This window comes from Arthrobacter crusticola, from assembly GCF_004357995.1.
GTDB classification, from domain to species: domain Bacteria; phylum Actinomycetota; class Actinomycetes; order Actinomycetales; family Micrococcaceae; genus Arthrobacter_D; species Arthrobacter_D crusticola.
Window position 1 is genome coordinate 563547 of the sequence record NZ_SMTK01000002.1, and the last position, 57671, is coordinate 621217.

42 protein-coding genes and 1 tRNA gene (2 of these 43 cut by a window edge) are annotated in these 57671 nt (G+C 70.2%); 28 read left to right on the forward strand and 15 right to left on the reverse strand.

Annotation, left to right across the window (positions count from 1 at the left end; genetic code table 11):
- The 4 genes from E2F48_RS06570 to E2F48_RS06585 form a co-directional block, all read left to right on the forward strand.
- Positions 1–1731, forward strand: the 3' portion of a protein-coding gene (locus E2F48_RS06570) for a LuxR C-terminal-related transcriptional regulator (RefSeq protein WP_246018548.1). Its footprint begins 879 nt before the window's first position; the window shows 1731 of its 2610 coding nt (coding positions 880–2610); the start codon falls outside the window, past its left edge; its stop codon occupies positions 1729–1731.
- A gap of 363 nt (positions 1732–2094) precedes the next feature.
- Positions 2095–3405, forward strand: coding sequence for an IniB N-terminal domain-containing protein (locus tag E2F48_RS06575; protein WP_133403180.1), 1311 nt, complete (start codon positions 2095–2097; stop codon positions 3403–3405).
- Between the two features lie 111 nt (positions 3406–3516).
- Positions 3517–5343 (forward strand): dynamin family protein, encoded by a 1827-nt coding sequence (locus E2F48_RS06580; protein ID WP_133403181.1) that lies wholly within the window; start codon positions 3517–3519, stop codon positions 5341–5343.
- The gene (locus E2F48_RS06585) at positions 5340–6827 is read left to right on the forward strand and encodes a dynamin family protein (protein ID WP_133403182.1); all 1488 of its coding nucleotides are present in this window, start codon (positions 5340–5342) and stop codon (positions 6825–6827) included. Before E2F48_RS06580 ends, E2F48_RS06585 begins: the two co-directional genes overlap by 4 nt.
- Positions 6828–6876: 49 nt before the next feature.
- Here E2F48_RS06585 and E2F48_RS06590 read toward each other — a convergent pair whose 3' ends face one another.
- A complete protein-coding gene (locus E2F48_RS06590; protein WP_133403183.1) occupies positions 6877–7473 on the reverse strand; it encodes a hypothetical protein in 597 nt (198 codons plus the stop codon).
- A 121-nt stretch (positions 7474–7594) separates the two neighbouring features.
- On the opposite strand from E2F48_RS06590, the gene E2F48_RS17290 reads away from it, so the two are divergent.
- The gene (locus tag E2F48_RS17290; RefSeq protein WP_165968706.1) at positions 7595–7732 is read left to right on the forward strand and encodes a hypothetical protein; all 138 of its coding nucleotides are present in this window, start codon (positions 7595–7597) and stop codon (positions 7730–7732) included.
- Between the two features lie 100 nt (positions 7733–7832).
- Here the strand turns inward: E2F48_RS17290 and E2F48_RS06595 are convergent, their stop codons facing one another.
- The gene (locus tag E2F48_RS06595) at positions 7833–8429 is read right to left on the reverse strand and encodes a TetR/AcrR family transcriptional regulator (RefSeq protein ID WP_120167315.1); all 597 of its coding nucleotides are present in this window, start codon (positions 8427–8429) and stop codon (positions 7833–7835) included.
- Between the two features lie 144 nt (positions 8430–8573).
- On the opposite strand from E2F48_RS06595, the gene E2F48_RS06600 reads away from it, so the two are divergent.
- From E2F48_RS06600 to sufU, 11 genes are all read left to right on the forward strand, one after another.
- A tRNA-Gln gene (locus E2F48_RS06600) sits at positions 8574–8645 on the forward strand.
- Positions 8646–8721: 76 nt separating this feature from the next.
- Positions 8722–10290 (forward strand): bifunctional UDP-N-acetylglucosamine diphosphorylase/glucosamine-1-phosphate N-acetyltransferase GlmU, encoded by a 1569-nt coding sequence (gene glmU, locus E2F48_RS06605; RefSeq protein WP_281274788.1) that lies wholly within the window; start codon positions 8722–8724, stop codon positions 10288–10290.
- On the forward strand, positions 10287–11267 hold the full coding sequence (locus E2F48_RS06610; protein ID WP_120166887.1) for a ribose-phosphate diphosphokinase: 981 nt from the start codon (positions 10287–10289) through the stop codon (positions 11265–11267). The genes glmU and E2F48_RS06610 overlap by 4 nt, the downstream gene beginning before the upstream one ends.
- A gap of 326 nt (positions 11268–11593) precedes the next feature.
- A complete protein-coding gene (locus tag E2F48_RS06615; RefSeq protein ID WP_133403184.1) occupies positions 11594–14239 on the forward strand; it encodes a LuxR C-terminal-related transcriptional regulator in 2646 nt (881 codons plus the stop codon).
- Positions 14236–16896 (forward strand): helix-turn-helix transcriptional regulator, encoded by a 2661-nt coding sequence (locus E2F48_RS06620; RefSeq protein WP_133403185.1) that lies wholly within the window; start codon positions 14236–14238, stop codon positions 16894–16896. The genes E2F48_RS06615 and E2F48_RS06620 overlap by 4 nt, the downstream gene beginning before the upstream one ends.
- A gap of 794 nt (positions 16897–17690) precedes the next feature.
- A complete protein-coding gene (locus E2F48_RS06625; protein ID WP_133403186.1) occupies positions 17691–18299 on the forward strand; it encodes a 50S ribosomal protein L25/general stress protein Ctc in 609 nt (202 codons plus the stop codon).
- 14 nt (positions 18300–18313) lie between these two features.
- The gene (gene pth / locus E2F48_RS06630; RefSeq protein ID WP_133403187.1) at positions 18314–18901 is read left to right on the forward strand and encodes an aminoacyl-tRNA hydrolase; all 588 of its coding nucleotides are present in this window, start codon (positions 18314–18316) and stop codon (positions 18899–18901) included.
- 238 nt (positions 18902–19139) lie between these two features.
- The gene (locus tag E2F48_RS06635) at positions 19140–21761 is read left to right on the forward strand and encodes a LuxR C-terminal-related transcriptional regulator (protein WP_133403188.1); all 2622 of its coding nucleotides are present in this window, start codon (positions 19140–19142) and stop codon (positions 21759–21761) included.
- A gap of 17 nt (positions 21762–21778) precedes the next feature.
- Positions 21779–24448, forward strand: coding sequence for a LuxR C-terminal-related transcriptional regulator (locus E2F48_RS06640; RefSeq protein WP_133403189.1), 2670 nt, complete (start codon positions 21779–21781; stop codon positions 24446–24448).
- A 745-nt stretch (positions 24449–25193) separates the two neighbouring features.
- Positions 25194–26510 carry a cysteine desulfurase gene (locus tag E2F48_RS06645; protein WP_133403190.1) on the forward strand — a complete coding sequence of 439 codons (1317 nt, stop codon included), beginning with the start codon at positions 25194–25196 and terminating at the stop codon, positions 26508–26510.
- Position 26511: 1 nt separating this feature from the next.
- Complete coding sequence (gene sufU / locus E2F48_RS06650; protein WP_133403191.1) at positions 26512–26964, forward strand: Fe-S cluster assembly sulfur transfer protein SufU; 453 nt, start codon at positions 26512–26514, stop codon at positions 26962–26964.
- Positions 26965–26994: 30 nt separating this feature from the next.
- On the opposite strand, the gene E2F48_RS06655 is transcribed toward sufU, so the two are convergent.
- From E2F48_RS06655 to E2F48_RS06670, 4 genes are all read right to left on the reverse strand, one after another.
- Positions 26995–28713, reverse strand: coding sequence for a sensor histidine kinase (locus E2F48_RS06655; protein WP_165968707.1), 1719 nt, complete (start codon positions 28711–28713; stop codon positions 26995–26997).
- A gap of 29 nt (positions 28714–28742) precedes the next feature.
- Positions 28743–30098 (reverse strand): Na+/H+ antiporter NhaA, encoded by a 1356-nt coding sequence (gene nhaA, locus E2F48_RS06660; RefSeq protein ID WP_133403193.1) that lies wholly within the window; start codon positions 30096–30098, stop codon positions 28743–28745.
- A 119-nt stretch (positions 30099–30217) separates the two neighbouring features.
- Positions 30218–30439 (reverse strand): SCO4848 family membrane protein, encoded by a 222-nt coding sequence (locus tag E2F48_RS06665; protein ID WP_120166842.1) that lies wholly within the window; start codon positions 30437–30439, stop codon positions 30218–30220.
- 32 nt (positions 30440–30471) lie between these two features.
- The gene (locus E2F48_RS06670; RefSeq protein ID WP_133403194.1) at positions 30472–30969 is read right to left on the reverse strand and encodes a DUF2505 domain-containing protein; all 498 of its coding nucleotides are present in this window, start codon (positions 30967–30969) and stop codon (positions 30472–30474) included.
- 286 nt (positions 30970–31255) lie between these two features.
- Between E2F48_RS06670 and mfd the strand changes: the two genes are divergently transcribed.
- Entirely contained in the window at positions 31256–34855 is a 3600-nt protein-coding gene (gene mfd, locus E2F48_RS06675; RefSeq protein WP_133403195.1) for a transcription-repair coupling factor, read from the forward strand.
- Positions 34856–35240: 385 nt separating this feature from the next.
- On the opposite strand, the gene E2F48_RS06680 is transcribed toward mfd, so the two are convergent.
- The 4 genes from E2F48_RS06680 to E2F48_RS06695 are packed head-to-tail and all read right to left on the reverse strand — an operon-like array spanning position 35241 to position 38955.
- Positions 35241–35600 (reverse strand): hypothetical protein, encoded by a 360-nt coding sequence (locus E2F48_RS06680; RefSeq protein WP_133403196.1) that lies wholly within the window; start codon positions 35598–35600, stop codon positions 35241–35243.
- A gap of 43 nt (positions 35601–35643) precedes the next feature.
- Entirely contained in the window at positions 35644–36324 is a 681-nt protein-coding gene (gene deoC / locus E2F48_RS06685; protein ID WP_133403197.1) for a deoxyribose-phosphate aldolase, read from the reverse strand.
- A gap of 59 nt (positions 36325–36383) precedes the next feature.
- Positions 36384–38117, reverse strand: coding sequence for a phospho-sugar mutase (locus E2F48_RS06690; RefSeq protein ID WP_133403198.1), 1734 nt, complete (start codon positions 38115–38117; stop codon positions 36384–36386).
- A 37-nt stretch (positions 38118–38154) separates the two neighbouring features.
- Entirely contained in the window at positions 38155–38955 is an 801-nt protein-coding gene (locus tag E2F48_RS06695) for a purine-nucleoside phosphorylase (RefSeq protein WP_133403199.1), read from the reverse strand.
- Between the two features lie 330 nt (positions 38956–39285).
- On the opposite strand from E2F48_RS06695, the gene E2F48_RS06700 reads away from it, so the two are divergent.
- The 4 genes from E2F48_RS06700 to E2F48_RS06715 all read left to right on the forward strand — a co-directional run bounded on the left by E2F48_RS06700 (position 39286) and on the right by E2F48_RS06715 (position 44541).
- Positions 39286–40683 carry an NAD(P)H-quinone dehydrogenase gene (locus E2F48_RS06700; RefSeq protein WP_133403200.1) on the forward strand — a complete coding sequence of 466 codons (1398 nt, stop codon included), beginning with the start codon at positions 39286–39288 and terminating at the stop codon, positions 40681–40683.
- A 170-nt stretch (positions 40684–40853) separates the two neighbouring features.
- Positions 40854–42266 carry an MFS transporter gene (locus E2F48_RS06705; RefSeq protein WP_133403201.1) on the forward strand — a complete coding sequence of 471 codons (1413 nt, stop codon included), beginning with the start codon at positions 40854–40856 and terminating at the stop codon, positions 42264–42266.
- Between the two features lie 179 nt (positions 42267–42445).
- Positions 42446–43888 (forward strand): serine/threonine-protein kinase, encoded by a 1443-nt coding sequence (locus E2F48_RS06710; RefSeq protein ID WP_133403202.1) that lies wholly within the window; start codon positions 42446–42448, stop codon positions 43886–43888.
- The gene (locus E2F48_RS06715) at positions 43885–44541 is read left to right on the forward strand and encodes a hypothetical protein (protein WP_133403203.1); all 657 of its coding nucleotides are present in this window, start codon (positions 43885–43887) and stop codon (positions 44539–44541) included. Before E2F48_RS06710 ends, E2F48_RS06715 begins: the two co-directional genes overlap by 4 nt.
- Before the next feature lie 11 nt (positions 44542–44552).
- On the opposite strand, the gene E2F48_RS06720 is transcribed toward E2F48_RS06715, so the two are convergent.
- The 3 genes from E2F48_RS06720 to E2F48_RS06730 all read right to left on the reverse strand — a co-directional run bounded on the left by E2F48_RS06720 (position 44553) and on the right by E2F48_RS06730 (position 48940).
- On the reverse strand, positions 44553–46388 hold the full coding sequence (locus tag E2F48_RS06720) for an acetyl/propionyl/methylcrotonyl-CoA carboxylase subunit alpha (protein WP_133403204.1): 1836 nt from the start codon (positions 46386–46388) through the stop codon (positions 44553–44555).
- Between the two features lie 119 nt (positions 46389–46507).
- A complete protein-coding gene (locus E2F48_RS06725; protein ID WP_133403205.1) occupies positions 46508–47140 on the reverse strand; it encodes a Maf family protein in 633 nt (210 codons plus the stop codon).
- A 66-nt stretch (positions 47141–47206) separates the two neighbouring features.
- A complete protein-coding gene (locus E2F48_RS06730) occupies positions 47207–48940 on the reverse strand; it encodes a DUF885 domain-containing protein (RefSeq protein WP_133403206.1) in 1734 nt (577 codons plus the stop codon).
- A 130-nt stretch (positions 48941–49070) separates the two neighbouring features.
- Between E2F48_RS06730 and E2F48_RS06735 the strand changes: the two genes are divergently transcribed.
- A complete protein-coding gene (locus E2F48_RS06735) occupies positions 49071–50333 on the forward strand; it encodes a serpin family protein (RefSeq protein WP_133403207.1) in 1263 nt (420 codons plus the stop codon).
- 141 nt (positions 50334–50474) lie between these two features.
- Here E2F48_RS06735 and E2F48_RS06740 read toward each other — a convergent pair whose 3' ends face one another.
- Both E2F48_RS06740 and E2F48_RS06745 read right to left on the reverse strand, forming a co-directional pair.
- Positions 50475–50693: an acyl-CoA carboxylase subunit epsilon gene (locus E2F48_RS06740; protein ID WP_133403208.1), complete on the reverse strand. Its 219-nt coding sequence runs from the start codon at positions 50691–50693 to the stop codon at positions 50475–50477.
- On the reverse strand, positions 50690–52273 hold the full coding sequence (locus tag E2F48_RS06745; RefSeq protein ID WP_133403421.1) for an acyl-CoA carboxylase subunit beta: 1584 nt from the start codon (positions 52271–52273) through the stop codon (positions 50690–50692). The genes E2F48_RS06740 and E2F48_RS06745 overlap by 4 nt, the downstream gene beginning before the upstream one ends.
- A gap of 254 nt (positions 52274–52527) precedes the next feature.
- On the opposite strand from E2F48_RS06745, the gene E2F48_RS06750 reads away from it, so the two are divergent.
- The 6 genes from E2F48_RS06750 to ligA all read left to right on the forward strand — a co-directional run.
- The gene (locus E2F48_RS06750; RefSeq protein WP_133403209.1) at positions 52528–53421 is read left to right on the forward strand and encodes an SDR family oxidoreductase; all 894 of its coding nucleotides are present in this window, start codon (positions 52528–52530) and stop codon (positions 53419–53421) included.
- A gap of 37 nt (positions 53422–53458) precedes the next feature.
- Positions 53459–54352, forward strand: coding sequence for a biotin--[acetyl-CoA-carboxylase] ligase (locus E2F48_RS06755; RefSeq protein WP_133403210.1), 894 nt, complete (start codon positions 53459–53461; stop codon positions 54350–54352).
- Between the two features lie 100 nt (positions 54353–54452).
- A complete protein-coding gene (locus tag E2F48_RS06760; protein ID WP_165968708.1) occupies positions 54453–55079 on the forward strand; it encodes a PH domain-containing protein in 627 nt (208 codons plus the stop codon).
- Positions 55076–56290 (forward strand): adenylate/guanylate cyclase domain-containing protein, encoded by a 1215-nt coding sequence (locus E2F48_RS06765; RefSeq protein WP_133403212.1) that lies wholly within the window; start codon positions 55076–55078, stop codon positions 56288–56290. The genes E2F48_RS06760 and E2F48_RS06765 overlap by 4 nt, the downstream gene beginning before the upstream one ends.
- 157 nt (positions 56291–56447) lie before the next feature.
- Complete coding sequence (locus tag E2F48_RS06770; RefSeq protein WP_133403213.1) at positions 56448–57221, forward strand: PP2C family protein-serine/threonine phosphatase; 774 nt, start codon at positions 56448–56450, stop codon at positions 57219–57221.
- Positions 57222–57263: 42 nt separating this feature from the next.
- Positions 57264–57671, forward strand: partial view of an NAD-dependent DNA ligase LigA gene (gene ligA / locus E2F48_RS06775; RefSeq protein WP_133403214.1) — the 5' portion only. Its footprint extends 1917 nt past the window's final position; 408 of the gene's 2325 nt are visible here — the first part of the coding sequence; its start codon is at positions 57264–57266; its stop codon lies off the right edge, out of view.

Genomic DNA, 57671 nt, shown 5'->3' on the forward strand with positions numbered 1-57671 from the left:
TCACTCGTGGACCTGTTGACCGACGGGGAACTGCGGTTCGGGGAGGTTGCCCGCGGACTGGCCCGCGACGGATTCCAGCACCCTCGGGTGGCGGCTGCGCTCGTGGCCGCGGCGGACGCGCAGCTGTCCGACGCGCCGGAGGCCGCGGCGGCGCTCTACGAGGAGGCCGGCGCCGCCGGCGTCGACGGGCTCTCCACAGCGGCGCGCCGGGCCCAGGCCGCCGCAGCGACGGGCGACCTTGACGGCGCGTGCCGGGTCCTTGACCCTCTGCTCGCCCAGGAGGAGGCACCGGACATCGCCCGCGCCGCCGACGTGGCCGCGTCGGTGTGGGCCCAGCGTGGCATGCTCGCCCGCGGCGCCGACGTGTACCGGTGGCTGGGGGAGGAGCGGGCCGGGAGTTCCTCCGCCCTGGCCGCCGTCACGATGATCGGCAGCGGCGACAGGGACGGAGCCGAAAAGATGCTCGAGGGAACCGCGCAGGACGGCTCCCCAACGGTGCGAGCCGTCTCGGTCGCCCTGATGGGGCGGGGCGTGCACACCTCGCTGGGGCCCTCTCCGGCGCAGGCCCTGCCCGGGTTGATCCGCGCCTCGGACATGATGACTGCCTCAGGCCAGACGCTTCCCCTGCCCGACCTGCCGGCTGCGCTCGCCGCCCTGGCGGCACTCAGCAGCGGTGAACTCGAGCTCGCCGAATCGGTCCTTGACGCGGCACTCGCCGGCGGGCAGGGCGGACCGGTGGCCCGCCCACGGCTGCTGCTGCTGCGGGCATGGACCGCACTGCAGCGGGACCTGCCCGGCGAGGCCCGGTCCCTCGCCGCCGAGGCGGTCTCCGGCCCCGGCGCCCTCGCGCCCCGGGACGAATTCTTCCTTACGGCACTCGAGGTGGCGCTGGCGCGGCGGGCCGGCGATGTCCCGGCCCTGGTGGGCGCCTGGCAGCGGGCCCGTGAGGGCATCCTGCGCGTCTCCATCGACCTTTACCTCCTCCTGCCCCTCGGCGAACTCCTGGTCGCCGGTGCCCGACTGCGCGACGCGGCCCGGCTCGAGTTCCAGCTCGCCGAGGCCTGGGCGCTGCTGGAGCGGCTGGGCCACCCGCCGCTGTGGTCGGTCCCGCTGCACTGGGCATCGGTCCAGGCGGCGCTCCTTTCGGACCGGCCCCAGGACCTGGCCCCGCATGCGGCGGCCCTGGTGCGCAGCGCCGGACGTTATCCGCTGGCCGCGGTGCTCGCCACCGGGGGCCGGGTATGGATTTCGGTCCTGGCCGGCCGCTTCGAGGTCTCCGCCGTTGAGGACGCAGCGCGCGGGCTGGCGGCAGCGGGCTACACCTGGGACGGGTCGCGGCTGGCGGGCCAGGCCGCGTCCCGGGCCGACGACCGGAAAGACATGGCCCGCCTCATGGCATGCGCCCGGGATCTGCACCCGGTCACCGACGCCGCCGCTCCGCCATCCCGGCCCCCGGCCGGCACCACCGGTGCGGGGGCGGCGCCGCGGCCGGACGCGGCGCAGGGATCCGACGGGTCGGGGCTGAGCGCCCGCGAGCGCGAGGTCGCCCGGCTCGTCCTTGAGGGCAGGACCTACCGGGAGATCGGTCAGGCGATCTTCATCTCCCCGCGGACCGCCGAGCACCACATCGCACGCATCCGGCGCCGCCTCGGGGTCACCACCCGTGCCGATCTGCTTGACCAGCTGCGCGTCGCCCTGGCCCGGGCCGAGAAGGGACCGGGCGGGGCCTAGGGGCTGCGGCAGGCGCAGGGGCGAAAACGCACCCGATTGCGACGCCGGCGCCGGATATAACGGGTACGCCGGTCGTTTACTGGTGCGCCGGTCGTTTTCCCGTCCGCCGGTCGCGCCGGGGTGCGGACCGCGGGCCGGTGGCTTCTCCGGTGGTGCCCGGCCCCCTCTTCCGGTCCGCGGAGGGCCCGAATACCCCGTACCCCTACCGTCCTGCGACGCCCAAACCCCTATCGGAGGAGCCCCGGGCAGGGGAGGAACCCCCGATGGCGGCGGCCGGCGCCGGTCCTAGATTGAATTCAGACGATCCAAAGCATCGGCGCTCGCAGGACAACCGCTCACCTTCACCGAAGTAGAGGAACCAAAATGCCAACTCTCGCAACGACTCTTCTCGAATTCCTGATGAACCTGTTCAAGGACCCCGAAGCCGCGGCAGCCTTCAAGGCGGACCCCGAGGGGGCCCTCGCCGACGCCGGGCTCGGAGGTGTCTGCATGGAAGACGTCGACGCGGTCCTGCCGGTCATCCTGGACTACGCTCCCGTCGCCGTGAGCTCGTCCTTCGACCGCGAGTACAACACCGGCGGCAGCGACTCCACCATCGAGGCGCCGATGAGCGGCAACGCGGGCTCGGTCAACGTCGGCCCGATCGCCGGCCACAGCCACGACGACGACGACGATGACCACGGCCACGGCGGCCACGGCGGCGGCGGCCACGGCGGCGGCCACGGGCACGATGACGATGACGATGACGACCATGGCCACGACGACTACAACGATCACGGGCATGCGGTCCAGACCCTGACCCACGTGATGAACAACTACTCCTACACCTCGACGGTCGATGACCGGGATACCATCACCGACCAGTCGGTGAACCAGAACATCTGGGCCGACGGCGACGTCACCCAGTACTTCGACAACGACGCCATCGTCGCGTCGGGCGATGACGCCATCGCGGCCGAAGGCGACGTCGAGGTCGACAATTCCGTCGATGAGTCCGTCGATGAGTCCACCGACAACTCCACCACGGTCAACGCCGGGGATGACGCGCACATCGGCATCGGCAACACGGACGTCGACGTCGAGATCGATGACTCCTTCAATGAGGACAACGACGTCACCGAGGATTCCTACAACAAGGACAATTCGGTCAACGACTCCTACAACGAGGACGAGTCCATCAACGACTCGTACAACACGGACGTTGATGTCGAGCTCGAGGATTCCTTCAACGACAACTCGGACCACTCGACGACGAAGAATGAGGATTCGTACAACGACGAGTCGACACACGTCGACATCGACGACTCCTTCAATGAGGTCGACAAGTCCGTCACCGACAACACGGTCAACACGGACGTGGATGTCGAAATCGAGGACTCGTTCAACGAGGTCGACGTCACGGATTCCTACAACGAGACCACCACCGAGACCGAGGTCGTCATCGACGAATCCTTCAACACCGACAAGTCCGTCACCGTTGACGAATCCTTCAACACCGACAAGTCGGTCACCGTCGACGCGGAGTTCGAGGAGTCATTCAACGACACCTCCACCGAGGTCGTCGTGGACGACATCACCACCGAGTTCACCTCGATCGACGAGTCGGTCGTCCTGACCGACACCGAGGTCACCGCCGAGGAGGGCGGCGAGGTGGACCTGGAGGCCGATTCCTAGCAGCCTCCCGAAAGTTTGTCTCAAGAAGAACAGCCCGGCCCGGCAGGAAGCGTGCTTCCCGCCGGGCCGCTCTGTAGTCTCGTGTCATCGTCTTTCCCTGGAGGTGCACCTGTGGCCGAGCTGGTTCAACTTGTGGAGCGCGGCATCGAACTGGTGCAGACGGGGGACAGGGCGGATCTGCGCCGCCGCCTCGAATCGACCCGCGGCCGCCTCCTCGACGCGAACATCCGGGTGATCGTCGTCGGTGAGTTTAAACAGGGCAAGAGCCAGCTCATCAACGCCCTGGTCAATGCGCCGGTGTGCCCGGTGGACGACGACATCGCGACCTCGGTGCCCACCGTGGTGCGCTACGGCGAGCAGGCCTCGGCGGTCCTGGTGGTGCCCCGGGACGCCGACCCGGCGGCGGACGGCGGGCCGGCGGTGGAACGGCAGCCGGTCGACCTGGCCGACATCGCCTCCTACGTGTCGGAGAAGGGCAACCCCGGCAACGAGCGCCGACTGGTGGCGGCCGAGGTGGCACTTCCGCGCAAGGTCCTGACCGGTGGGCTTTCCCTCGTCGACTCGCCGGGGGTCGGCGGCCTCGACTCGGCCCACTCGCTGACGACGCTCACCGCGCTGCCTACGGCCGATGCGATGCTGCTGGTCTCCGACGCCTCCCAGGAATACACCGAACCGGAGATCCGCTTCCTGCGCCAGGCCCTGCGGGTTTCTCCAAATATCGGCTGCGTCCTGACCAAGACCGACCTCTACCCGCAGTGGCGGCGGGTGGCCGAACTCGACCGGGCCCACCTAGACCGGGTCGGCCCCGGGATCCCGCTGATCCCGGTGTCCTCCGACCTCCGCCTGCACGCGGCCCGCCTCAAAGACAACGAACTGAATGCGGAGTCGGGCTTCCCGGCGCTGGTGACCTACCTGCGCCACGACATCCTGGGCTCCGCCGAACGGCTCCAACGCCGCTCCGTCGCCCAGGACCTGCTCTCGATCACCGAGCACCTGCGGCTGTCGCTGACGTCGGAACTCGGCGCGCTCGAGGATCCCGAACGGACCCCGCTGATGATCGCCGGGCTTGAGGCCGCCAAGGCGCGCGCCGACGAGCAGCGCCGGCGGTCGGCCCGCTGGCAGGTCACCCTCAACGACGGCATCAGCGACCTCATCGCCGATATGGAGTACGACCTGCGTGACCGGCTGCGCAGGATCCAGCGCGAAGCGGAGCAGGCGATCGACGAAGGGGACCCGGGGGCGACCTGGGACCAGTTCGCGCAGTGGCTCGAGCAGCGGGTCGCCTCGGCGGTCTCCGATACCTTCGTCTGGACCAATGAACGCTCCGCCTGGCTGGCCGAGCAGGTCGCCGAGCATTTCCAGCAGGACGAGGTGCGGCTGCCGGTGCTTTCGGTCTCCGACACCCAGGATGTCCTGAGCCCCGTCGAGAAGGTGCCGACCCTCGACCCGGGCAGAGTGGGCCCCCTGCAGAAGGTCCTGATCGGCATGCGCGGATCCTACGGCGGCGTCCTGATGTTCGGGCTGCTCACCGGCATTGTCGGCATGTCCCTGATCAACCCCTTCTCGGTGGGCGCCGGGCTCCTGCTGGGACGCAAGGCCTACCGGGAGGACAAAGAGGCGCGGCTCAAGCGCCGGCAGGGCGAGGCGAAGGCGCTCGTGCGGCGGCAGATCGACGACGTCGTCTTCCAGGTGGGCAAGGAGCTCAAGGACCGGCTGCGCCTGATCCAGCGCGCCACCCGCGACCACTTCACCGAGATCGCCGAAGAACACCACCGATCGCTGGGCGATTCGGTGGCCGCGGCCCAGAAGGCCGCGGCCACCTACGCCCTCGAACGTGAGCAGCGGATGCAGCAGATCCGGGCCGAACTGAAGCGCGTCGATGCCCTGCACACCGAGGCCCGCGCACTGGAAGGTGACCCCGCGGCGGCCCGGCCGTGACCGACGGCCCAGGCGCCGCGGTGGCAGCGCTCGTCCGGGACGCCCAGGAGGTGTACGCGGCGGACCCTGCGGCGCTGGCCGTGCTTCAGGACTATGACCGGCGGCTGCGCGAACCGCTGCGCGTCGCCGTCGCCGGGATGGTCAAGGCGGGCAAATCAACGCTGCTCAATGCGGTGATCGGCGAAGAGATCGCCCCCACCGACACCGGGGAATGCACCCGGGTCATCACCTGGTACCGCCATGGGGATACCCCCCGGGTGACCCTGCACCCGCGTTCCGGCACACCGCGGGCGCTGCCGGTGCGCCGGGTGGAGGGCCGGCTGCAGCTCGACCTCGGCGGTACCCCCGCCGAGGAGGTGGACCGGCTCGTGGTGGAATGGCCGGCCCGGGCCCTGCGGGACCTCACGCTCATCGACACCCCCGGGATCGCGTCGCTGTCGCAGGAGGTTTCGGCGCGGTCGCTGGGGTTCCTCACCCCGGGCGATGCGCCGTCGGAGGCCGACGCCCTCGTTTACCTGATGCGCCACCTCCATGCGAGTGACCTCGGCTTCCTCGAGTCCTTCCAGGACACCGCGGCGGGACAGTCAGCGACAGTCAACGCGCTGGCGGTCCTCTCGCGGGCCGACGAGGTCGGAGCCGGCCGGATCGATGCGCTGCTGGCCGCCGGCGAGGTGGCCGCCCGCTACCGGAACGACGCCGGCCTGCGCCGCCTGGCCCTGGGCGTCGTCCCCGTCGCCGGGCTCCTCGCCCAAAGCGCGCGGACCCTGCGCCAGAGCGAATTCGCCGCCCTCGCGGCGCTTGCACGGCTGGAGCGCACGGACCGGGAGCGCCTCCTCCTCTCGGCCGACAGGTTCATCCGGGCGGACGCGCCGGGAGGTGTTCCCGCGGGGGAGCGCGCCGCGCTGCTTGAACGGTTTGGCCTGTTCGGGGTCCGGCTCGCGTGCGTGCTGCTCGGCGGGGGCGTCGGCGAGCCGACGGCCCTGGCCCGCGAACTGGCCCGGCGCAGCGGCTTGGACGACGTTCTCCGTGCACTCTCGGGCCAGTTCCAGGCCCGGGCGGGCCAGCTCAAGGCTCGAAACGTCCTGATCGGCGTCGACGCGCTCGTACGCTCCCGGCCCCGGCCCGGCACCGCCGCCCTGGCCACGTCGATTGAGCGGATCCTTGCCGGGGCCCACGAGTACAAGGAACTGCGGCTCCTCGGGGTGCTCCGCACCGGCGGGGTGGCCCTCGCACCGGACCTGGCGGCCGACGCGGAGCGGCTCATCGGCGGCAGCGGGGTGGCACCTGCGCGCCGGCTGGGACTGGAGCGGGACGCACCGGCGGATCAGGTGCGGATCGAGGCGGTGCTCCAGCTGCGCCGCTGGCGCGCCGTGGCCGAAAACCCGCTGACCGACAGGAGCGCCCTGGATCTTTGCCAGACGGTGATCCGCAGCTGCGAGGCGTTGCTTGCCGATACCGCCCAGGAGCCGGCAGCCCGCCTCTGAGCCCCAGGACCCCGCCCGGAAGGAGGTTTCACGGGCCAGGGAGATCGGTTCAGCCGTGACGGAACCACGCGTTGGCGCGGGGCAACAGGCTCGCGGCCAGCGCTGCGGCACCCAGCAGGGCCTGCGCCACCAGGAGCAGTACGAAGTAGGTGTCCGCGCCCGGAGGGGCAAGGATCGAACCGCCGGCGGCCATCACCGCGAGGTGCACGGGCAGGATCGCCAGCAGCACCCACCGCGGCCAGCCGCGCCGGCGCAGCAGGACAGCGAGCAGGAGCGCTTCGATGCCGATGAGGACAAGGAAGGCGCCCAGCCCGCCCCACCACGCAACCGAGGCAACAGTGTCAAGGGTCATCGGATCCCGTTCGGTCCCGATGCCGGCAGCCACCTCGCGCAGCCGGTCCAGCTGGGACCGGCGGTTGAGGAACGCAAGAAGGGCCGCCACGATCCCGGCCGCGAAGCTCACAAGCCAGAGGGACCGGGTGGCCGCTACCGGGCCCGGCGGCGGAACCGCGGCAACGATCGGCGCGGGGGCGCTCCCGGCGAGTTCCGGCCGCGGCGGGGCGGGATGGAGCGCCGGCTCCCGCCGCGGTTCGTCCGGGGTCCCCGCCCTGCGCACGGGACCTTCCTTGGCAGGTTCGTTCGACATGGGGGTAACTTAGCACCGCTCCCCGACGGCCGCAGGAGAAGGCTGCTCCGCGTACCGCCCGGGGCGGAACGAGTAGTTACTACTGTGGTTGGTGGGAGGAGGCAGCCCTACCCTGAATGCCATGAGCAGCAATAGTGGAAACGCAGTCCATGGCCGGCGCAGGAAGCAGGACACGCGGCCGGCGGCCGGCCGCCGGGTGGGCATCGGCACGGGGATCGCCGTCGTCGTGGTCATCGTCCTGCTGATCATCCTCTTCTGACGCCCGGCTCCGCATGCCGGCGGGCAGGGCCGGCACCGGCCTGCGCCGGTGAGGTCCCGGAGCCGCGGTTCCGTCCCGCGGAGGCGCCGGGGCGGAGACCTCAGGCGCTGCGCAGCTGCGGGTCGATCGACAGCCCGCTGAGCCCGTTCCAGGCGAGGTTCACAAGGTGCGCCGCCACGGTCCTCTTGTCCGGCTGGCGCGCGTCCAGCCACCACTGGCCGGTCATCGCCACCATCCCGACAAGCATCTGGGCATAGATGGCACCGTCCTGGGGCAGATATCCCCGCTTCTCAAACTCGGCGGCCATAATGTGTTCGACCCGTGCGGCGATCCGGGACAGCAGGGTCGAAAACGCGCCCTCGGGCTGGGACGGGGCTGCGTCGCGCATGAGAATGCGGAAACCGTCGGTGCTGTTCTCGATGTAATCGAGGAGCGCAAGTGCCGCGCGCTCGAGCAGTTCCCGCGACCCGGCATCGCCGGCAAGGGCGGTCGTGACGCTGCGCAGCAGGATGTGGAACTCGACGTCGACCACCTGGGTGTAAAGGCCTTCCTTGCTGCCGAAGTGCTCGTAGATCACCGGTTTGGATACCCCTGCAGCCGCGGCGATCTCCTCGATCGTGGTCCCGTCCAGGCCCCGCAGGGCAAACAGCGCCCGGCCGACGTCGATGAGCTGGGCGCGCCGCTGGGCGCCTGTCATGCGGGGTCGGACGGCCCCGTCGCCGGGTGCTGAAGGCTGGCTCACTCCTCCATCCTACGGACCGGGCCGGGTCGCCGATGGATTCGGTTCGTGGCAGACTTGATAACCGTGTGCATGTGCTGCCGTACGGCAGTGCGCGCATGGTCCGCCCTGGTGTAATGGCAGCACCCCAGCCTTTGGAGCTGCGGAGTATAGGTTCGAATCCTATGGGCGGAACGGTGGAAACGGCCCGGTACTATGACCGGGTGGCCACCGCAGGTCACACACTCCCAACAGGTAGGAGCGCTTCTTCGTGAGCCATCAGGACGCAGCTGCTGCGACGGCACCATTGGAATCCTCCCCACCGGCCGCAGTGATCGTCCTCGCTGCCGGAGCAGGCACCCGGATGAAGTCGAGCACCCCGAAGGTCCTCCACCCGCTGGGGGGCCTTTCCCTCGTGGGCCATGCCCTCGCCGCGGCCCGCGCACTCGAGCCGGTTGCGCTGGCCGTGGTGGTCCGCCACGAACGGGACCTCGTCGCCGGCCACATCGCCGCCCTTGACCCCGATGCGCTGCTCGTGGACCAGGATGAGATCCCGGGCACGGGCAGGGCCGTCCAGGTCGCCCTTGAGGCGCTCGACGCCCGCCACGGCGCCCCCCTCGAAGGCACTGTCGTCGTCACCTACGGTGACGTGCCGCTGCTCACCCCCGCGACGCTGGGACACCTCCTGGCCGAGCACCGGGCAGGAGCCAACGCGGTGACCGTCCTGACCGCGGTCCTTGACAACGCCGACGGCTACGGCAGGATCCTGCGCGGAGCCGACGGCACGGTCACGGCCATTGTGGAGCACAGGGACGCCACCGACGTCGAGCGGGAGATCCGCGAGATCAACTCCGGGATCTACGCCTTCGACGCCGGACTCCTGCGCACCGCCCTGGGGCAGGTCGGCGCCGACAACGCCCAGGGTGAGATGTACCTGACCGATGTCCTCGGTCTCTGCCGTGCCGCGGGCGGCCGGGTCGCCGCCGTCGTCTCGGAGGACCGCTGGCAGGTCGAGGGGGTCAATGACCGCGTGCAGCTGGCCAGCCTGGGCGCCGAGCTGAACCGGCGGATCGTCACCGCGTGGATGCGGGCCGGGGTGAGCATCATCGACCCGGCAACGACCTGGATCGACGCCACCGCCGTGCTCAGCGAGGACACCACCGTCCTGCCGGGCACCCAGCTCCACGGGGCAACCCGGCTCGAACGCGGTGCGGTGGTCGGCCCCGACACCACCCTCACCGACGTTCTCGTCGGTGAGGACGCCTCGGTGGTGCGCACCCATGGAAGCGGCGCGCGGATCGGCGCCGGCGCCTCCGTCGGACCCTTCACCTACCTGCGTCCCGGCACCGTGCTCGGAGAGGAAGGCAAGATCGGGGCCTTCTACGAGACCAAGAACGTGACCATCGGACGCGGCTCGAAGCTGTCCCACCTGGGCTACGCCGGCGACGCCGAGATCGGCGACTACACGAACATCGGCTGCGGAAACATCACGGCGAACTACGACGGCGTGAACAAGCACCGCACCGTGATCGGCTCCCATGTGCGCACCAGCTCGAACACCGTCTTCGTCGCGCCCGTCACGGTCGGCGACGGCGCCTACACGGGAGCCGGTGCGGTGATCCGCAAGGACGTTCCCCCGGGCGCCCTGGGCCTGAGCATCGCCCCGCAGCGCAACGCCGAAGGGTGGGTCGGCGCGAAACGCCCGGGCACCGCCTCCGCCCGGGCCGCCGCGGCGACGGCCGGTGTTCCCGCTGCCGACGCCCCGGCCACCGGTCCTTCCTCCACCAGCACCACCTCCGGCACAGCGGCGACATCAACAGAAGAGAGCAGCCAGGCATGAGCGAAATCACGGCACACGGCGAAAAGAAGCTGGTCCTGGCCTCCGGGCGCGCCCACCCCGAACTCGCGGAGGAGATCGCCGCGGAGCTTGGCACCGAACTTCTCCCGGTCTCCGCCTACGACTTCGCCAACGGGGAGATCTACGTCCGGTCGGGTGAGAGCGTGCGCGGCACGGACGTGTTCGTGATCCAGGCGCATCCGGCCCCGCTGAACAACTGGCTGATGGAACAGCTGATCATGGTCGATTCGCTGAAGCGGGCCTCCGCCAAGCGGATCACCGTCGTGTCCCCGTTCTATCCCTATGCCCGCCAGGACAAGAAGGGCCGCGGCCGCGAGCCCATTTCGGCGCGCCTGGTCGCGGACCTCTACAAGACGGCCGGAGCGAACCGGCTGATGTCGGTCGACCTCCACACCTCACAGATCCAGGGGTTCTTCGACGGTCCTGTGGACCATCTGATGGCGATTCCGCTGCTTGCCGAGTACATCCGCTCCCGCGTCGATGCAGACAACGTCACGGTGGTCTCGCCGGACACCGGGCGGGTTCGGGTGGCCGAGCAGTGGGCCGAACGGCTCGGCGGAGCACCGCTGGCGTTCGTCCACAAGAGCCGGGACCTCACGGTGCCCAACCAGGCCGTCTCCAAACAGGTCGTCGGCCAGATCGAGGGACGCACCTGCGTGCTCATCGACGACATGATCGACACCGGAGGAACAATTTCCGGGGCCGTGCAGGTGCTGAAGAATGCCGGCGCGAAGGACGTTATAATCGCCGCTACGCACGCTGTCTTCTCCGAACCGGCATCACGCCGGCTTGCCGAGTCGGGTGCCCGGGAAGTGGTCGTTACCAACACCCTGCCGATCCCCGCCGAGAAGCGCTTCCCGCAGTTGACGGTGCTCTCCATTGCGCCCCTGATCGCCCGTGCGATCCGGGAGGTGTTCGACGACGGATCCGTCACGAGCCTCTTCGACGGGATCGCCTGAGCCTGTTGAGGGACGGTAGGATACCCTCAACCTAGGTGGGCCGGACCGGCTTGACCCCAGTAGGGTAGCGGGGCCAAAGGCCTCGATCCTAGGTAGTGAGCGTTGGCTGACTGAGTAGACATCCACGCATCTGCCCCACGAAAACAGGTAGCCCTACGGATAATTCCGTAGTCACCACTCGTGTCCGCGGGCCCACTCGTTTCTAGGCTGTGTACCAGGAGAACTCACAGCCCGGGGAAGAAGTTGGTCTCAATGCGGTCTCACAGAGTGATTTATTCGCGTCATGACACACCGGTCCGCGCTTCGATCGTCCAAGGCGGCCCGAAATGACCCCGCTGCTGCCCGGCAGCTTCTTCATAGGGCGCACCGAACTGCTCGCCGGCATCGACACTGCCCTCCGGCGGACGGGATCCTCGGGAGCTGTCCTCGTCGGAGGGACGGGGGTCGGCAAGACCGCGCTCCTGCAGCAGGTCCTGCAGTCGGGATCCGGGGTCCATATCGTCAACGTTCGGGGCTCGGCCGCCTCGCGGCGCATTCCCTACCGTGCGCTGAGCTTCCTCCTCTCCGAGGTGGAACGGGAGGTGCTCGGCAACCCGGTGATGGTCCTGCAGGCGCTGAGCGCGGCACTGCGGCGCCACGCCCGTGGTGAGTCGGTCATCATCGCGGTCGACAATGCCGAGCAGCTTGACCCGGCCTCCTCCGGGGTCATCAGCCAGCTCGTCCAGAACGGAGACGCCCGCATTCTGCTGGCCGTCAAGGACTTCGCCCTCGCCGACGCCGCCTTCATGGCGATGTGGTGCGACGGTTCGCTTCAGCGCTTCGACGTTCCGCCGCTCACCTTCGACGAGTCGACCCGGTTCGTCGAGGCCGAGCTGGGGGCGCCGGCATCCCAGGAGTGCCTGCAGGCGCTGTGGGAGTTCAGCGCCGGCAACCCGAGGGTCCTCCGCACGGCGCTGCGGGGAATGGCCCGGCGCAACCTTCTCGCCCGGAGCAACGGCTCCTGGGTGCTGCTGCCCGGCCGGCTGGTCCTCGGCGAGGAACTTGCGGAAGCCGGATCGGCCCTTCCCGAGCTGAGCCGCGAACAGCGCAGGATCGTGCGCCTGACCGCCCTGGCCGGCCACCTGCCCTGGCCGATGGCGCTCCAGCGGTTCAGCCCGGAAGACCTTGACGCCGTGCAGGAGGCACGTGTGATCAGCGTCGACCACGGGCCGGCACCGGCCGCGCGCTGCACCGCACCCGCCCTGGCCGACGCCGTCGCCGAAAGTGTTCCCGCGGAGGAGGCCGGGGCGCTTTACGCTGATTTCGCCTCCCTGCCGGGCTTCGGGGTGGTCCTCGAGGCCGAGCCGACCCGGCATGCGCAGTGGCTGCTCCGGGCCGGAATGCCGCTGCCTCCGGAGGTCGCCCTGGCCGGCGCCCGCTCGGCCAACCGCGCCGGCGACTTCGCGGCGGCCGCGGAGATTGCGGCAAGCGGAAAAGGCCGGTCCGTGCCCGCCGCCCTGGTTCTCGAGTCGGTCATCGCCGACCTCGGACAGGGGGATTTCGAACGGGCAGCCTCTACCGCAGCAGCCCTGGCGGGCCGCCCGGAGAGCCCGGCCGGTGCCGACCTTTTCCGGCTGCGCCTGCTGCAGGCCCGCATCCTCCGTCATCTCGGCCAGCCCGGCAGCGAGGCCCTCCTCGACCGGGCCGGAGACGAACTCGCCGGGGAGCAGCCCCTTCCGGATTCCCCGGCCGCGGAGCTGCGCAGGGAGGCGCTGCTGGCCCGCGCCGAGCAGGCCTCCTGGGATGGCAAATTCCTGCGCAACGCGGCGGAGCTCCCGGCTGTCCTTGCCTCCGACGACGGGCCCGACGCCGAATTCCGGGCGCGGATCGAGGGCTGGCTGTGTGAAGCATGGGCGATGACCGCCCGGCAGCTCGAGGCCATGGAACTGGCCACCGACCTGGCCCGCCGTGTCGGGGGACCGGGCATCAGCAGGACCACCCGGATCTTCGCCGTCCAGCAGATCGGGGAGGTGTACCGGCTCGCGGGCTCGAGCGCAGAGGGCGAACGGATGCTGGCCGCCGCCGGACTGCCGCGGGGAGGTTCGGATGCCGGGCACGGATCATGGGGCGCCGTTGCCGAAGGTGTTGCCGAGGCTCTCCAGGGCAGGGTCGGTCCCGCCCTCAAACTCCTCGCCCCCGCGCTCAACCAGCTGCGCGTCCGCGACCCGCACGGCCTTTTGCCCCTGGCCGCGGCCGGAATCACCTACTGCCACGCCCAGGAGCGCAACCTCGAACAGGCAATCGCCCACCTTCCGGTCACGGAAGCCGGCCCCGCAAGCCCGTGGAAGGTCCGGCGCGCCTCTCGGCACCTTCAGCTTCTGGTGTCCTCGCTCCTCGAGGTCAAGGCCGACGCGGCCCGCGACCTCCACACCCTCGGGGACGTCGACCGCCGCGCCGGCGTCGGCGCCTGGGCGCTCCTGTCCCTGTCCCGGGCCGTGCGCCTCGGCGACAGGACGGCGATCGATGCGCTGACCGCGGTGTCCGCCTCGCTCCAGGGGGCGTTCGCCCGGACCTGCGAGCTCTACGCCAAGGGGCTGGGCAACGGCGATGCCGAACTGTTGGTGCAGGCCGCCGAACTCGCCTCCGCGCAGGGGGACCGCCGCTTCGCCTCCGACGCGGCCCAGGCCGCCCTCCGCAGCGCCACGGGAACGCGGGAAAAGAACAGCCTCCGCCAGCTGCAGCGCCGGGTCCGGGACATCCTTCCCGAGGCCGCGGCCTGGAGCTCGGCCGGGTCGGGCCTCGAACGCCTCACGGCCAGGGAACGCGAGGTGACCCGGCTGGCGGCGGCGGGGGCGAGCAACAAGGCGATCGCCGCGCAGATGTTCGTCTCGGTGCGTACGGTCGAGGGCCACCTCTACCAGGTGTATTCGAAGCTGAACGTCTCAACCCGGAGCGAGCTTGGAGAGCTCATCCCCACCGAAACCCGCGCATGAGGACCACCGCTTCGCTGGTGGACGAGGACCTTGTCGGCCGGAACCCGCTGATCGAAGCGCTTGAACACGCAGTGACGCGCTCGGACCTGCACGGGGCGTTCGTCTTCGGTGAGGCCGGGATGGGCAAGACGGCGCTCGCCCGCCACCTCGTGGACCGGACCCTGCACTCGGCGGCCTCCTTCCTGATCCACCCGGGTCCGGCCCTGAGCAACGCACCCTACGCGGCCCTGGCCCCGTTCCTGGGCCGGGCGACAGCCCGCGACATGGAATCCTCACTGTCCGTGCTGCGGATCCTGATCTCGTTCTTCCGTGAGGAGTCGAAGGGACGCCCGGTGCTGCTCGTCGTCGACGACGCCCACGAGGTCGACGACGACAGCAGCCACGTGCTCTCCCAGCTCGTCTCCTCGCGCACCGTGCGCCTTGTCGCCTTCTCGCGGCCGCAGGAACCGGTCTCCGAAGAACTCGTGTCGCTCTGCAGGGAAGGTCTGCTCGCCCGTTTCGAGGTGGGACCCCTCGACGCGGCCGAGGTGGGGGAGGTGTGCACGAAAGTGCTCGGCGGCGAGCTCGTGCGCGGGACCGGGGAGCGCCTCTGGGAGGAGTCGGGAGGGAACCCGTTGTTCCTGCGGACCCTGCTCGACCAGTCCCTCGCCGACGGGGCGCTCACCGAAACCGCGGGGGTATGGCAGCTGTCCGGGGAGGAACTGAGGGTCCCCGCCTCCCTCGCCGACCTGGTGCGGGGCATCTGCCTGCGGCTGCCGCCGCAGGAGCGGAAAGCCTTCGAAGCACTCGCCCTCGCAGAACCTGTCCCCTTCTCGGCGCTCTCCGGCATCACCGATGCCACAGCCGTGCCGAACCTCCTTGAGGCCGGGCTCATCATGAGCATGCCCGGCCATCCGGCCTTCGCGGTTCCCACCCACCGGCTCTACGGGAGGATCGTGCGCGGACTCGTTCCGGCAGGACGGAGCGCCGTGCTCAGGGCCGAGCTGGCCGCCGGTTCCACACCGATACCCACAGTGGGCCCCGGCAGGATCCGGCACCTCAACTGGGCCCTTGACTGCGGGGAGAGCGTGTCGGACGCCGAGCTCATCGAGGGAGCCCGCCTCGCCCACCGCTACTTCGACCTGTCCTCCTCGGTCCGGTTCGCCTCGGCGGTGACAGGTGCGGAACATGCCACTGCAGCTCGGGTGGAACGGGCGCGGGTCGAACTCGCCCGGATGCACCTTCCCGAAGCCGAAGACCTGCTGCGCGGAGCCCTGGAGGCGGCCGGGCAGATCGAGGTGCTTGCCGCCGCGGCGGTTCTCACGGTGCGCCTGCGGCTGTTCCAGGGCAGGCCGCTGAAGGACATCCATACCCTGGCGGACCGGTGGAGCGCGGTGCTGCAGTCGAAGCACCACTTCACGGCGGACCCGCCGGAGGTCGACCTGCTCCGCTGCTTCATCTACAACCTCGAGGGCCGCTACGCCGATGCCGAGACGCGGCTGCGGGCGATTGGAGAGGATGAGGCCGCCGGTGAGCTCAACTTTGCCCTCGCCCAGTCCCTGCTGGGGGAGGCCCTCGGGGCAACCGGCCGGGGCACCGAGGGCAAGGCGCTGACGGGCTCCGGCCTCGCCCTGGTGCGGACCAACCCCGGCCTTTTCAACGATTTCCACGCCTTCACCCTCACCCGCCACCTCCTGGTGCTGATCCACTCGGGCGAGTTCGCCGAAGCCGAGGCCGCCCTCCAGGACTATGCCCGCCGGCCGGCCCGTGACTACGCCTTCACCGGCGGGGCCCTCGCCGCACTCGAAGCTCTGCTCGAGGTGCGCCGGGGCCGGTTCCGGCTGGGGATGGAAAAACTGGGCCCCGCGCTCGAAGCGCTCCGCCGGTCCGACAACGAACTTCTCCTCCCGTATACCCTCGCTGTCGCCGCCCTCGCCTCCAGCGCCCTGGGCCGGGCGGACCGCGCCGAGGCGCTGACAGCCGAATTCGCCGCACAGGCCCACCGGGGCAGCCGCCCTCTTGCGCTGCTGGCCCAGGCTTTCACCCATGCGGCCATGCTTCCCTCATCCAACCGGGAGCACCACCTCGACCGACTGAAGGGGCTGGCCGCCACGGCGGCGGGGAGGACCCTTTCCGCCGTCGAAAAGGACATCCTGGAGATCCTCGTGGCGCTGGGCGACGAGGAGTCCGCCGACCGGCTCGTGGCGCTCACCGGCACGATGGAAGGACGTGAGGCGGCAGTGCTCAATGGGTACGCCGCCGCTGTGGTCTCAGGGGATCCGGAGCGGCTGGCCGCGGCGGGGGACAAGGCGGAACTCTCCCAAAAACACCTGGTGGCAGCCGATGCGGCCTACCGCGCCATGCGGCTGCTCGCGGGCACGGGGGACCGCCGGACCCAGCGCGAACTGCTCCAGGTGGCCCGGCGCCGGCGCCAGCGACTTGAGGGCTGCTCGCCCGTGCTCCTCGGTGACGCCGAGGAGCCGACAAAGCTGACCGCGCGGGAGCGGGAGATCGCCTCCCTCGCCCTCGACGGCGCGTCGAACCGTGCGATCGCCGCCGCGCTGACAGTCTCTCCCCGGACTGTCGAGGGCCATCTCTACCGCATCTACGCGAAGCTCGGCATCACCCGGCGCGAGGAGCTGACGGCGGAGTACGAATCGATCGTCCGGCCGGAGTAGGACCTGCCGAGTAGGAGGCCCGGTCATGAGGTAGTACCGGACCCGGGAACAGGTAGCAGAACAGGGGAATTCGGGCGCGATTACTTGTGTTCCCGTCCTCCCGGGAGACATAGAGTTTTGATAAGTCGGAACCCAGAAAAGGAGCCGGCTTCCCCGAACCGGGTCGGCGGTGTCGAAGTCTTCTTGAGACCAGGACTTCATCCCCAGCCGCCGCCGACCCTTAACCTCAGCAGGAGAACCTGCACGTGGCCGGGCTGGAACATCGACGTTCCGGCCCGGCTTTCGCGTGAGGGCTGAAGGATGGCACCGGGACCGGTAGACCCTGTCCGGTGGCTGCCTACGTCGGGCCAGGACAACTGATTCGTTGAAGGCAGCCCGGCCGCTCCGCCCGCTCATCAGCAGCACCGAATGGACACTGCCAGCGGTGAGTGTGGTGACCACCGGGGCACACAGAATCACGAGCGCACCAGAACCGGCCTTGTGCTCCGGTCCCGACAACCGCAGGACGGCGGGCGCGGAGGCCGCGAGGACCAGATGGGCCGACGTGCTGAACAGCACGAGCGGGCAGGGAGCCCACCGGGGGTGCTGTAAGATGGTCTGCGATGCCTAGGCGAGGGAGCGGCCCGAGAAATCGGGCGGACTCCGTGATCGACGGTGGCTAGCGACTTTCAGCGGCTGGTGCTTACACCAGCAGTGAGCGGTTTCTAGACGCGCTCCTCAACGTCCCGGCAACGTCCACAGGCTGGCCGCGCCACCGGCGCACCAGTTATCCAGCGTTCCACGAGGAGACCCCGATGTCAGAGCAGAAGCTCCCAGCAGAAGTACGCAGCGAATTCGGCAAGGGCGCGGCCCGCCAGGCCCGCCGCGCCAACAAGATCCCCGCAGTGATCTACGGGCACGGCGGGGATCCGCTCCACGTCCTGCTCCCCGCGAAGGCCACGACCCTCGCCGTGCGCACCCCCAACGCCCTGCTCACCCTCGAGGTCGACGGCACCGAGCACCTGGCCCTCGCCAAGGATATCCAGCGCAACCCGCTGAAGCAGATCATCGAGCACATCGACCTGCTGACGGTCCGCCGCGGCGAGAAGGTCGAAGTCGACGTCACCATCCACATCGAGGGCGAGGCCGCTCCCGAGGTCGTCGTCAACCTCGAAAGCAACACGGTGCTCGTCGAAGCCGAGGCCACCCACCTGCCCGAAAGCCTCACCGTCAACATCGAGGGCCGCCAGGTCGGCGAGCACATCCACGCTTCCGACATTCAGCTGCCCGCGGGCACCCGGCTCCTGATCGACGCCGACACGCTCATCGTCAACCTCGCCGCTCCGACGGTTCAGGACCTCGGTGAGACCGAGGCCCCCGCTGAGGAAGCCGGCGCAGCCGAGCCCGCTGCCGACAACAGCTAATCCTGCCGGCCTTCATGCCAACTGATGCATGGCTCGTAGCCGGGCTCGGAAACCCCGGGCCCGGCTACAGCGGTAACCGCCACAATGTGGGTTCGATGGTCCTTGACCTTCTGGCAGCACGCCTCAACGGGCGGTTCCGGTCAACCCGGACGCAGGCGGTGGCCCTCGAGGGACGGCTTGGACCCGGCGGCCCGCGCGTGGTCCTGATGAAGCCGCTGACGTATATGAACCTCTCCGGCGGACCCGTCTCCGCGCTGGCGAAATTCTACGGAATCCCCGCCGAGCGGGTTCTTGCGGTGCACGACGAGATCGACATCCCCTTTAATACGGTCCGGCTCAAGGGCGGCGGGGGCGAAGGCGGGCACAACGGCCTCCGGGACATCAGCAGGGCCCTGGGCACGAAGGACTACCTCCGGGTGCGGGTCGGTGTCGGGCGTCCTCCCGGTCGGCAGGACACGGCCGACTTCGTCCTCAAGGACTTCGGCACCGCGGAAAAGAAGGAACTGCCCTTCCTCCTCGAGGATGCAGCAGACGCCGTCGAGGCCGTAATCCGGACCGGACTCGTTGCCGCCCAGCAGAAATTCCACGCTCCTGCCGGTTGAGAGCCGTTCGCGCCGGCGCGGCTCCGCGCCCGTGCGGGGCGGGGCAGGTGGGACAGGTGCGAACACTACAGCATCAAACCTTGTTCGAGGCTTCGGTGGCTTTCTTTGCGCGGCGCGGTAGTGTGATGCTCCAAGACGATCGTTGTGGGGCGGACTCAATGGTGACTTGTGGTACCGGCCCCGGTTCCGGACCGGGGCTGCCGGTTGGGGCCGGGAAAAGTGTGCTGGGGCGCCGCACATGATGGGCCAGGACAGCAGCTGGCCCCTCGTGGGGCGTTCCGCGGAGATCGACTATGCCCGAAAGGCCCTCGTGCAGGCCTCGGGTGGTGGGGTGGTCCTCGTCGGACAGGCCGGGGTGGGAAAGACCCTCATTGCCCGCCGGGTCAGCAGCGACCTTGCCCGGGATTTCGAGGTGCTCTACCTGCGCGGCTCAGCAGCCATAGCGGACACCCCCTACGGCGTGCTCAGCATGGTCCTTGCCCAGCTTGACGAGGAAACCTCGGCCAATCCGCTCATGCTCCTGAGCTCGCTCCAAAGCCGCTTCCATCCCGCCACCGGGGGCGCCCGCACCCTGATGGTCCTCGACAATATCGAGGACTTCGACGATTTCTCGGCGATGGTCATCGCCCACCTCGTCCGCGTGGGATCGGTGCGCATCCTGGGCATCTGCGGGGACATGCAGCGTGCACCGCTCGAGCTTTTCAACCTGTGGAAGGACGACGTCGTGCACCGGCTCGACGTCGAACCCCTCGACCTTGAGAAGACGACCGAGCTGCTCACGGCCGCGCTGGGCAACCCCGTTTCCCGCTCGGTGGCCCTCGGGCTTTGGCAGGCAAGCGGCGGAAACCCCCGGTACCTTCAGGCGATCACCCTCGCCGACGTCGAATCAGGGCACCTCGCCCTGAGCGACGGAGTTTGGGTTTCAGGCGGCGGCGGGTCCCGCGCGGGCAAGCCCATGACCGAGTGCGTCACCGGCCAGCTCGAGCGGATCTCCGCGGACCAGCGTCCGCTGCTCGAGACCGTCGCCGTCGTCGGTGCGGTTCCCCTGGACCTGCTGCTCAAGGTGTTCCCGCCGGAGCCGGTCAATGCCCTGCAGGAGCAGGGCATCCTCTGGGCGGAACAGGGTGGTCCTCCTCTGGTGCGCCTTTCCGACGAGGGGCTGGCCGAGTCGCTGCGCTCCCAGCTTGTGTCCGTGCCGGGACGCGCTGCGCTTTCAACGCTCAATTCCATGCGCACGGACAGTTCGATGCCCCCGCCGAGCCGTGCGTCCCTGATCCGGTGGTGCCTTGACAACGGGATTTCGGTTGAGGCCCCGGCGCTGGTCGAGGCGGCGCGGGAGGCCAACCTGCGGTCCGAGCCGTCGGCGGCCCTGAGGTTCCTCGAAGCGGTTGCCGACGCCGAGCGCGGCCCAGCGACCGTTCTCGAGGCTGCACGCGCGCTGGCCCTGGAACGCCGGATCGATGCCGCCCTGGCTACCATCGACCCCCTGCTCGGTGACGGCGTTCCACCGGTCGGGCTGCGGCTGGAGGTGGAGCTGATGCTGACGAAGGCGGAGCTGACGATGCGCAGCCACCAGCGGCACAGCGAGACGGCCCCGCTGCTCGACGCGGCCGGTGCGCGGCTGTCCTCCGCCCCTGCGGAGGAGGTGCAGGACCTCCTCGAACAGCTTGAGGACTTCGCCGCGGAGCGTGAACTGTTCGAGGGCCGCTCGGCCGGGCTCACCGAGTCCCTCCCTGGACGGATCGAGGCGCGCTCGGCGCACGGCCGGCCCACCTCTCGACTCCAGGGACTGCTCGCCTCGGCCCTGGCCATGGCCGGCCGCCAGGAGGCCGCCGTGGAAACCGCCCGTTCCCTTGTCGCCCGGCTCGTCGGGGCGGAGCGGGACCCCCTGGAGATTGAGCGGGCCGGAACCCACCTCTTCACCGCACTGCTGGCTGCCGGGTACTGGAACGAGGCACTGGCGATGGCCGAGGCCCCCGAACGGGAGGCCGATGCAAGCATCTACGACGGCTCGGCTTCGGAGTTCACCGAAGGTTTGCTTCACGCCTTCGCCGGCCGCAGCCAGGACGCGCTGGACCGGCTCGTTCCGGCCATCAGCCAGCTGCGGGCCAGCGACAGCCACGGACTGCTGCCCCTCGCGGAGGCCGCCGGAGCCTACATCCTCGCGCTCCGGGGGGACCTGCCCGCGGCCCGGGAGCACCTGGGCGCCGTCGACCTGGACTCCGAACGCCATTCATGGCATTACCGGGACAGCGCCGAATACTTCTGTATCCTCGCCGGGGCTGCGCTGGGCGAGCCGGGACCAGCGCGCGAGAAGCTGCGGTCCCGGGCGGAGGCGAATGCCGCTGCCGGCAACAAGGGCCAGGAGCTCCTCTTCCTCTCCCAAGCGGTACAGCTTGGCTCCGATGACCTCGTGGAGCGGCTGTGTGCCGCCGCCGCCACCTCCGAGGGGCCCCTCGCCCGGGTCCTGGAGCTGCTGGGCAAGGGGATCGCCGCACGGAACTCCGAGGCCCTTCTCGACGCCGCCAGCGCCGCCCTCTATTCGGGGCACGATGGACTGGCGGCACACGCGGCGGAGCGCGCCCTCGAGTTCCTCGAGGACGGTGACGCGATGATCGGCATCTACGCCGACCAGATACTCCGCAGGGCCGCCGCGCCGGGCCGGAGGCCGCCGCGCAGCAGGACGCTCCTCAGCGAGAGGGAAAGGAAGATCGCACGGTTCGTGGCCCGAGGTGCATCGAATAAAGTCATTGCCGAGGCCGAACACGTCTCGGTGCGGACCGTCGAAGGACATGTCCACCAGATCCTGACGAAGCTGGGTCTCTCGAGCCGCAAGCAGCTTGCCCTGATTTTCAAGTAGACGGACAACCGATAGCCATGATGAGAATCCAGGAGGGCGTCTCCCTCGTCGGACGGACGAAGGTCATCGACGGGATTCTCACCGCGCTCCACGACCCGGCGGGATTCGGCGCCATGGTGGTGGGTGAACCCGGCGTCGGCAAGACCGCGCTCGCCCACGCGGTGGTGCAGCAGCTCGGAGGGGCGGCCGAGGTTTTCCCGATCACCGGCGGCTCGTCCCTGCGCCGTATCCCCTTCGGCGCCCTCTCCCCGTACCTCCAGGGCCTGTCGGTCGAGGAGGTCGGTTCGCCCGTGGCCATTCTGCGCAGCCTGATGAAACACCTCCCCGCGCCGAGGGGCAGGTCCTCGCTCCTCCCGCTCTTCGTCGTCGACGACGCGCACGAACTCGACGAGAGCACCTGCGCCCTGCTGGCTCAGCTCGTCAGTGCCCGGCGGGCCCGGCTGCTGATCCTGTCGAGGGCCGCACCCCACCCGCCCGCCGAGTTCCTCGCCCTGAGCCGCGACGGGCTCCTGGTGCGTTTCGATCTTGAACCGCTTGACGCCTCGGCGGTGGACGAACTGTGCCGGCAGGTACTCGGCGGCAATGTGTTGACAGGGACAAGCAACCTGCTCGCGGGCGCCACGGGCGGAAACCCTCTGTTCCTACTGACACTGCTGACGCAGGGCCGCGGGCAGGGATACCTCGTCGAACGCAACGGCGTGTGGCGCATGGTCGGCCAGCCCTCCGTCGACCTGCGCCTGGTGGACCTGATCCAAAGCCAGCTGCGCCAACGGAGCGCTCCCGACCTGGCGGCCCTTGAAGTCGTTGCCCTGGCCGAGCCCATCGCCCTGAATGCGCTATCCCGCTGCGCCGATCCGGACAGCGTCCGGAACCTTCAGGACGATCAGCTGATCACCGTCGGTCCCGCGCCCGAACGCGTCGTCTCCCTCAGCCACCCGCTCTACAGCGAGGTGCTCCGCACCTCCGTCCCCACCGCCCGCAGCATTGCCATCCGGCGTGCCGTCCTTGAGGTTCTCGATCCCCGGACCGAATCGCTTGAAGGATTCCTGCGCAGTGTCGCCTGGGGCCTCGACTGCGGCGTGCCCCCCGACGACCAGAGCCTGCTCCGGGCCGCCGTCGTCGCCAACCGGCTCAACGACCCCGGTTTCGCCCTGAGGGCGGCACGGGCCGTCTCGGCGCCCGGGCTCCGCGGCAGGGCGCTCGTCGAGATCGCCCGCGCCCAGATCGCGCGCGGCAACCTCGGCTATGCCCGGGAGCTCGTCGACGAAGCCCGCCTCCGGTGCACGAACCTGCTCGTCGCGAAGGAGGCAACCCTCCTATCCTTCGACATCCGGCTGCGCCTGGGGGAGTCACCGGAGGACCTGCGCAGGGACATCGACCAGTGGGATTCCCTCATCGAGGCCATCGAGTCGACGGGCAGGAGCCGGGCACTCCCCGACGCCGCGGCAACCTCCCACCTCGGAGCGCGGCTGCTCCGCTGCTATGTCCTGCTGCTCGAGGGGCAGCTCCACGGCCTCGAGAGGCCGCTGCGGGATGCGGTGGAGAGCAGGCATGGCAGTGCCGAAACGCGGACCGGAGCCCTGGCCCTGCTTGGGGAGCTGCTCGCCTCCACGGGGCGGCCGGTGTCGGGAGCGGCCTGCACCGCCGAGGCCCTGGCCCTGATCGACGCCGAGGACCACCAACTGCTGACTTATCGGGAGTTCGTTGCCTCCCGGCATATCCTGTCCCTCGTGCATGCAGGGGAGTGGAACTCCGCCCGCGCGGTCTTCGAGAACTACGCACGGCACTCCCCGCGGAATCACTCCTACTTCGCCGGCTGGTCCGATCTCTTCGAGGGTATCGCCGCCCTCAGGAGCGGGAGAACCGGCGCGGCCCGCGACCGGCTGTTGCTCGCCGTGGAGGGACTTCGGGAGTCCGACGTCACCCAGGTGCTCACCATGGCCACCGGGCTCGCCGCCTTCGCCTGCGCCGCGGCGTCGGACACCACGCGGGCCAAGACGCTCATCGACGAATACACGACGGTTCCCAAACGCGGGAGCAGGGAGATGCGGCTCACCGGACGGATCTACGCCCTTGCCGCCGGTGCGCTGTTCGGCGAGTCCCACAGGGTCGCGGCGGAACTGAGGCAGATCGCGGACGGCGCAGCGGCCGACGGCATGCTGGAAGTGGCCGCGACAGCGCTGGAACAGGCAGCGCGCCTCGGAGACTCAGGGGCCTTCGCGCCCCTTGCCGAGCTGACCGGGCATTTTGAAGGACGGGAGGGAGCGGTCCTGAACGCCTTCGCTGCGGCCGCGCGGGACCAGGACCCCGTGCGGCTGGCGGAGGCCGCTACAACGGCCGAGGAGGCCGGATACCTCCCCCTCGCCGGAGCCTGCCTCCGGCTCGCGGCCGAGCTGTGGACCTCGCAGGGCGCCGGTCAGAAAGCCCGAAACGCGCAGACCCGGCTGACGGCGGTGCTCTCCCGCACAGACCAGCCCGCGGCCGGGACGGCCGGCTCCGCCCCCGGCACCCGGCTGACCCGGCGGGAGCAGGACATCGTCTCCCTCGTCGCCGAAGGCTACTCCAACCGGGACATCGCCGAGCGCCAGAACGTGTCGGTGCGCACCGTCGAGGGGCACCTGTACCGGATCTTCGCGAAACTCGGAATCAACCGGCGCGAGGAACTCCAGCACAGCCAGGACCGGTGAGGGGGCCTCCTCCCGCACCTCCCCGACCCCTGGGTCCCGCCGCACCCACCCTGGCCCCGGGTGAGTGGATCGCTGCACCTGCAGGGTACTTGGGGCAGCTAGCGCACGTAGTCCACCACCGCCACCGGGTATCGCGGTGCAGCGCGCCCGGCAAAATAGCGTAACCCCTACTCGTGCGGCGGCATCAGCCTGTTCCTAGGCTCAATCCCAGAAGGACAGCAAGCTTGGGTGACACTCGAGGAACAGGGTCTCATGATGGGCGGACATGGCTGCTGCGGCTTCCACCGCACATTGAAGGCTGTGTCACCTCGGGTTCATCCTTTCGGACCGACGCTTTCAAACGGCGCTGCGGCGCGCCCGTCGGTCACCTGCACCTCCGGATCCGGGCCCGTCCCGGCGTCGGTGGGGCACCCTTAAGCGGAGCCGGCGGCGTCAGAACCTCCCGAGACCGAGGTTCGTCCCCAGTCGTCGTCGGCTCCCCACTTCGCCGCCCCCCGGCGGCCGGCCGCCGGGGGGCGGCGGCATGACAGGGGCGGGCCCCGTCTTGTCGCCGAAGGATCAGTACGCGGAGCGGTTCTCGCTGGTGGTACCGCCGACCGTCACACACCTGATCGGCCGGGGACGACGGATGGCTCTGAGGCCCCGCACCGCGGGCGGTGGGGGGCGTGCGAGAATTAGGATAGATCTGTGTGATCTAACTGGCCCATGCCGGGCCGGTGCCTGCCGTTCCTAAGGAGCATCCGCTTTGGCCGTGGTTTCCCCGTCCGTCACCCTGCTGCCCGCCGAGGCGTCGATCACGAACGCCGAAGCGCTGCGCATCCGTAATGACTTCCCGATCCTGGGCGCCGAGGTCAACGGCCGGCCCCTGGTCTACCTCGACTCTGGAGCCACCTCCCAGAACCCCCTCTCCGTGCTCGAGGCGGAACAGGAGTTCTACGAACAGCGCAATGCCGCGGTGCACCGCGGGGCGCACACCCTCGCCGTCGAGGCGACCGACGCCTACGAGGCGGCACGCGCCGCCGTCGCCGGTTTCATCAACGCGCGCCCCGACGAACTGGTGTGGACGTCCAACGCCACGGAGGCGATCAACCTGGTCGCCTACGCCATGTCCAACTCCTCCGTGGGCCGCGGGGGAGCGGAGGCCGAACGCTTCCGCGTGGGTCCGGGTGACACCATCGTCGTCACCGAGATGGAACACCACGCCAACCTCATCCCCTGGCAGGAACTGGCGGCCCGCACCGGTGCTGAACTCCGGTTCCTCCCCGTGGACGACGACGGCGCCCTCAGGCTCGAGGACGCCGCCGGCGTCATCACTCCGGCGACGAAGATCGTCGCCTTCACGCACGCCTCGAACGTGCTCGGCACCATCAACCCCGTGGCGGACCTCGTGAGGCTGGCCCGGGAGGTCGGTGCGCTGACCCTGCTCGACGCGTGCCAGTCGGTACCCCACCTTCCCGTCGACGTGAAGGCACTCGACGTGGATTTCCTGGTGCTCTCCGGGCACAAGATGCTCGGCCCCACCGGCATCGGAGCCCTTTACGGCCGCTCGGAGCTCCTCAATGCGATGCCGCCCTTCCTCACCGGGGGCTCGATGATCACCACCGTGACGATGGAGCGGGCGGAGTACCTCCCGGCCCCGAACCGCTTCGAGGCCGGAACCCAGCGCATCTCGCAGGCGATCGCCCTCGGCGCCGCTGCGAACTACCTCTCCGAGACCGGCATGCACCGCATCGAGGCGTGGGAAAGCGAGCTCGGGGCGCGCCTGGTGGAGGGACTGTCGGCCATTGAGGGGATCCGGGTGCTCGGACCGCGGGCCGGCCTGCCGCGGATCGGCCTGGCTGCGTTCGACGTCGCAGGGGTCCACGCCCACGACGTCGGACAGTTCCTTGATGAGCAGGGCATCGCCGTCCGGGTGGGCCACCACTGCGCGCAGCCCCTGCACCGGCGCCTGGGGCTGACGGCCACCACCCGCGCCAGCACCTACCTTTACAACACCACGGACGAGGTTGACTTCTTCCTGGAGGCCGTCGGCGGCGTCCGTCCCTTCTTTGGAGCGCGCTGACATGGCAACCAACCTCGAACAGCTCTACCAGCAGATCATCCTCGACCACGCCCGCGAGCGCCACGGCTCGGGACTGCTGGAGAAGACCGGCCCGGGGTCGGTCGGGGAATCCCACCAGCTCAACCCCGTGTGCGGGGACGAGATCACCCTGCGGACCGTCGTCGACGGCGGCACGGTGGCCTCCCTTAGCTGGGACGGCGCCGGATGTGCCATCTCCATGGCCTCAGCGTCTGTGCTCACCGACCTGATGGAGGGGCTCGAACGGGATGAGGCGGTGCGGCTCATCGACGCCTTCCGCGAGGTGATGCGCTCGCGCGGAACGATCCCGGCCGATGAGGAGGTACTCGGCGATGCCGCGGCCTTCTCAGGGGTCTCCCGCTATCCGGCCCGGGTGAAGTGCGCGATGCTCGCATGGGTCGCCCTCGAGGAATCGCTCCTGGCGGCCAACAGCTAGCACCCCGGCGCCCGAGCCGGGGCCCGCCGCTCAACTGGGCTGCGGCAGGGTCATGGTGAAGGTGCTGCCCTGGCCGGGCTCGCTGACCGCGCTGATTGTGCCGCCGTGTTCGGTGACGATGCTCTTAGTGATCAGCAGGCCGAGGCCCACACCCTGCACGGTTGAGACGCGCACGGCGGGGGACCGGAAGAACCGGTCGAACACCTGGCTGAGCTCTTCGGCCTCGATGCCGATGCCGGTGTCCTCAACCCCAAGCCGGAGCAGTCCATCGGTAAGGTCCGCGCCGACGGTGATGGTGCCGCCCCGGCGGTTGTACTTCACGGCGTTCGACACAAGGTTGTCGAGCGCCTGGCCCAGCCGGACGGGGTCGGCAACAGCGGGCAGGGCGGCAGGGGCGGTGTTGATCAGCCGGACCCCCGCGGCGTCGGCCGCCGGCTGGGCGGAGGCGATGCACGCGCCGATCAGCTCGCCGACATCGCACTGCACCGGCCTCACCCGGAAGGTGCCCGCGTTGATGGCGAGGAGGTCATCCACCAGGGCCTCCAGCTGCAGCGCATTGCGCCGCGCCACCGAGAGGTAGCGCACCACATCGGGCTCAAGGGAGTCCCTGCGGTCGAGGATCAGGTCAAGGAAGCCAAGGACCGAGGTCAGGGGGGTGCGGAATTCATGGGAGACGTTCGAGAGGAAGTCATCCTTGGCATGCAGCGCCCTCAGCAGCGAGGTGATGTCGGTGAAGGATACAACCGTGCCGACGAACGTGCCGTCGTCGTCGGTCATGGCGCGCGCCGACACCGAGACCGCCTGCTGCGCGCGGCCGCTGCCCAGCCAGATCTGGACGTCATCAAAGCTCTCGCCCTGCACCGCACGCCGCACCGGGCGCTCCTCGGCCGGGATCGGGGTTTCCCGGTCGGGGCCGAAGATCAGCAACTGCCGTTCGTTGGGGTCGTCATTTCCGGGCGGGGCGGCCAGCCCGTGAGAGATCCGCTGGCGGGCGTTCATCAGGACATCGTGCCCGTCGCGGTCCACCACCACCAGGCCGACCCCCACGGTGTCGAGGATCGTGGCCAGCAGCCGTTCGCGTTCGACCCCCTCCGCCGCCGCCCTGCGCAGCGCGGCCTGGGAGCGGCTGACCGCCTCCTGCTGGGCGCGGCGCTCGGTGGTGAGGATCGAAATAAACGCCGCAAGTCCCGTCAGCACCACCGGCAGCAGGAACGGCCCGAGGAACTCGGCCGGGCCGGGCCTGGCATCGCCAAACAGCAGTGGTCCCCAGACGATGCACAGGGATCCGCCGGCGGTCAGGGCCGCCGCTGCGGCCGTCGGAATGCGGGAGGCGGCGATCCAGGCGGCAGGGAAGGCGGCGAGCACCCCCACTCCGGAGAGGTGGTCACCGGCACCGGCGCGCAGCAGCCCCACTGCGGCGAAATCCAGCAGCGGAACCGCGAGCGCCGCCGAGGCGGGCAGGCGCTGCCACGGGACAACGAAGCACAACAGGAGCAGGCCCGCCTCGAGGAGGATCCCGGCGGGGAAGAGGGGATCGGCGAAAAGGGAATCCGGGTCGAGCAGCCACAGGACCGCCACGACAAGCACGACGACGATCGACAGCGCGCCCTGGCTGAGCACGACCTTTCGCCGCCGGTCACCGCGGCGCAGCAGCGGGACCTCGGATCCGCGCGGTCCGCCCGCCGCCCGGCCCGCCGAGCCCGTGCCCGCCGCCGTCCGTGCCGTTTCCGCAGCCGTGTCCGTTGCCATGCCTGCCCCCATAAGTTTCTCCATTGACGTTACCGGTCCCGGTCCTCAAACACGTCGGGGATTCCGTCCCGGTCCAGGTCGAGCCTTTCCTCGTCCTCGATGGCCCGGTAGTACCGATTGCGCAGCCGCAGCACTACCGCGGCCAGCAGCGCCGACGCGAGTGACGCCGAGAGGATCCCCACCTTCGCATGGTCATTGGACGCGCTGCCGGCGTCGAAGCTGAGGTCGTTCACCAGCAGGGAGACGGTGAAGCCCACCCCGGCGAGGATCCCGACGCCGAGGACGTCCCACCAGCTGAGCCCGGGATCGAGGCTCGCCCTCGTGGTCTTCGTGACACACCAGGTGGTGAGCAGGATTCCGGCGGGCTTACCCAGCACCAGGGCCGCGAGGATGCCGAGAGTCACCGGGTCGCCGAGCGCGGAGACGAACCCCTCGGCGCCGCCGACCGCAACACCCGCCGAGAAGAAGGCGAACAGGGGGATCGCCACGCCGGTGGACAGCGGCCGGAACCGGTGTTCGAAGATCTCGGCCAGGCCCGGCCTGCCCGTCGGAGGAGGTTCCGCCGAGCCCTGCGTCCGGCGGTGCAGCACCGGCACCAGGAAGCCCAGCAGGACGCCGGCCACCGTGGCATGGACGCCGGAGGCATGCATCAGGACCCACGCGGCGATGCCCAGGGGCAGCAGGATCAGCCAGGCCGCCGGGAGGTTCCGGCCGAAGAACTTCGGGTTGCGCTGGGCCAGGAAGCCGAAGAGGCCGAGCGGCAGCAGCATCCACAGCAGGTATTCGGGGTGCACATCGGTCGAGTAGAAGAACGCGATGATGGCGATCGCGATGAGGTCGTCCACCACGGCGAGGGTGAGCAGGAAGATCCGCAGGGCACCCGGCAGGTGGGAACTGATCACCGCCAGCACGGCAAGGGCGAACGCGATGTCCGTCGCCGTTGGGATCGCCCAGCCGCGCAAAGTCTCCGGGGAGGAGAGGTTGACTGCCGTGTAGATCAGCGCCGGGACGACGACGCCGCCGGCGGCCGCCGCCACCGGGACGATGGCCCTGCTCGGCCGGCGCAGGTCCCCGGCGACGAACTCCCGTTTCAGCTCGAGGCCGGTGAGGAAGAAGAAGACGGCGAGGAGCCCGTCGGCGGCCCACTCACCGACCGTGAGCCGCAGGTGCCATGGCTCGTAGCCGAACTCGAAGTCGCGCAGCGCGAAGTAACTTCCGGCGGCGGGCGAGTTGGCCCAGACCAGGGCGGCGACGGTGACCACGAGCAGGATGATCCCGCCGACGGTCTCCTTGCGGAGGATCTCGTGGATGCGCAGCCACTCGGGATAGCTTGAGCGCTGCAGCACCCGGTTCGCCGCAGTGCTTCCGCCGTGTTCGCTGCTCATGTGCTGCTCCTCTGGCGTTGACGCTGCCGGGATGCGGTTCTCCGCTGTCCCCGATGGTCGTCGAAGGCTGGAAGGTGGAGGCCGGCCCGGACCGGGCCGGCGCGACGGCACCGGCAGGCTCAGCCGGCCAGCGCCCGGACCCCGATGATCGCGGTGGCCAGGCCGAGGATCATCGAGGTGGAAATGAGCATGAAGTGAACCGTCAGGAAGCGCGTCGGCGCTCCCTTCTCGTCCCGGGCGCGCGGATCCTTGAGGATGCGGCGAAGGAACGGCGGCCAGACGATGAGGGTCCAGACCCCGGCGAGGATCAGGACGAGGGCAAGTGGTGCAGGCAGGGACACGGGGAAGTCTTTCGGGATGGGGGTGCGGAGAGTTAGTGGGTTTCCAGCCAGCGCTGGGCCTCGGCGGCCTGGATGTTCAGCGCCTTGCCGATCATGGGTTCGGCTGCGCCTGCGATCTTGCCACCGAGGAAGGGGATCGACGAACTGACGGCGCCCTGCAGGTCGACGCGGGTCTTCTCTCCGTCGGCGACCAGGCGCTGGACGGCGGTGACGCTCAGCGGAACACCTGCCACGGCCATCTCGACCCGCGCCTCGCGGGAACCGTCGGCCGCCGGAGCGGCCCAGCGCTCGGTCTGGGTGACCGTCAGCGTCTCTCCGACGAATTTCCGGGCCATGTCCGGCAGCCGCGTCGTGGGCATGGTCCGCACGGCGGTGAGGGTGAAGGGGCCGGTGATCTCCCCGTCGACGGTGAGCGATTCGAGCGCTCCACCGACGTGGCGGCTCATGTGCTGAAGGAATCCTTCGTCGGTGAACACGCGGGTTACGGCCGCGGCGTCATAGGGCAGAGTGGTCGAGGCGTTCAGTGCCATAGTTCCTCCGGGGTTGTAGGACGGGGGTTGGAAGCCGTTTGTGCCATCCTACGTGCCCGCGGTTGGTCGAACCTGTTCCGGGAAGCGCCGGGACCGGCCAAGGAAGCCGGTAAACTGGGGTACTGTTCCCGGGATCCGCAGCGGATTCCGGCCTTTTGTGCTGTCCTGCGGCTCCAACCGGCCGCAGCCGCCGCCGGATTTCGAGCGGCGGCCGGCGGCACTCGAGGACGTCCAGCGCCGGACGATCACCATCCAACGCGTCACCGATGTGAGGAACCAGATACCCATGAGCCTCAATGGACTGCGGGCCGCTCTGGCCGAGGACCCGTCCTACGCGCGGGTGCGGGCAAACGCCGCGCGCCCGGTGGGCCAGCGCAGCACCGACCTGCAGATCGGCGCCCCGGCCGGAATGCGCGCGGCCCTGCTTGCCGAAATGGTCGACGGCCTGCGCCGGGACGACGACGCCGGATCCGGTTCGGCCGTGCCGGTGGTCCTCGCGGTCACCGCCACCGGCAGGGAAACCGAGGACCTCGCGGCCGCGCTGCGCAGCTACCTTCCGGCGGCCGACGTCGAGGAGTTCCCCAGCTGGGAGACCCTCCCGCACGAACGCCTCTCCCCCCGCTCCGACACCGTGGGGCGCCGGCTCTCCGTCCTGCGCCGCCTCGCCCACCCCGAAGGCTCCCCGGTGCGCGTCATCGCGGCGCCGATCCGCGCCGTCGTGCAGCCGCTCGTGGCGGGCCTGGGTGAGCTGCAGCCGGTCTCGGTCAAGGTCGGCGACGAGGTGGCCTTCACCGAGGTGGTGAAGTCCCTGGCCGACGCTGCCTACGCGCGGGTCGACATGGTCGCCCACCGCGGGGAGTTCGCGGTGCGCGGCGGCATCATCGACGTGTTCCCGCCCACCGAGGACCACCCGGTGCGCGTCGAGTTCTTCGGCGACGAGATCGACTCGATGCGATGGTTCGCCGTGGCCGACCAGCGCTCCCTGAACTCCGACGAGCACCCCACGGTGCTGTACGCGCCGCCGTGCCGGGAAATCCTCATCACCCCCTCGGTGATGTCCCGTGCGGCGAAGCTGCTGCCCGAACTGCCCGCCGCGGCCGGCATGCTCGAGAAGATCGCCGGCGGGATCGCCGTTGAGGGCATGGAGTCGCTCGCTCCGGTGCTCGTGGACGCCATGGTGCCCTTCCTCGGTGAGCTTCCGGCCGGCTCGATCGCCGTCGTGATCGAACCCGAGAAGGTCCGCGCCCGCGCCCACGACCTGGCCGCGACCAACGAGGAGTTCCTCGCCGCGGCCTGGTCCACGGCCTCCGACGGCGGCGCCGCACCACTCGACCTCAGCGGCGGGCTCGGCACCGACCTGCAGGCCGCAAGCTTCCGCTCCCTCACCGACACACGCGCCACGGCGCTGGGCTCCGACGTCGCCTGGTGGGGCATCACCTCCCTCGGCGCCGGGGAGGACGTCCTCGCGGACGTCGACAGCTTCGCCCTTCACGCCCGCGAACCGCGCGGTTACCAGGGCGACGTCTCGGAGATGATGGACTTTCTCGGCGGGCGGGTGCGCGACTCCTGGCGCGTCGTCGTCGCCACCGAGGGCCCCGGCCCGGCCAAGCGCCTCGCCGAACTGTTCTCCGACTCGAACATCCCGGCCCGGCGGGTCGACTCCCTGGAATCCGAACCGCAGCCGGGCATCATCGAGATCACCACGGCGCGGGCGGGGCGCGGGTTCGTCTTGGACGGCCTGAAGCTGGGGCTGCTCACCGAGGCGGACCTGCTGGGGCGCACCAGCGCCCAGGGCACCCGCGACATGCGCAAAATGCCCTCGCGCCGGCGCAACGCCGTCGACCCCCTGCAGCTCAAAGAGGGCGACTTCGTGGTGCACGAGCAGCATGGCGTGGCGCGCTTCGTCGAACTGATGCAGCGCTCCACCGGCGCCGGGCCCACCCGGACCACCCGGGAGTACCTCGTCCTGGAGTACGCCCCCTCCAAGCGCGGCGCCCCGGGCGACCGGCTCTTCGTGCCGACCGACCAGCTCGACCAGGTGACGCGCTATGTCGGCGGGGACACCCCGGCGCTGAGCAAGATGGGCGGCTCGGACTGGGCCAAGACCAAGAATTCCGCCCGGAAGGCCGTCAAGGAGATCGCCGGGGAGCTGATCCGGCTGTACTCGGCGCGGATGGCCTCGCGCGGGCACTCCTTCGCCCCCGACACGCCCTGGCAGCGCGAGCTCGAGGAGGCCTTCCCCTACGTGGAGACCCCCGACCAGCTCACCACGATCAACGAGGTCAAGGCCGACATGGAGCGCGAGGTCCCGATGGACCGCCTCGTCTCCGGCGACGTCGGTTACGGCAAGACCGAGATCGCCGTCCGCGCAGCCTTCAAGGCCGTCCAGGACGGCAAGCAGGTCGCCGTGCTGGTGCCGACGACGCTGCTGGTGCAGCAGCACTTCGAGACCTTCTCGGAGCGCTTCTCCGGCTTCCCCGTCACGGTGCGGCCGATGTCCCGGTTCCAGAGCGCCAAGGAGACCCGGGAGACCACTGAGGGGCTTGCCACCGGCGCCGTCGACGTCGTGATCGGCACGCACCGGCTGCTTTCCAAGGAGGTCGCGTTTCGGGACCTCGGGCTGGTGATCGTCGACGAGGAGCAGCGCTTCGGCGTCGAGCACAAGGAGGCGCTGAAGAAGATGCGCACCAATGTCGACGTGCTCGCCATGAGCGCCACCCCGATCCCGCGGACCCTCGAGATGTCGCTGACGGGCATCCGGGAGACCTCCACGCTGGCCACCCCGCCGGAGGAGCGGCACCCGGTGCTCACCTACGTCGGGCCGTACACGGACAAGCAGGCCTCCGCGGCGATCCGGCGTGAGCTCATGCGCGAGGGCCAGGTGTTCTTCGTCCACAACCGGGTCTCCTCCATCGACCGCACCGCCGCGCAGCTGCGCGAACTGGTGCCCGAGGCACGGGTCGCCGTGGCGCACGGGCAGATGAGCGAGTCGCGCCTCGAGCAGATCATCGTCGACTTCTGGGAGAAGCGCTTCGACGTGCTCGTGTGCACCACGATCATCGAGACCGGCCTCGACATCTCCAACGCCAACACCCTGATCGTGGACCGCGCCGACAACTACGGGCTCTCGCAGCTGCATCAGCTGCGCGGGCGCGTCGGCCGGGGCCGGGAACGGGCCTACGCCTACTTCCTGTACCCGACAGAGAAGCCGCTGGGCGAGGTGGCCCTCGAACGACTCAAGGCCGTGGCCTCCCACAACGAGCTCGGCGCCGGCATGCAGCTGGCCCTGAAGGACCTCGAAATCCGCGGGGCTGGCAACATGCTCGGCGGGGAGCAGTCCGGCCACATCCAGGGCGTCGGCTTCGACCTGTACATCCGGCTGGTCGGCGAGGCGGTGGCGAGCTTCAGGGGCGAGGCCGAGGAGAAGGCCGCCGAAATGAAGATCGAACTGCCGGTCAACGCGCATCTGCCGCACGACTACGTGCCGGGGGAGCGGCTGCGCCTGGAGGCGTACCGCAAGCTGGCGGGCGCCACGACGAACGAGGCGATCGACGGCGTCGTCGAGGAGCTCACGGACCGCTACGGGGAGCTGCCGCCGCCAGTGGCGAACCTCATCGCCGTCGCCCGTTTCCGGGTCTCGGCCCGGGCCGCCGGACTGACCGACGTCGCGCTGCAGGGTAATTTCATCAAGTTCGCGCCCGCCGAGCTGCCGGAGTCGAAGCAGATGCGCCTGAACCGCATGTACCCGGGTGCCTCGGTCAAGCCGGCGCTGAACGCTGTGCTCGTGCCCAAGCCGAAGACCGCCCGGATCGGCGGACGGGACCTCGTCGACGCCGAGATCCTCGAGTGGGCCCAGAACGTCGTCGACGCGGTGTTCGCTCCCTAGGGGAGCGCACTCCGGGGCGACCCGCGCGCCTCGAAGCGACCGGTGCGGCCCCTAGAGACCAGCGGACCACAAAACGACGAATGGGCCCGGGAAGTGCGGTGTGTTCGTCGTTCTCGGGTGCGTCGGTCGCGAAGTGGCGCGGGGAAGCTCGACGGATCGTGCCGGGGTACGACGGGCGCACCCCCGAACGACAAGCGCGCCCGGAAGCGACAGGCGCACCACAACGCGACGAATGTGCCTTCGTTATACGGTCCGTTCGTCGCTTTCGGGTCCGCTGGCCGCGACGCCCCGCGCACGCGCGTCCCGGACGCAGCAGAGGCCGCCCCGAAACGGGGCGGCCTCTGAGAATACGGCGCGTGACCGGAGGCCCGGCCAGGGGCGGACCTTAGGAGTCGACGGCCGCCGAGCGCTTCTTGGCCTTGGTGCGGTTGCCGGCGGCGAGGTCGGCGCCGGTGTCCGAGCGGCCCAGGATGCCCTGGGGGATGAAAAACGCAAGGAACGCCAGGCCGATGCACACGGCGAAGGGCCACGCGTTTTCGCCGTTCGAGAAGCTGATGGCCCACAGGCCGAGGAGGAACAGCACGAACATGATGGTGAAGACCAGGATGTTCTCGCCGAGGTGGCCGACGCCGGCGTGGGCCGGCTGCTTGGACTCGGGGCGGCCTGCGCGGTCGCTGTCCGCCTGCTCGCGCTGCGCCTGCTGACGGTCGGACGGGACGCTGCCCGGATCTACTGAATGTGACATTAGTACTCCTTCGAGAGGGAAATCGTGCTGGTCGCGCTGTCCGTCAGTACCCTGAGGCGCCCTGTTCACCCTTAAGGATAGCGACTCCGGAGCTGGCGCCGATCCGGGTTGCGCCGGCGTCGATCATGGCGCGGGCGTCGGCCAGGGTGCGCACTCCGCCGGAGGCCTTCACACCGATGTCCGGGCCAACGGTGCGGCGCATCAGGGCGATGTCCTCGACGGTGGCGCCGGCGCCGTTGAACCCGGTGGAGGTCTTCACGAAGTCGGCCCCGGCCTCGACTGAGGCCCTGCAGGCGAGGACCTTCTGGTCGTCGTTCAGCTGCGAGGTTTCGATAATGACCTTCAGGATCGCCCCGCCCTCGTGGACGGCCTCGGCCACGGCGCGGATATCCAGCACCAGCGCCTCGTAGTTCCCGGCGCGGGCCGCGGCGAGGTCGATGACCATGTCGACCTCGTCGGCGCCGTCGGCCACGGCGCCCCGGGCCTCGAAGACCTTCACCTCGGTGGGGGTGGCGCCGAAGGGGAAGCCGACGACGGAGCAGGTCAGCACGCCGCTGTCCTTGAGCGCGGTGTGGACGGTGCTGACCCAGATCGGGTTCACGCAGACCGACTTGAAGGAGTGCTCGACGGCCTCGGCGCAGACCGCGAGGATCTGCTCACGGCTGGCTTCGGGCTTCAGGAGGGTGTGGTCGATATAGGAGGCAAGGGAGACGTCGCTAGGCATAGGGCTATCTTTTCACGAGATGGGGAACGGGCGGCACGGCGTGAACCGGGAGGGTGGGTTCAGAGCCCGAGGGCGGCGCCGACGTCGGCCCGGACGGCCTCGAGGCGGGCGCGGGCCGTGGCTTTCGCGTCGGGGAGCCCCTCGGCGGAGGCGACCGGCTCGATCACCTCCAGGTAGCACTTGAGCTTGGGCTCGGTGCCGCTGGGGCGGATGATCACCCGGGTCGAATCGTCGGTGAGGTAGAGCAGGCCGTCGGTCGGCGGCAGGTTTTCCGAGCCCTGGGAGAGGTCGACGGCGGTGGCCACCGGTGATCCGGCGAACGCCTGCGGCGCGTTCGCGCGCAGCCGGGCCATCATCTCGCCCAGCAGCGGGAGGCTGGCGACCCGGACGGACAACTGGTCCGCGGCGTGCAGGCCGTGGGCAAGGAAGGCGTCGTCGAGCAGGTCGAACAGCGTGCGGCCCGCGGCCTTGGTGGCCGCGGCGAGCTCGGCGAGCAGGAGCCCGGCAGAGATGCCGTCCTTGTCGCGGACCGTCGCGGGAGCCACGCAGTAGCCGAGGGCCTCCTCGTAGCCGTAGCTGAGGCCGGGCACCCGGGCGATCCACTTGAAGCCGGTGAGGGTCTGCACGTGGGAAATGCCCGCCGCGGCCGCCACCCGGCCCAGCAGGCGCGAGGAGACGATCGAGTTGGCGAACACCGCGCCGCCCGTCGAGCCCCCGGCCGTGGCGCGGACGGCGAGATGGGCGCCGAGAAGGGTTCCCACCTCATCGCCGCGAAGCATCCGCCAGGCGCCGGTCGCGGGGTCCTTGGCGGCCAGCGCGACGCGGTCGGCGTCGGGGTCGTTGGCGATCACCAGGTCCGCGTCGGCCTCCTGCGCCGTCGCGAGGGCGAGGTCAAGGGCTCCCGGCTCCTCCGGGTTGGGGAAGGCGACGGTGGGGAAATCGGGGTCCGGTTCCGCCTGGCGCTCCACCATCGTCACGTTCTCGAAGCCGGCCGCATGCAGCACCTCCCGCGCGGTGCGTCCGCCCACTCCATGCATCGGGGTGAGGACAATGTTGAGGTCCCGGGCCGTGAACGCGGGGTCGGCGAGGGCCGCCACGGCGGTGACGTAGTCCTTTTCGATGCTTTCCGGCAGGACGGTCCATCCGTCCGCGGCCAGCGGGACCGAATCGATGCTGCCGACCGCCGCGATGTGCGCGGCGATCCCGGCGTCGTGGGGCGCCACGATCTGCACCCCGCGGGCCTCAGGGGCGACTGCCCGGCCGCCGAGGTAGACCTTGTACCCGTTGTCCTGCGGTGGGTTGTGGCTGGCCGTCACCATGATGCCCACCTCGCACTCGAGGGCACGGACGGCGTAGGCGAGGACCGGGGTGGGAAGCTCCGAAGGCATCAGGAAGGTTTCAAGGCCCGCTGCGGTGAAGATTGCGGCGGTTTCCTCGGCGAAGATCCGCGAGTTGTGGCGGGCGTCGTAGCCGATGACGGCGCGCGGCACATAGGCACCGCTGGCCTCGGCGGAGGCCAGGTCGAGGGCGTGCGCCGCGACGCCGGCGGCGGCGCGCCGGACCACGACCCGGTTCATGCGGTTCGGTCCGGCGCCGAGTGCGGCGCGCAGCCCGGCGGTGCCGAACAGCAGCGGCCCGGAGAACCGGTCGCCCAGCTCCGCCCCGGCCGCGGCGTCGCCCCGCCGTACGGCGTCGACGAGGGCCTCAAGTTCGGCGGCGGTCTGCGGATCCGGGTCGGCCTGGGCCCAGGCGGAGGCCGAGGCCAGAAGGAGCTGCTGTTCGGGGGATGTCATGGGGAGAACCTGCCTGGGTGGGTCGGGGCGTGGGTGCTTAGAGCTTGGCGACGATGTCGGCAAGCAGGCGGGAGATGCGCGGTCCGGCCGCCTGCCCTGCCTCAAGGACTTCGGCGTGGCTCAGCGGGACCGGGCTGATGCCGGCGGCGAGGTTGGTCACCAGGGACAGCCCGAACACCTCCATGCCGGCGTGGCGGGCGGCGATCGCCTCGAGCGCGGTGGACATGCCCACGAGGTCAGCGCCGATCCGCTTGGCGTACTGCACTTCGGCGGGGGTTTCGTAGTGAGGACCGGTGAACTGGGCGTAGACGCCCGAGTCGAGGGTCGGGTCGACCTCGAGGGCGATCTTCCGGATGCGCGCCGAGTACAGGTCGGTGAGGTCGACGAAGGTCGCCCCCTCAAGGGGGGACGTGGCGGTGAGGTTGATGTGGTCGCTGATGAGCACCGGGGTGCCCGGCGTCCACCGCTCCTGCAGCCCGCCGCAGCCGTTGGTCAGCACCAGGGTCTTGGCGCCGGTGGCCGCCGCGGTGCGGACTCCGTGGACGACGGCGCGGACGCCCTTGCCCTCGTAGAAGTGGGTGCGTGCGCCGAGGACCAGGGCGCGCTTCCCTGTCGGGGTCAGCACCGATCGAATCGTGCCCACGTGTCCGACGACGGCGGGCGCCGAAAATCCGGGGATGTCGGAGGCGTCGACGGAGGCCGTCGTCTCGCCGATCAGGCCGGCGGCACCGCCCCACCCGGAGCCCAGGACGAGGGCGGTGTCGTGCCGCTCCACCCCGGTCTTTTCGGCGATGTAGTCGGCGGCACTGCGGGCAAGGTCAAAAGGATCATTCGTCACCGCACAAACCTACCGCGTGGACTGGGGCCGTTCCACCGGGCCGCCCACCGCGGGGCGGGCACCGCGGTGGGCGGCCCGGTACCGGGGGCGATGGAGGCGCCACGGGACCGGAAGGCGTCCTGCGCACCCGAAAGCGACGAATGGACCCGCTTTATCCGGTCCGCTTGTCGTTTTCGGGGCCGGGCGTCGTTCGGGGTGCGCTCCCCGTTCGACGGCGTGGCGGACGCCGGCTGGCACAGCGGTGCCGAGTGGAGATCCTGGAGCCCGCGCGCCGCCGCGGTGCGCCAAATCGTTTGGGCCGCCGCCCGGCATGGGGGAGAATAAGGTGCTGTGACCAATCAACTTGATTTCAGCTCCCTGCGCATTGCCATCCTCGGCGGCGGCCCGGGCGGATACGAGGCGGCAATGGTCGCTTCCTCCCTCGGCGCCAACGTCACGATTGTCGAACGGCAGGGGCTGGGCGGCTCGGCGGTGCTGACCGATGTGGTCCCCTCCAAGACTCTTATCGCCACCGCGGACACCATGACCCGCTTCACCGACGCCCACAGCCTCGGCGTCAACTTCACCGACACCTCCGTCGTGGCCGACCTGCACAAGGTCAACCAGCGCCTGCTGAAGCTCGCGGTCGAGCAGTCGGCCGACATCCGGGCCACCCTCGAGCGCAATGGCGTGCAGATCATCATCGGCACGGGCAGGCTCCTGGACAACCACCGCATCGAGGTCGTGTCCGAGGGGGAGACCTCGGTGATCGAGGCCGACGCCCTGCTGATCGCCGTCGGATCCCACCCCCGCGAGCTCTCCACCGCCGTGCCGGACGGGGAGCGGATCTTCAACTGGACCCAGGTCTACAACCTCACCGAGGTCCCCGAGCACCTGATCGTGGTGGGCTCCGGCGTCACCGGCGCAGAGTTCGCCTCCGCCTACAACGGCCTGGGCGCCAAGGTCACGCTCATCTCCAGCCGCGACCAGGTGCTCCCCGGCGAGGACGCCGACGCCGCCGCCGTCCTGGAGGACGTCTTCCTTAACCGGGGCATGACCGTCCTCTCGAAGACCCGCGCCGACAAGGTCAAGCGCACCTCGACCGGCGTTGAGGTCCACCTCTCCGACGGCAAGGTGATCGAGGGAAGCCACTGCCTCATGGCCGTGGGCGCGGTCCCGAACACCGCCGACATCGGCCTTGAAGAGGCCGGGGTGGCCCTCACCGAGTCGGGCCACATCGTCGTGGACGGGGTCTCGCGCACGACGGCGCCCAACGTATACGCCGCGGGTGACTGCACCGGGGTGTTCGCCCTCGCCTCGGTGGCCGCCATGCAGGGCCGGATCGCCATCGCGCACCTGCTGGGGGACACCGTTACCCCGCTCAAGCTCAAGCAGGTTGCCTCAAACATCTTCACCACGCCGGAGATCGCCACCGTCGGTGTCACCGAGGCCGACATCGCCTCGGGCAAGTACCAGGGCGACGTCATCAAGCTGTCCCTCCACACCAACGCCCGGGCGAAGATGATGAACGTCAAGGACGGCTTCGTGAAGGTCATCTCCCGTGCCGGCTCGGGCACGGTGATCGGCGGGGTCGTCGTCGGTCCGCGCGCCTCCGAACTGATTTTCCCGCTGGCGATCGCCGTGACCAAGAAACTCCACGTCGACGACGTCGCCAACACCTTCACCGTGTATCCCTCGCTGACCGGATCGATCTCCGAGGCGGCCCGCCGGCTCCACGTGCGGCTGTAACGGCGGCCGGGGAGGCCTGCGGCCCACCCCGGCTGTCCAACAAATGGACATCTTTATCCACTCTGTGGAAGGGGGTGATGCAATATTCGGATCACACCGAATGGATCCGGCCGCAGGGGAGGCAGTTCCGCTCCTCCTGGGCCCGCAGCCCCGCCAGAGAAAGCCGAACCATGTCCTCTTCAACACCCGCTGCACTGGGCGGTGCCACCAAGCCGCTGAACCCGCGCGGCCGCGTCATCTTCGCCAGCCTCATCGGCACCACCATCGAGTTCTACGACTTCTATATCTACGCCACGGCCTCCGTGCTGGTGTTCCCGGCCCTGTTCTTCCCCAACGCCACCCCGGCAAACCAGCTCCTGAGCTCGTTCGCCGTCTTCGGCGTCGCCTTCGTCGCCCGCCCGCTCGGCTCGATCATCTTCGGCCACTACGGCGACAAGATCGGCCGTAAGGCCACCCTGGTGGCATCCCTGCTCACCATGGGTATCGCCACCTTCCTGATCGGGCTGCTCCCGACGGCGGAAAACGCCGGCTGGATCATCCTCGCCCCGCTGCTGCTCGTCGTGCTGCGCTTCTTCCAGGGCCTCGCACTGGGCGGCGAGTGGAGCGGTGCGGCCCTGCTGGCCACCGAGAACGCCCCCAAGGGCAAGCGCGCCGTCTTCGGCACCTTCCCGCAGCTGGGCGCCCCGATCGGCTTCATCCTCGCGAACATCCTCTTCGTCGTGCTCAACACCACCCTGACCGACGAGCAGTTCCTGAGCTGGGGCTGGCGTGTTCCGTTCCTGCTCAGCGCCGTCCTGGTGATCGTCGGGCTGTACGTGCGCCTGAAGCTCATCGAGAGCCTGTCTTTCCAGAAGGTCAAGGACGAGGGCAAGGTCGTCAAGCTCCCCCTCGGCGAGGTCTTCCGCCGGCACTGGCGCCCGCTGGTGCTGGGCACCTTCATCATGTTCGCCACGTATGTGCTGTTCTACCTGATGACCTCCTTCACCCTGACCTACGGCACCAGCCCGGCCACCGTCGAGCAGGCACGGGCCGGAGCCGAGGCAGCGGGCAAGGAGTTCACTGCGGAGCAGGCCGCCGGCTTCGTGCCGGGACTCGGAATTGCCCGCGGCGACTTCCTGTGGATGCTGATCCTCGGCGTCGTGTTCTTCGGGATCTTCACCCTGGTCTCGGGTCCGCTCGCCGAACGGTTCGGACGCCGCAGGATGCTCCTGGCGGTGACAGCGGGCATCGCCGTCTTCGGCTTCACCTGGGTTCCGTTGTTCGGTGCGGGCAGCACCGGTGCCATGGCGCTGCTGATCATCGGGTTCATCCTCATGGGCCTGACCTTCGGTCCGATGGCCGCCGTCCTGCCTGAACTCTTTCCGGCGAACGTGCGCTACACCGGGTCCGCCGTGGCCTACAACCTCTCAAGCGTGATCGGTGCGGCGCCGGCCTCCTTCGTGGCCATTGCGCTGTGGAAGGTCGCCGACGGAAGCACCTTCCTGGTGGGGCTCTACCTCAGCATTGCGGCGGTCCTGACCTTCGTCGCACTGTGGATCTCCCGCGAGACCCGCGACCGTGATTACGAAAACCACACCGCCTGATTCCTATCCGCCCAAACGACGCCGGCGCGGTTCCCCTTGGGGGCCGCGCCGGCGTCGTTTAATCCTCGGCGGGCCGATTTTCGGGTGGTATCAGCGTTCCGGCAGGTGCCGCGAGGGTCTCGGGTTGCCCGTACAATCAACTAAACGAAGCGTACTTACGATTACTGGATGCGGGAGCGATGACGGTTTCTACACTTGCCGGCGGGCGCTATGCGCTGGGCCGGCGCGTGGGCGCCGGAGGCATGGCCGAGGTGTATCTGGGCCGTGATACCCGGCTCGAGCGTGATGTCGCCATCAAGGTGTTCCGGCCCGGCACCGCCGACGGCATCGAACGCGGATCCGTCGAGGCGAGGTTGCTCGCAGGGCTGGACCACCCGGGGCTGGTCCGGGTGCTCGACATGGACACTGAACACGCCTCCGGCGACGGCGCCTACCTCGTGATGGAGTACATTCCGGGCCCGGACCTGGGAGTGGTGCTCCGCACCGGCCCGCTCACCCCCGACGGCGCCCGCCACGCGGGCCTTGACCTTTCGCGGGCCCTCCACCATATCCACCAGCGCGGCGTCATCCACCGGGACATCAAACCCTCGAACATCCTCACCCGCGACGCCGAGCCCGGAAGCGGTGTTTTCACCTACCTGCTGACCGACTTCGGCATTGCCCGGTTCTTCGACGGCAGCGGCATGACGGCCACGGGGCAGGTCATCGGCAGCGCCGCCTACTTCAGCCCCGAGCAGGCCCGCGGGGAGAAGGTGGGAACGCCCACCGACATCTATTCGCTGGGCCTGGTCCTGATCGAGTGCCTGACCGGCGAACGGGCCTTCCCCGGGACCGGGGTGGAGAGCGCCCTGGCCCGGCTGCACCGCAGCCCCTCCATCCCGGCGTGCGCCGGCGCCGCCATGGGCGAACTCCTGGCCGCCATGACCCTCGACGATCCCGGTGCCCGCCCCGACGCCCGTGCCGTCGCGACGGCCCTGGCGGAGCTCGACGGCGGCGCGCCAGGTGCCGCTGTGCATGCCGCCCCGGCGCCCCTCGAACCCACGCAGGCGATGCGCGCGGCGGACGGCCCGGCTCCTGGCCCGGGTGCGGCGCCCGGCGCGGCGGCGGGGAGTCCGGTGGCGCGGGTGGACGTGCCCACGGCTGCCGTGCCGGTAGCGGCGGCACCCACGGTGGCCCTGCCCGCGGCACCGGTTGCGGCGGCACCTCTTACGGCAACGCCGACTGCTGCAGCACCCCTTGCTTCAGCTCCCGCTGCGGTGGCATCGGCTGCTGCAGCGGCACCGGCGAGGACCATCCCCGTCGGTGCCGCGCCGGCCGCCCCACCCGCCGGTGGGGGTCCCGGCCGGGGCCCGGACACCGCAGAGTTCCCCGGGCCGGTGGGTGCCTCTCCGGTCGTCGATCCGGACCGGCCTACTCCCTCAGGCGGGGACCGCGGAACGCGGCGCAGGCGGGTTCCGGGCTGGCTGATCGTCGGAACCCTGGTCCTGGCGGCGCTGGCGGTGGTGGCCGCGGTGCTGCTGAACCGGCCCGCAGGATCGGGTGTCGACCCCGAACCCCTGCCATCGGTGCCGGGAACCACCGGCGAGCGGCTTGAGGAACTTTACGAAAGCGTGAACCCATGATGCTGAGTATCCGGCGGGCCGTATCCCGACCGGTCCTGGTGGCCGCCGTGGCCGGGGCGCTGGCCCTGGCCGGCTGCGGAGCGCCCGGCGCGTTGGACGCGGAGGCCGCCCGGGAGCTTCAGGCCTCGGTGCGGGAAATCGCCGGACTCACCGCCGCCGGGAACAGGCAGGCGGCCCTGGACCGCGCCGGGGCCCTGCGGCAGGAGGTTGAGGCGGCGGCCGCCGACGGCGCGATGTCCGAGGACCGCGCAGCGTTGATCTCGGCGAGGATCGACGCCGTCGTTGCCTCCCTCGAGGAGACCGGGGAGGAGCCGACCCCTTCGGCGTCGACGACGCCTCCGGCCGGCACGGGCCCCGCCCCGGCGACCTCCGCCGCCCCGCCCGCGCCTGTGGTTCCGGCTCCGGTCGAGCCGGCGCCGGTTGAACCCTCGCCGGCCGCGCCGGAACCGGAGACGGAGGCTCCGGAGCCCGGGCAGCCCGCACCGGAGGAGCCCACGCCCGAGGAACCGAAGCCCGCGGAACCAACATCTGAGGAACCGAACGACCCCGAGGACCCGGGCAAGGGCAACGAGAAGGACGACAAGGACGACGCCGGGAAGGGCAACGACGACCGCGGCAAGGGGAAGCCGGAGGGGTCAAAGAAGGACGGCTGACCGCCCGCCGCTTAGGAGCGGATGGCAGCGATGACCGACCCCGCCGACACGGTGTCGCCCGGGGCGGCGGAAAGGCCGGACAGGGTGCCCGACTTGTGGGCGGTGAGCGGCTGTTCCATCTTCATCGCCTCGAGGACCACGATGAGGTCGCCTTCGGCCACCTTGTCACCGTCGGAGGCGGCGACCTTCACGATGGTGCCCTGCATGGGCGAGGTTAGGTCGTCACCGTTCGCGACGGCGGTACCTGCCCGGGGGCGCTGGGACTTTTTGGGCTTGCCCGCCGCCGCCGCGGCCGGCCGGCCGTTGCCCGCGCCCAGCCCGGCCGGGAGGACGACCTCGAGGCGGCGTCCGCCCACCTCGACGGTGACCCGCTGCCGGGATTCCTCGGGAGCCGGGTCGGCGCCGGTGGGGACCCACGGATCGATCCGGTTGTCGAACTCGGTCTCGATCCACCGGGTGTGGACCGCGAAGGGACCCTCGGCGGGGGCGAAGGCCGGATCGGCGACCACCGCGGCGTGGAAGGGAAGCACGGTGGGCATCCCGCCGACCTGCATTTCGGCGATGGCGCGCCGGGCCCGCTGCAGGGCCTGCTCCCGGGAGGCGCCGGTGACGATGAGCTTGGCCAGCATCGAGTCGAAGTTCCCGCCGATCACCTCGCCCTGCTCCACGCCGGAGTCGACGCGGACGCCGGGACCGGTGGGCAGCTTCAGCGTCTCGACGGTGCCGGGGGAGGGAAGGAAGCCCCGGCCGGCGTCCTCGCCGTTGATGCGGAACTCGAAGGAGTGCCCGCGCACCTCGGGATCGCCGTAGCCAAGGGCTTCACCGCGGGCGATCCGGAACTGTTCGCGCACCAGGTCGATGCCGGTGACCTCCTCGGAGACCGGGTGCTCAACCTGAAGCCGGGTGTTGACCTCGAGGAAGGAGATGGTGCCGTCCTTGCCGACGAGGAATTCGCAGGTGCCGGCACCCTGGTAGCTTGCCTCGCGCAGGATCGCCTTGGACGCCTCGTAGAGGCGCTCGTTCTGGGCCGGCGTCAGGAACGGTGCCGGCGCCTCCTCGACCAGCTTCTGGTTGCGGCGCTGCAGCGAGCAGTCGCGGGTGGAGACGACGACGACGTTGCCGTGCGCGTCGGCCAGACACTGGGTCTCGACGTGGCGCGGGGCGTCGAGGAAGCGCTCGACGAAGCACTCGCCGCGGCCGAAGGCGGCGGTGGCCTCGCGGACCGCCGAATCGTAGAGCTCGGGGATTTCCTCGCGCTCGCGGACCACCTTGATGCCGCGGCCGCCGCCACCGAAGGCGGCCTTGATGGCGATGGGCAGGCCGAACTCGTCGGCGAAGTCGAGCACCTCCTGGACAGAGGCGACGGGGTCCTTCGTTCCGGGGACCAGCGGGGCGCCCACCTTGTCGGCGATGTGGCGGGCCTGCACCTTGTCGCCGAGTTTGGAGATGGCATCCGGGGACGGGCCGATCCAGGTCAGTCCGGCCTCCTGGACGCGCCGGGCGAAGTCGGCGTTCTCGGAGAGGAAGCCGTAGCCGGGGTGGATGGCGTCGGCGCCGCTGCGCCGGGCGGCGTCCAGGATGCGGTCCATCACCAGGTAGGACTCGGCGGCGGTGGTCCCGCCGAGGGCGAAGGCCTCATCGGCGAGGCGCACGTGGAGGGCCTCCCGGTCCGAATCCGCGTACACGGCGACCGAGGCGATGCCCTCGTCGCGTGCGGCCCGGATGACGCGGACGGCGATTTCGCCGCGGTTCGCGACGAGCACCTTCGTCACCGAGGTGGACACGGCGTCGGGGGCGGCGGAGGGCGGCAGGGGCGCGGGGACAGCGCCTGACGGTGGTGTGCTCATGGGGTGGAATGCTCCTTCGGGTCTGATCGGAGCCTAGCGCCAAATTGTTGATTCCGCCCATAAACGGTGCCGTCGTTGCGTGTTGCGGGCGCTTCCTTTGTAGGGGTCCTACAAATCGCTCAGGCGCGGCCCGCAGATTCCCACAGGTCGGTCACCGGGACGCCCGCCGAGGCCAGCAGCGCGCGGAGCGTGGAGATGCTCAGCCCGACCACTGTGTGCGGATCGCCCTCGATGCGCTCGATGAACGCGCCGCCCAGCCCGTCGATGGTGAAGGACCCGGCGCAGTGAAGGGGCTCCCCGCTGGCGACGTAGGCGTCCACCTCCTGCTCGGACATCACCCCGAAGTGGACGGTGGCGGAGTTGACCCCGCCGATGGTGGCACCGGAGCCGTCCTCCCGGTTGTCGACCAGCCAGTGCCCGGTGTGAAGCACTCCGGAGGAGCCGCTCATGCGCCGGATGCGGGCGCGGGCGACGTCGGCCTCGTAGGGCTTTCCGTGCGCTTCACCCTCGAATTCGAAGATGGAGTCGCACCCCACCACGAGGGCGTCCTCGGCCTCGGGCAGGGAGGCGACCGCTTCGGCCTTGGCCCGCGCGAGCAGCAGGGAGGTGTCGTAGGCATCGAGCTCCCCGTACCCTGCCGCGACGGCGGCCTCGTCCACGTCCGAGACGAGGGTGGTGTGCCGGATGCCGGCCTCCCGAAGGAGTTTGGTGCGGGCGGGGGAGGCCGAGGCGAGGATCAGGCGCGGAGTCATCCCCCTACCCTATGCAGGCGGCGGGCCGGCAGAGAACCGGGGCGGGCGGCGGCCCGCCCCGGACCGCTAGCTCAGCAGCGCCCGGCGGAGCGTGTCCAGCCCCACCGACCCGAGGTTGAGGGCGCGGGTGTGGAAGGTCCGCAGGTCGAAGGCGGCGCCCTCGCGTTCCTTGACCTCGTCGCGGATCTGCTCCCAGAGCCGCTGCCCCACCTTGTAGGAGGGGGCCTGCCCGGGCCAGCCGAGGTACCGGTTGAACTCGAAGTTCAGCTGGCCCTCGCTGATGGCGATATTGCTCCTGAGGAATTCGTAGCCCTTCTCGGGGGTCCAGGTGCCCGAACCCCACCGCTGCGGCACCTCGAGTTCGAGGTGAACACCGATGTCGAAGACCACGCGGGCGGCACGCATCCGCTGGGCGTCGAGCATCCCCAGCCGGTCGCCCGGATCGTCGAGGAAGCCGAGTTCCTGCATCAGGCGTTCGGCGTAGAGCGCCCACCCCTCGCCCTGGCCGGAGACCCACACGGCGTTACGCCGCCAGGAGTTCAGCAGCCGCCGCTGGTAGACGGCGGTGGCGACCTGGAGGTGGTGGCCCGGCACGCCCTCGTGGTAGACGGTCGTCGTCTCCTTCCAGGTGGTGAAGGAGTCCTCACCCTCGGGCACCGACCACCACATGCGTCCGGGCCGGGAGAAGTCGTCGCTCGGCCCGGTGTAGTAGATGCCGCCCTCATGGGTGGGGGCGATCCGGCACTCGAGGGTGCGCATGATCTCGGGAATGTCGAAGTGCACCCCGGCGAGGGCCTGCACCGCGCCGTCGGACAGCTCCTGCATCCACTCGCGCAGCGCGTCGGTGCCGTGGAGCTGGCGGGCCGGATCGGCATCGAGGACCGCGATGGCCTCCTCGATGGAGGCGCCGGGCCGGATCTCCGAGGCGACCGCCTCCTGCTCGGCGATGATGCGGTCGAGTTCCTCGACGCCCCACTGGTACGTCTCCTCGAGGTCGACGGCGGATCCGAGGAACAGGCGCGACATCAGGGCGTAGCGTTCACGGCCGACCGCGTCCTTGGTGGGGGCGCCCGGCAGCAGCTCCTCCTGCAGGAACGCAGCGAGCCCGCGGTAGGCCCGGCGGGCGGCTTCGGCTCCGCTGCGCAGCTCGGCGGCGAGCGGCCCGGTCACCGGCCCGTCGTCCGTCGCCGCGCCCGCGGCGAAGCTGTCGAAGAAGCCGCCGTCCTCGGCGTACCGGATGACCTGCTCGATGACGATGCCGATCTGGCGGGCGGCAGCGACGAGGCCCAGCTCCCATCCGCGGCGCAGGGAGGTGATGTAGCCCGAGAGGGCGGCCGGGACGTTCGACAGGCGGCCGGCGATGTGCGCCCAGTGCTCTTCGGTGGCCGTGGGCATGAGGTCGAAGATGGCCCGGACGTTCTGGGCGGGGCTTTCGAGGTTGTTGAGCTCGGAGAGGTTCGCCCCGGTGTCATGGATCTCCAGTTCAAGCCCGAGGCGTTCGCGCATCGCGTCGAGGGTGACGGCGTCGACGTCGTCGACCGGCTCGAGTCCGGAGAGGTCGGCCAGGGCGGAGCGGGCCGCTTCGGCGAATGCCTCGATGCCGGCCGGGGAATAGTCCCGGAATTCGGTCTCCCGGCCCGGAACGCCGAGGACCGTGGCGAATCCGGGGTCCAACCGGGTCAGGGTGGCGGTGTAGGTCTCCGCCACGGCGTCGATGGCCGTTGGCTGCCGTGCGGCACCGTCGGCGCCGGGGCCGGACGGGGTGGAAGGGGTGGAGGCAGGGGCGGTCTCGTTGGTCACAGCCCGAGCCTAGCGCCGTCCGTTGCCCCGGGCCACGGTTCAGCCAAAATTTCCGCGGCAGGTCCGGGCGGCTCCGCGCGGCGCCGCCCGAAAAACCCCGTCCCATCACCGGGGCACCTAGGGTGAAGGCATGAACACGGCGGCGGGGGACCCGCGGAGGAATTTTCAGCACCAGGGGCGGGACCAGGGGCGCGATCACGCGCAGGATCAGGACCGGCATCCCGGATGGCCCGACCGGCCGGGACCCGTTCCGCCGGAGGAGGCCCTGCGCCGGAGTGCCTACCGGGTTGGTGCGGCGTTGTTGGCCGGAGCGCCCGGGAAGAATCCCGTGACGAGCCCGGCCAGTGCCCTGTGCGCCCTGCTGATGCTGCGGGCCGGGGCCGGCTCCAGCACGGCCGCCGAACTCGACGGCGTCCTCGGCCTGCCGGCGGAGGGCGGCGATACCGCCCTTGAAGCCCTGCTGGCCCGGCTGGCACCGTACGACGGCGACCCCGGGGCGGTCGATGTCCAGGAGCCGCCGGCTCTCCCGGTGCTGCACCTGGCGAACGGCGTGTTCGTCGACCGGTGGACACCCATAGGGGACGCCTTCCTCGCCACGCTGGCCCGCCACCCCGGGGCCGGCGTGTTTCCCGTTGACTTCGCCGATCCCGCAACGGAGGCGGTGCTGAACGGCTGGGTGTCCGAGGCCACCGGCGGGCGCATGACGGAGGCGCCCTGTGAATACAACCCGGATACGACCCTGTCGCTGATCAACACCGCGTACTTCGCGGCCGCCTGGGCTGAACCCTTCGACCCGTCCGGCACCTACCCCGAGGACTTCCGGCTGCCCGACGGCACCACCGTGGCGGTCGATCGAATGCACACCCGCACGCCGGCCCGGTACGCCGCAGGGCCCCGGTGGGAGGCGGTCGACGTCCCCTACACCGAGGGGTTCGTGCTGCGGATCGTGCTCGCCGACGGTGACGCCGGGGCCGACGCCGGGCCGGCTCTGCCTGCGTCCTCGGAGGAGGCGCTGCTTGAGGTCTCAGGGGTGATGGAGGAGGCCGGTGAGGTCTTCCTGGGGCTTGGCCTGCCGCGCTGGGAATCCGACAGCGCCTTCGACCTGCTGCCGCTGCTGCGCAGGCTCGGCCTCCGGGAAACCCTTGGCGCCGCACCGGACCTTTCTGCTATCCACCCCGACGCGGCCGTATCAGCGGCCGCCCAGGCCGCCTCGATCACCGTGGGGGAGAAGGGGACGGTCGCCGCGGCGGTGACCCAGTTCGAACTGATGGCCACCTCGGTGCCGGTCGATCCGGAACTGGTGGTCGAGATCGATCGGCCGTTCCTCTACGCAGTGCTCCACGAGGCCACCGGCCTGCCCTTGTTCCTCGGAACCGTCACCGACCCGCGCTGATCAACGCGTGCTGATCAACCTACGCTGATCGGCAAGTGCGGACCGCGTGCACACGGCGCAGCGATCCGGGCAGAACGCCGGGTTCCACCGAAGCCGGGAGCGACCCGGCGGCGGAGGATGGTCGGGAACGCGGCGGCGACCCTACCTGCCGCTGCGCCGCCAGGACCCGGGCCCGGGCAGCGGGTGCAGGCGCAGCAGGGTCCGGCGCAGCCAGGCCCGGCCCGGGTGGCGCCGGTCGTTGGACTCCGCCGAGTCCGCCATCGCCAGGACGACGGCGGTCAGCGCGGCCACCTCCTCGTCGGTGGGGTTCCCCGCCACCACGCGGAGCAGCGGCTCCTCCTCCGGGGTCTTGGTGCTCACAGCGGGATGTTCCCGTGCTTCTTGGCGGGCAGGGTGGCCCGCTTGTCACGCAGCGCCCGCAGCGCCCGCACCACCTGGACCCGCGTGTCGGAGGGGGCGATGACGGCGTCGACATAGCCGAGCTGTGCCGCCTGGTAGGGGTTGAGCAGCTCCTCTTCGTACTGTGAAACGACCTCGGCGCGCGCTGCCTCGACGTCGCCGCCGGCCTCCGCGACGGCCTTCAGGTGGCCGCGGTAGAGAATGTTCACGGCGCCCTGGGCGCCCATGACGCCGATCTGCGCCGTCGGCCAGGCCAGGTTGAGGTCCGCCCCGAGCTTCTTCGAGCCCATCACGATGTATGCCCCGCCGTAGGCCTTGCGCGTAATCACCGTCACCTTGGGAACGGTCGCCTCGGCGTAGGCGTAGAGGAGCTTTGCGCCGCGGCGGATGATGCCGTTGAACTCCTGGTCCTTGCCGGGCAGGAAGCCCGGCACGTCGACGAGGGTCAGGATGGGGATGTTGAAGGCGTCACAGTGGCGGACGAAGCGGGCAGCCTTCTCGGAGGCGTTGATGTCGAGGGTCCCGGCGAACTGCATCGGCTGGTTGGCGACGATGCCGATGGTGTGGCCCTCCACCCGCGCGTACCCGATGAGCACGTTCGGCGCGTAGAGCGCCTGCATCTCAAGGAAGTGGCCGTCGTCGACGATCGCGGCGATGACAGCGTGCATGTCGTAGGGCTGGTTCGCCGAATCCGGTATCAGCGTGTCGAGCGCCTCGTCCTCGAGCGTCGTCTCGAGCATCTCGGTGAACTCCCCGAGCGGGGCCTCGGCGAGGTTGTTCGAGGGAAGGTAGTCGAGCAGTTCGCGCACGAAGCCGACGGCGTCCTGTTCGTCGGCCGCGAGGTAGGTCGAGGTGCCGGTCGTGGTGTTGTGCTGGCGTGCGCCGCCGAGCGTCTCCATGTCGACGTCCTCGCCGGTGACGGTCTTGATGACGTCCGGGCCGGTGATGAACATGTGGGAGGTCTTGTCGACCATCACCACGTAATCGGTGAGGGCCGGCGAGTAGGCGGCCCCGCCCGCGCACGGCCCGAGGATCAGGGAGATCTGGGGGACGACGCCGGAGGCATGGACGTTGTTGCGGAAGATGTCGGCGAACATCGCCAGGGAGGCGACGCCCTCCTGGATGCGGGCCCCGCCGCCGTCGTTGATGCCGACCACCGGGCAGCCGTTGCGGAGCGCGAACTCCTGGACCTTGACGATTTTCTCGCCGTTGACCTGGCTGAGGGAGCCGCCGAAGACGGTGAAGTCCTGGCTGTAGATCCCGATGAGGCGGCCGTCGACGGTGGCGTAGCCGGAGACCACGCCGTCCCCAAGGGGCCGTTTCTTGTCCATGCCGAACGCGTTCGAGCGGTGGACGGCCAGGGCGTCGAACTCGACGAAGGACCCCGGGTCGACGAGGAGGTCGATGCGCTCGCGGGCCGTGTTCTTGCCGCGTGCGTGCTGGCGTTCAACGGCTTCGGGGCCGGAAGGCAGCAGCGACTGGCCCTGCCGGCGCCGGAAATCGGCGAGCTTGCCGGCGGTCGTCTTGAGGTCGGGTTCCACGTCTTGCTTCATTGAATCTCCGAGTGCAGGGGGTAGGGCGGGCGTCTGGCGCGGCCGCCTCCGGAGGGCTCCTTGTGAGGAATCCTCCAAAAAAACGAGCGACCGTCCCAGTCTAGTGAGCTTAGGGGCCCCTCCGACTGTAGGACTCCTACAGGTTCCGGCGCGAACAGTTAGTCCGACCCCTCGGGTTACTCATCGGTAACATTCGGTGCGTCGGAGGCGCTGCGGGGCTCCCGCCTGCGTATTCTTGCCGGATGACCGCCAGCAACGCAGCACAGACACCAGCAGAGAACCCAGCCCCGATGCCGGCCGCCGACCCGCCGGCGGCACCCCTGCGCGGGCGCACCCTCCTGATGTCGGGCGGGAGCCGGGGCATCGGCCTGGCGATCGCGCTGCGTGCCGCCCGAGACGGAGCGAACATTGTGCTCCTGGCCAAGACCGGCGAGCCGCACCCGAAGCTCGAGGGAACGGTCTCCAGCGCCGCGCGCCTCATCGAGGAGGCCGGCGGATCGGCCCTGCCCCTCGTCGGCGATGTCCGCCGTGACGAGGACGTGCGCGGCGCCGTGGACGCCGCGCTCGAGCGCTTCGGCCGGATCGACGCCGTCATCAACAACGCCTCAGCCATCGACCTCTCGCGCACCCCCGAGGTCGACATGAAGCGCTACGACCTGATGGCCGACGTGAACGTCCGGGGCACCTTTCTGCTCAGCAAGTTCTCGCTCGACGGGCTGCGCCGCTCCGACAATCCGCACATCCTGACCCTCTCCCCGCCGCTGAACCTTGACCCGAAGTGGGCCGGCGCCCACCTCGCCTACACCCTGGCCAAGTACGGGATGAGCCTGACCACGCTCGGCCTGGCGGAGGAGCTGCGCGCGGAGGGCATTGCCGTGAACTCCCTGTGGCCGAAGACCCTGATCGACACCGCGGCGATCCGCAATATGCCAGGCGGGGGCACCCTGGTCCAGGCCGCCCGCCGCCCGGAGATCGTCGCCGACGCGGCACACGCGGTCCTCTCGCGCAGCGCACGCAGCTGCACCGGCAACTTCTTCACCGACGAGGAGGTGCTCCGGGAGGAGGGAGTGAGCGACTTTCGCCCCTACAGCCTGGGCGCGCCCGAGGACCGGCTGGTGCAGGACATTTTCCTGTGAGCCGGTGGGCGCTGCCCGGCTGGGTAGAATCGGAGGCATGACCAACCGCTACTCAAACCTGGAGCGACCCGGTTTGGACGCGGCGGCGCTGTCGGTGGCCCTGTGCGCCCCGGCCGGACCGTATGCGCGCGTGGAACTGGTGCAGGAAACCGGCTCCACCAACGACGATCTGGCCGGACTGGCCGAGCTGGAACCGGAGCAGTGGCCTGACCTGTCGGTGCTGACGGCGGAGATGCAACGCGCCGGGCGCGGACGGCTCGGCCGCAGCTGGGTGGCCCCCGAGCGGTCCTCCCTGATCGTGAGCCTGCTGCTGCGGCCCGTCAATGCCGGCGGCAGGCCCCTCCCCACCGAGAGCTACTCCTGGCTTTCGCTGCTTGCCGCCTTGGCCCTGGCCGAGAGCGTCGAGGACCGCACCGAGGTGAGCCCGCAGCTGAAGTGGCCCAACGATGTCATCGTCGATTCGCGAAAGCTGGCCGGGGTGCTCGCCCGGTTTGTTCCAGGATCCAACGGCTCGCCGCCGGCCCTGGTCGTGGGGGTGGGGCTCAATGTCAGCCTCACGGACGCGGAGCTGCCGGTGCCCACCGCCACCTCCCTGCTGCTCGAGTATGCGGGCACCACCGACCGCAATATCCTCCTGAAGTCCTTCCTCCGCACCTTCGCCGCCCGCTATTCCGCCTTCTGCGCCGTCGACGGCGACGCCTCGGCAACCCTCGCGGACGGGAGCTCCCTCGCCGCTTCGGTCTCCGGCCGGATGCACACCCTCGGGCGGGCGGTCCGTGCCGAGCTGCCCGGGGGCCGCGAACTGACCGGCCACGCGCTGGCGCTCGATGAGCGCGGCGGGCTCGTGCTGCGCGACGACGACGGCGGGCGGCACACCGTCTCCGTCGGCGACATCGTGCACCTGCGGCCCGCGGGTCGGGACGCCGGATGACGTCGTTCGCCAGAGTGGGATGGCCTCCGCGCGGCCCCGGCGGGAGCGTTCCCGCCGCCGCGCAGGCGACCGGCGTGCGCACCGCCCCGGGGCCGTTGCGATGAAGGTCAGACTCGCCCCCGGCGAGCAGGTCCTCACCCGGACCCGGGCGACGCCGCGGAGCCTCTTCTGGCCGTCGATGGGCGCCCTGGCCGTGCTCGCCGTCGGCGGCTACACCCTGGGCTGGCTCAGCCGCGCCGCGGTACCGCCGGAGCTGCAGCAGTGGCAGCCCCTGCTCGTCACGGTGGCGACCGTCGGCGGCGGCCTGCTGCTGCTGCGGATGTTCCTCCGTCCGCTGCTGCGCTGGCTGGCCGGCCGCTATATCCTGACCAGCCAGCGGCTCATCCACCGCCGCGGGATGACCAAGCGCAGCCTGTACGAGGTGCCGCTGGCCGCCGTCCACCAGGTGGGGGTGACCCAGTCCCTGGTACAGCGGCCTTTCGGCAGCGGCACGCTCACCCTTGATCTGGGCTTCGGCCGGTCGGTCAGCTACCGCGATGTGCCCTGCGCCGCCGTGTTCCGGGACCACGTCGCCGAAGCGATCGGGGAGCTCCCGCAGTCGGCTCTCTTTAACGGCCGTGCCATGATGGGCCAGCCCGGTCCGGCCCAGTGGCCGCAGGAGGGGCAGCCCTCCCATCCGGAGGCGCGGCAGGAGGGCCCCGGAGGGACCTGGAGGGGGACGGTATGACCGCCGCAAGCCGTCCCGATGCCGACGCCGCCGTGCCCCCGCCGCCCAAGGCCGTGTGGCAGCCGCAGGAACTGCCGGAATCGAACGGGCAACCCGTCGAATGCCCGGACCCAGTGCCCGAGCCCGTACCCACTTCCGCGTCGGTGCCCGCGCCCGCCTCCGCCACGGCGGACCCGCACCGCGAAGCGATCCGGGCGCTGGAGATTGAACTCCTCGGGGCCGAACGCACCCTGCGCCGGCGCGAGGTGGCCGCCCGCGCCGGGGTCTCCCTGCTGTCGGCCCGCAAGCTCTGGCGCGCCATGGGCTTCCCCAATATCGGGGACGAGGATGTCGCGTTCACCGAGAAGGACAAGGACGCGCTGACGACCATCATCGAGCTGGTCCGGCAGGAACAGCTCACCGAGGACGCCGCCATCTCCATCACCCGGGCGGTCGGCCAGATGACCGACCGCATGGTGGTGTGGCAGATCGAGGCCATCGTCGAGGAGATGGTCGTCCAGCGCGGCATCCCGGACGCCGTCGCCCGCAAGGCGCTGGTCTCGGAACTCCCCGACCTGATCGAGCCCCTCGAGAAGATGCTGGTGTACGCGTGGCGGCGCCAGATGAACGCCGCCGTGCAGCGCCTGGCCCTCCGGGCCGAGTCGGGCCTGCGGGCGAGCGAGGAGGGCCGGGACGGCCACGAGGACGACGCGCCGCTGCCGCTGGCGCGCGCCGTCGGCTTCGCGGACCTGGTGTCCTACACCAGCCTGTCCCGGCAGATGAACGAGCGTACCCTCGCCCAGCTGGTCCAGCGGTTCGAGAACAAGTGCGCGGAGATCATCTCGGTCGGCGGCGGCCGGCTGGTGAAGACCATCGGCGATGAAGTCCTCTACATCGCCGAATCGCCCGAGGCCGGGGCGGAGATCTCCCTGGCCCTGGCCAAGGCCTTCACCGAGGACGATCTGCTGCCCTCGGCCCGGGTCTCCATGGTGTGGGGCAGGATCCTCTCCCGCCTCGGCGACATCTACGGGCCCACGGTCAATCTTGCCGCACGGCTGACGTCCCTGGCGGAACCGGGCACCGTGCTCATCGACGCCATGACGGCCTCCACCCTCGGCGGCAATGAGAAGTTTGTCCTGATTCCGCAGCAGGCCCGCACCGTGCGCGGTTTCGGGGAGGTCCACCCGGTGACCCTGGCGCGGGGGACCGGCAGCGGGCTGGTGCTCGACTGAGCACCCGCCCGACCGCACGACGGCGCCCGGCGCAGCCTCCGCTGGTGACCTACCGCACTCCAGTGCAGAATGGACAGATGACCGACCAGCTGAACGCCCCCGCGGGCAGGCACCCGCTCCCCGCCCCCCGCACCGGTCGGCTGCCCGGGGCGGCTCGATGAGCGGTTCGATCGAGGTTCCCGCGGACGCGGGCCAGGGCCTGCGCGTGGTGTGCGGGTACGCCACGCACACCGGGCTGCGCCGCGACAACAACGAGGACTCGCTGATCGCGGCGGACCCGATCTTCGCCGTCGCCGATGGCATGGGCGGCCACGAGGCGGGGGAGGTAGCCAGCGGCCTCTGCGTGCAGACCCTCGGCATGAGCGCGATCGCCGGCACCCGGCTGCCCCGGCTCACCGCCGAGGACCTCGACGAGCTGGTGCAGGAGGCCGACGCCCGCATCCGTCAGGAGACCAGCGGACGCGCCGGGACCACCCTCAGCGGCGTGGTGCTCGTCGAGGCGGCCGGTACCCCCCACTGGCTGTTCTTCAATGTCGGAGACTCCCGCACCTACCGTCTGAGCCAGGGACAGTTCGGCCAGGTCACCGTCGACCACTCCGAGGTCCAGGAGCTTGTCGACACCGGGCAGATCACCGAGGAACAGGCCCGCACCCACCCGCGCCGGCATGTGGTCACCCGCGCCCTGGGCACGGGCGACGACGCCGAGCCGGACTTCTGGCTGCTGCCGGTGGAGGAGGGGGACCGCATCCTCGTGTGCTCCGACGGACTCAGCGGTGAACTCACCGACGAGGAGATATGCGGGATCCTCGCCGCCGTCGCGGACCCTCAGGAGGCGGCCGACACCCTCATCGAGGCCACCCTGCGCTCCGGTGCGCGGGACAACGTCTCGGTCATCGTCATCGACGCCACGGGAGTCCCGGCGGCGCCCTGAGCCCTGCTAGAACGCCCGGCGGGTGTAGGGCAAGATGGGACGGTGACCTCAGGAACAGAAGACGCTCTCAGCACCACCGGCCCCGCGGACGGCACTCCAAGCGAAGACCTCCGGGAGGAATACCGGAACCTCGCCGACGCCATCCGTGCCCACCGGTACGCGTACTACCAGGAGAACGCCCCGACCGTCTCCGACGCCGAGTTCGACGAGCTGTTCCGCCGACTCGAAACCATCGAGGCCCTGCACCCCGAGCTGGTCTCGAACGACTCCCCGACCCAGGAGGTCGGCGGGGACGTCTCCTCGGCCTTTGCGCCCGTGGAGCACCTCCAGCGCATGTATAGCATCGAGGACGTCTTCTCGCTCGAGGAGCTCACCGTCTGGCTCCGGCGCGCCCTGGCCGGCATCGAGCAGCGCAGCCCCGGCAGCAGTGTCCGCTGGCTCACCGAGCTG

What these genes read in the sequence shown, in the direction of transcription:
- E2F48_RS06575 (WP_133403180.1), top strand. Translation starts at nt 2,095, where the DNA reads ATGCCAACTCTCGCAACGACTCTTCTCGAATTCCTGATGAACCTGTTC.
- E2F48_RS06640 (WP_133403189.1), top strand. Translation starts at nt 21,779, where the DNA reads ATGATGAGAATCCAGGAGGGCGTCTCCCTCGTCGGACGGACGAAGGTC.
- E2F48_RS06760 (WP_165968708.1), top strand. Translation starts at nt 54,453, where the DNA reads ATGAAGGTCAGACTCGCCCCCGGCGAGCAGGTCCTCACCCGGACCCGG.
- E2F48_RS06670 (WP_133403194.1), bottom strand. Translation starts at nt 30,969, where the DNA reads ATGGCACTGAACGCCTCGACCACTCTGCCCTATGACGCCGCGGCCGTA.
- E2F48_RS06735 (WP_133403207.1), top strand. Translation starts at nt 49,071, where the DNA reads ATGAACACGGCGGCGGGGGACCCGCGGAGGAATTTTCAGCACCAGGGG.
- E2F48_RS06705 (WP_133403201.1), top strand. Translation starts at nt 40,854, where the DNA reads ATGTCCTCTTCAACACCCGCTGCACTGGGCGGTGCCACCAAGCCGCTG.
- E2F48_RS06690 (WP_133403198.1), bottom strand. Translation starts at nt 38,117, where the DNA reads ATGACATCCCCCGAACAGCAGCTCCTTCTGGCCTCGGCCTCCGCCTGG.
- E2F48_RS06625 (WP_133403186.1), top strand. Translation starts at nt 17,691, where the DNA reads ATGTCAGAGCAGAAGCTCCCAGCAGAAGTACGCAGCGAATTCGGCAAG.
- mfd (WP_133403195.1), top strand. Translation starts at nt 31,256, where the DNA reads ATGAGCCTCAATGGACTGCGGGCCGCTCTGGCCGAGGACCCGTCCTAC.
- E2F48_RS06680 (WP_133403196.1), bottom strand. Translation starts at nt 35,600, where the DNA reads ATGTCACATTCAGTAGATCCGGGCAGCGTCCCGTCCGACCGTCAGCAG.
- sufU (WP_133403191.1), top strand. Translation starts at nt 26,512, where the DNA reads ATGGCAACCAACCTCGAACAGCTCTACCAGCAGATCATCCTCGACCAC.
- E2F48_RS06710 (WP_133403202.1), top strand. Translation starts at nt 42,446, where the DNA reads ATGACGGTTTCTACACTTGCCGGCGGGCGCTATGCGCTGGGCCGGCGC.
- E2F48_RS06755 (WP_133403210.1), top strand. Translation starts at nt 53,459, where the DNA reads ATGACCAACCGCTACTCAAACCTGGAGCGACCCGGTTTGGACGCGGCG.
- pth (WP_133403187.1), top strand. Translation starts at nt 18,314, where the DNA reads ATGCCAACTGATGCATGGCTCGTAGCCGGGCTCGGAAACCCCGGGCCC.
- E2F48_RS06620 (WP_133403185.1), top strand. Translation starts at nt 14,236, where the DNA reads ATGAGGACCACCGCTTCGCTGGTGGACGAGGACCTTGTCGGCCGGAAC.
- E2F48_RS06715 (WP_133403203.1), top strand. Translation starts at nt 43,885, where the DNA reads ATGATGCTGAGTATCCGGCGGGCCGTATCCCGACCGGTCCTGGTGGCC.
- nhaA (WP_133403193.1), bottom strand. Translation starts at nt 30,098, where the DNA reads ATGAGCAGCGAACACGGCGGAAGCACTGCGGCGAACCGGGTGCTGCAG.
- E2F48_RS06765 (WP_133403212.1), top strand. Translation starts at nt 55,076, where the DNA reads ATGACCGCCGCAAGCCGTCCCGATGCCGACGCCGCCGTGCCCCCGCCG.
- E2F48_RS06615 (WP_133403184.1), top strand. Translation starts at nt 11,594, where the DNA reads ATGACCCCGCTGCTGCCCGGCAGCTTCTTCATAGGGCGCACCGAACTG.
- E2F48_RS17290 (WP_165968706.1), top strand. Translation starts at nt 7,595, where the DNA reads ATGAGCAGCAATAGTGGAAACGCAGTCCATGGCCGGCGCAGGAAGCAG.
- E2F48_RS06725 (WP_133403205.1), bottom strand. Translation starts at nt 47,140, where the DNA reads ATGACTCCGCGCCTGATCCTCGCCTCGGCCTCCCCCGCCCGCACCAAA.
- E2F48_RS06590 (WP_133403183.1), bottom strand. Translation starts at nt 7,473, where the DNA reads ATGTCGAACGAACCTGCCAAGGAAGGTCCCGTGCGCAGGGCGGGGACC.
- E2F48_RS06610 (WP_120166887.1), top strand. Translation starts at nt 10,287, where the DNA reads ATGAGCGAAATCACGGCACACGGCGAAAAGAAGCTGGTCCTGGCCTCC.
- E2F48_RS06770 (WP_133403213.1), top strand. Translation starts at nt 56,448, where the DNA reads ATGAGCGGTTCGATCGAGGTTCCCGCGGACGCGGGCCAGGGCCTGCGC.
- E2F48_RS06750 (WP_133403209.1), top strand. Translation starts at nt 52,528, where the DNA reads ATGACCGCCAGCAACGCAGCACAGACACCAGCAGAGAACCCAGCCCCG.
- E2F48_RS06655 (WP_165968707.1), bottom strand. Translation starts at nt 28,713, where the DNA reads ATGGCAACGGACACGGCTGCGGAAACGGCACGGACGGCGGCGGGCACG.
- E2F48_RS06635 (WP_133403188.1), top strand. Translation starts at nt 19,140, where the DNA reads ATGATGGGCCAGGACAGCAGCTGGCCCCTCGTGGGGCGTTCCGCGGAG.
- E2F48_RS06595 (WP_120167315.1), bottom strand. Translation starts at nt 8,429, where the DNA reads ATGACAGGCGCCCAGCGGCGCGCCCAGCTCATCGACGTCGGCCGGGCG.
- deoC (WP_133403197.1), bottom strand. Translation starts at nt 36,324, where the DNA reads ATGCCTAGCGACGTCTCCCTTGCCTCCTATATCGACCACACCCTCCTG.
- E2F48_RS06720 (WP_133403204.1), bottom strand. Translation starts at nt 46,388, where the DNA reads ATGAGCACACCACCGTCAGGCGCTGTCCCCGCGCCCCTGCCGCCCTCC.